Origin of the sequence: Megasphaera sp. DISK 18, from assembly GCF_001682955.1 — a bacterium.
GTDB lineage: Bacteria > Bacillota > Negativicutes > Veillonellales > Megasphaeraceae > Megasphaera > Megasphaera massiliensis.
The window spans coordinates 1-57671 of record NZ_LUGJ01000063.1 but is presented as its reverse complement, the minus strand read 5'-3'; the positions used below and the strand labels follow the sequence as shown (position 1 = coordinate 57671).

Here is a 57671-nt window from a genome sequence, read left to right as displayed (position 1 = left end):
AGTCCGAATCAATATATACTCCATTATCGTATTATGAAGGCTATGGATTTGTTGAGTGATACCGATTGTACTGTTTCAGAAGTATCGTTTAAATGCGGTTTTAGTGATGTGAGTCACTTTATTCTTTATTTTAAACGGCATACCGGATTAACACCCGGTGCATATCGAGAGTTAAAATGATAAATTGTAAATGTTAAGATTTTCATATTATTGGTAGATAATTTCATAGTATAAAAAAGCGCTTTTTTATATACTTAATTCATAACAATGATGCATTATTCGGGATTAAGTAGAAATTAAAAAAGCGCTTTTTTTATTGTAAAGATGTGTAATTCGAAAGGAGATTTTTTCTTATGAGTGTTGGTGCGGTGTTAATCTTAGTGATGTGGCTATTGGCAATTCCTTATATAATCTACATGATTGTTGATGTTAAGCGACATTGGGAGCAGAGCAAGACTGTTAAAGTAAATGTAAAATATAATATATTGGTCAGTGCCGTTTCTAATTTTTTTGATACCCTGGGGATTGGCAGCTTTGCCATTGCAACATCGGCTTGGAAGTTTAAAAAGTCAATGCCAGACCATTTAATTCCAGGAACCTTAAATGCTGTTTTTGTTATCCCTATGTGTATAGAAGGCACGATTTTCATACAAAAGGTAGATGTAGATCCTTTGACGTTAGCCCTCATGATCGGGTTCTCTATGGTCGGAGCCATTGTTGGGGCGAAGGTCGTAACCCGTTTGGATACTGAAAAAATTCGGATTGGCATGGGTATAGCGCTCCTTGTTGTGGCGATTATTACCCTTTGCAAAATTAACGGAGTGGGTCCTTTTGGTATTTTGGGGACGGCTACGGGGTTAACCGGTATGAAACTTGCCATTGCTACGCTGTTTAGCTTTCTTTTTGGGAGCTTTATGGCCATTGGGATTGGCTTCTATGCCCCCTGCATGGCTCTTGTACTCATGTTAGGAATGAATGCGAATATTGCCTTTCCAATCATGATGGGTGCTAGCGGATATATGTGTTTGGCGAATGGGGTTACCTTTATTAAAGCGGGTAAATATGAGCGGATATCAGCCATCCCAATGTTGATTGTGGGCTGCCTGGCCGTTCTCGTGGCAGCCTTTATCGTTACGTCCTTGCCGCTGACGATGCTGACCTATCTTGTATGTGTGGTTATGATTATTTGTTCGGGGACTTTTTTCCGGGACGCATGGAGAGCCAGACAGAAGCATGGTGATGACTCGATAGCGATGACTGAAGCCAGTTGATAGAGAGGGATTGGTATGATTTTTAACATTCAAAAGTGTTCCATCCACGATGGTGAAGGCATTCGGACGATTGTTTTTCTTAAGGGATGTCCTTTGCGATGCAAATGGTGCGCGAATCCTGAGTCACAGATGGGGACGCCGCAAGTGATGGAACTTCCCAGTCGTTGTATTGGATGTGGTCGATGTATGGACGAATGTCCGCAAAAAGCGATTTTTCCAAAAGACAATACTTTTGGCATTGACCGTAAGTTATGTACGCAGTGCTTCCATTGTACGGACATTTGTTGTACTGGCAGTAAGAAGTTGGTAGGTGAAAATCGCACGCCTGAGGAGATTTTTAAGGAAATCTATAAAGACCGCTTTTTTTATCAACAAAATAATGGTGGCGTGACCTTTTCGGGTGGCGAACCACTTCTGCAGCCGGAGCTTGTTTTAGCTATCGCTAAAAAATGTAAGGCCTGTGGCATTAATACGGCTATGGAAAGCTGCGGCGCTGCAGATTTTGAAAAATTTAAAATTGTTTTACCTTATATCGACAGTATGTTCATGGATATAAAGCATATCAATCCGGAGATACACAGAGAACTGACCGGACAGACGAATGAGGTTATTTTAGAAAATATACGCCGCATTGCTGAGACGGGCATGCCGATTACGATTCGGACTCCCGTTATCCCGGGATGGAATGATAGTGTAGAAAATATTCAAGGTATTTCAAACTTTATCGCTGCGATTAAAACGATTCATGAGTATGAACTGTTGCCCTATCATGATTTTGGCAAGAGTAAGTATACGTCTCTTGGCAGAGTTTATGAAGCCGATGAGGTGGAGACCCCTTCAGATAATGCTATGCGTCAGCTGGTAGCGGCAGCAAATGAAGTGTTAGAACTATCTGGTAAGGTTTGTTTTTATACAAAAGACAATACAAAATATATTATTCCGAGCACGGAGCGGGTAAAAAAGGACACAGCCTGCTCAGCAGAAAGTGCTCACTAGTAAAGGAGAAAAAAGATGAGATCAGAACGAATTGCAAAAATGAATGACTTGGTAAGAAACACGAACGCAGTGATCGATTTGGATCGGGCGAGGCTGATGACGGAGTTCTATAGCAAACCGTCTATGGACAATTACATCTTGCGTCGAGCTCATGCTTTTGCTTATTTTCTGGATAACAAACGGATCTTTATCGATAAAGACTTGGAACAGCTGGCAGGGCACTTGGGGCCTGGTTGGCAATACGTTGAAGTATATCCGGATATTACGTCGTGGCTGCAGACCGATTTAGAAACGATGGATACCCGGCAAGAAGATAAATTATCCTTTTTGCCCGGTGAAAAAGATGAATTACGCGAGCTGGTTAAACAGTGGAAAGGTCATTCTTTCGGGGATTTTTCGCGGGCTCAAGAAAGCGAAAAAATTAAGGATATGTTAGCGGCCGGCATTTGTACCCATGGTATTGCCGATCAGTCAACCATGAATCACTCTCCGAACTATGAGGAATTAGTAAAATATGGATATCGGTACTATATCGATGAATGCAAAGCGAAATTGGCGGAGTTTAAAGTTGCCGATGTCTATGATATGGAACAAATCATCGCCTGGCAGTCTATGATCATCGTTATGGAAGCTATTATTCGTTTTGCCCACCGATATGCCGATTTGGCTGAAAAAATGGCCGGAGAATGTGCAGATCCCGAACGGAAGCAGGAACTGGAAGTGATGGCCGAAAACTTACGTGTCGTTCCGGAATTTGCTCCTAAGACCTTTCTTCAGGCAAATCAATTAGTTTGGATAAACCATTTATGCCAGATGTTGGAAGCTGCCGGTGGCGACCATACGCTGGGTCGGTATGACCAGTACATGTATCCTTTCTATAAAAACGAAGTTGATGAAGGTAAGGACGAACAGTATTTTATCGATATTATCAATGAATTTAAGTTAAAAATTTGTGAATTATGGAATGTCCGCTCTGAACAGGAATCGAAAGCCGACCCGGGAAATCCCTTATGGATGCACATCATGCTCGGCGGTGTTCTGCCCAATGGCAAAGACGGCTGCAACGAATTGACACGGGTTTTCTTACGCGGCATGAAACAGTTACAGACGGATGAGCCCTGCATTTCTTTCCGCTGGCATCCGGGGATTGATGAAGAAACGTTCCGTTTGGCAATCGATGTCGTCAAAGATGGTGGAAGTCATCCTGCTTTCTATAACGACAATACGGCTATTGTCTATCTTTTGGGCCTTGGATTTACTTTGAAAGAAGCCCGAAATTGGGGGATTTGCGGCTGCATCGAACCCCATGTTTTAGGGAAAACTGACTTTCAGAGTAATCCGGGATACTTTAATCCTATTAAAATTTTTGAAATTGCACTGCACAACGGCTATGATCCGATCACGAAGAAACAAGTTGGTCCTCAAACAGGAGATGTCCGGGACTTCGTGAATATTCGCCAAGTTATGGAGGCCTATGAAAAGCAGCATAACTATTTCCTCAAGCACTTTGTGGATATGTGTAACCGTACATTGGCAGCGCACGCGTTTGCCTTGCCTACGATTACGGGTTCTCTCTTTTCAGACGGCTGCATTCAACAGGGGAAACTGTTACAGCAAAAAGGCTCCCATCATCACTACAGCGCAATTGGTGTAAGCGGTATTGCCAACGTCGTCGATTCGTTAGCCGCCATTGAAGAGTGTGTCTTTAAAAAGCATTACTTGACGATGGATGAGCTCATGGACCTTTTGGATACCAATTTTGAAGGCCGTGAAGATGTACGTCAAATGCTTCTCAATAAGGCTCCGAAATTCGGTAATAATATTGAGGATGTGGATCAATACGCTGAATGGCTGATTCATTTTATCGAAGATTCTTTTGAACAGTATAAGGATGCGATGGGCGGGGCCTATACCATTCTTGTCGCTACACAGTCCTATAATGTCACCTTGGGTAAATCTCTGGGTGCTACCCCGGATGGGCGTATGGCGAACACTCCTTGTGCCGATAACGTATCCCCTTCGCCAGGGATGGACACCAATGGTCCGACGGCTGTCGTCAACTCTTTGGGATGGTGCGATGAGTTGGTGCCGCAGAGCGGATTGCTTCTCAATCAACGGTTTGATCCAGCCATTGTTGCCGGCGAAAAAGGGATTGATATCATTGAATCTGTGTTCCGGGCTCACTTTGCACAAAACGGATTCCACATTCAAATCAATGTTGTCAATAATGAAGTCCTGCGGGCCGCTCAACAGGATCCGCAGAACTACAAGCATATCTTAGTTCGTGTGGCAGGCTACTCGGCATATTTTGTTGATCTGTCTAAGGAAATTCAGGATAATATCATTGAACGAACGATTCAACGTGGTTTATAAATAGCAGTCGGTGGAGGATACAGACAAGATCTGTATCCTCCCCATATTGATAAAGGAGATATGATTATGAATACAGCAAAAGCAGGAGATTGGGTGCGTATCCATTCTATCGTATTGAAAGCGGAAGAACGGACGGCTAAGTTACCGGAAGATACGAAAAAATGTGATTTAGAAATGTGGACGAAGGGCTTTATCCAGAGTGATGCGGCCATTGGTGATGAAGTTACGGTAAAGACGGCAGCTGGGCGTATGGCTACAGGAATTTTAACAGAAGTCCATCCTTACTATACCCATAGCTATGGCCATTTTGTCCCTGAAATTATTGAAATCGATAAACAACTGCGTTCTATTATGAGAGGTGAAGCATAATGTAAAAAAAAGACTATGCATCGGTGATGAGTCGGTCTAATGAAATTATGAAAAAATCGCTGGGGATTGACTTTAGTCAATTTGAAAGCGGATCGATTGCTTTTGACTATGAAAAACTCATGGAAGCAACGGGATATACCTTAGAAAAAATCATAGAAATTCAAAGCCGGACGGGCGTTGGCAATACGCCTCTTCTTGAATTGCGTAATATAACGAGCCTTGCTAGAAAATATGCAAAACCTGGGTATGGGGCGCGTATTTTTATTAAAGATGAAGCGACGAATGCCTCGGGTAGTTTTAAAGCCCGGCGAGCTGCTTGTGCCGTTGCGCATGCGAAGAAACTTGGCTTTAAAGGAGTTATGGCAGCTACTTCGGGTAACTATGGCGCAGCCGTTGCCTCACAGGCCGCGATGCAGGGATTGAACTGTATCATTGTACAGGAATGCTACGATTCTAATGGGGTAGGTCAGCTGGAAATCATCGAAAAAGCACGTAAATGTGAGGCTTTGGGTGCCGAAGTCCTTCAGCTTACGGTTGGGCCGGAACTCTTTTATACGTTTCTTTCCGTAATGGAAGATACGGGATATTTCAATGCCTCCCTGTATTCTCCTTTTGGTATTGCCGGTATTGAAACCTTAGGGTATGAAATTGCACAACAGTGCCAGGAGAAAGCGGGAAGATTCCCCGATGCTGTTATTTGTACGAATGCTGGCGGCGGTATGATTACCGGTACTGCACGGGGGTTGTTAAAAGCAGGTGCGAGTGACACGACCATGGTTGCAGCCTCCATCGATCTTACAGGCCTGCACATGGCTTCAGACAGACAGTTTAATAAAAAGTCCTGCACGACAGGTCACACCGGCTTCGGTGTTCCCTTTGCCATGGATCCCGACCATTCCGATGTACCTCGCAGCGCTGCCCGTCCCTTGCGGTACATGGATCGATATGTTACGGTAAAACAGGGGGATGTTATGTATATGACGGAGGTATTGGCAAATCTGGAAGGCCTCGAACGAGGACCTGCCGGAAATACGGCCTTAGCGGCAGCCTTTTCCTTGGCACAGGAACTGCCTGAAGATGCCGTAATCGTTGTCAGTGAGACGGAATATACCGGAGCGGGAAAACACATTCAACCTCAGATGTCGTTTGCCCGGGATCATGGCATCGATATTCGGTTTGGTAATCCTGATACAGAAGATCAGCCGGGAGTTAACCTTATTTTGCCGAAGGATCCTTCCTTTATTTGCCATCAAGATGCAGATATCCATCATTTCCGGCAAGCCCTTATTAAAAAGGCCGTGAAAAAATCAGGTGTAGATATGCCTACGGAAGATGATTTGTCTTTTTTGGCAGATGAAACGAAGAGTGATATTGCTTTTGTTAAAGAAACATTGGGTCTGTAAGGAGAGTTTATCATGAAGTTTACGCAGATGCTGACGGCTATTGATACGCATACCGCAGGGGAAGCTGCCCGTTTGATCATTGGGGGTATCCCTAAGTTTCCCGGCAAAACAATGGCTGAAAAAAGGCAGTACCTGGAAACACATAAGGATGGGTTACGTAAATCCCTAATGCTGGAACCGCGGGGACATCAGGATATGTTTGGGGCTTTTATTTGTGAACCCGCCAATGAAGAAGCAGATTACGGTATTATCTTCATGGATTCCAGCGGTTATTTAAACATGTGCGGACACAATACTATTGCAGCCATGACGGTTGCCGTTGAATGCGGATGGGTCGATGTTCCCCAAGGCGAATCTCAGGTAAAGGTTGTACAGGATACGCCGGCAGGTTTGATTCATGGTACTGTTCATCTTAATCCATCGGGTGATGTGGAGTTTGTTTCCTTTGAAAATGTCCCCTCCTTCTTGTATAAGAAAGATATCTCTATCTTTGTTCCTTCCTTGGAGAAAGAGGTGGTTTGTGATATTTCGTTTGGGGGAAACTTCTTTGCCTTGGTATCGGCAGAGCAGGTTGATCTCGATATTTGCCCCAAAAATTCGGAAGTCCTTTGTAAAATTGGCATGGAAATTCGGGATGGTCTTAATCAAAATGTAAGGGTTCAACATCCTATACTTCAGCACATTGCAGGGGTAGATGAAGTTGAATTTTATGGACCGGCCAAAAGCAAGGAGGCTGATTTCCAAAATTTTGTTGCCTTTGGTGACAGCCAGGTAGACCGCTCACCATGCGGAACGGGAACCAGTGCCAAAATTGCCTTTATGCATGCTAAAAATTTGTTGAATGTCGGTGATTCTGTTATTTGTGAAAGTGTATTAGAAACAAAGTTTAAAGGCGAAATTGTGAAAGAATGCAAGGTGGGAGACTATGCTGCTATTATTCCACGCATTTCCGGAACCGCTTCTATTGTTGGATTTAATACATTCTTGATTGATCCCAAAGATCCTCTGAAACAAGGATTCCTATTGAAATAATGGAGATGTAGAAATCAGTTGTTCAGATAGTGAAACGGGTAAGGAAACACTTGGAGCTTCGGCATTTTTCCGTATGGCAAAAACAGATATTTTAGCATAAACAATTATTTATCCTAAGTTAAACGTTATAATAAACGGGATTACATTTTGTAAAACTTAACTTAATGATAAAACATGGAAATAAACTTAATAATCTATTGACTACTGATGGCGATGGCTGTATAATTACAACAACAAATACAGAACAGTGTTGAATGGAAGAAGTAATGTCGGGAACGCCATGACAGAGACCTGCTGAAAGCTGAGAGGCAGGATGGAATACGGACATGAAAAATCATCCAGGAGCTGCTGCCCGAACGCAGATTTGCCAGTAGACGCAGCCGGCAGGCAACCGTTATCCAGCCAGGCATTGGAAGGGAATATCCGGAGATGCTGGAAAAGTGGTCGTTATGACAATAAGAGTGGTACCGCAGAGTGAAGGCTTTGTCTCTTTTTTAGAGGCAAAGCCTTTTTTTGCTCCATCAAAACCGTTTGCGTATTTGTATACTATTTAATGTAATGTGAAAGGATGTGCCTTATTATGATGGATTTCATCGGAAAATTAAGCGGTTTTGTTGGGAAGAATTTAACCTATATCGTCCTGGTCGTCGTTGTGGCAGCTTACTTTGTGCCCAGTGCCTTTTTATGGGCCGTGCCGCATACGGTCCTCCTCTTGGGGATCATCATGTTCGGTATGGGGATGACTCTTCATGCCAGCGACTTTAAATTGATTGTTCAACGGCCGAAGGAAGTCCTCGTCGGTTGTGCCGCTCATTATACGATCATGCCCCTCTTGGCGTATGGCCTGGTCCTGGCCTTTGAAATGCCGCCGGAAATGGCTGTCGGTATGATCCTCCTCGGTTCCTGCCCCAGCGGTACGGCATCGAATGTCATGGGCTTCTTGGCGAAAGCCGACGTGCCTCTTTCCGTTTCCATCACGACCTGCTCGATCCTCTTGGCGCCGATCATGATGCCCTTTATCGTTTGGGGTCTTGCCGGTCAGTGGGTTGAAGTCTCCTTTGTGGCCATGGCCATGACGGTCATGAAAGTTATCTTGGTCCCCTTAGTCCTCGGCCTTTTGGCTCATCGCCTGATGGGGGAAAAGCACGTCGTTTCTTTGTCGAAAATCTTGGTTCTTGTTTCCGCTTTTGGTGTTTTGGTTATCCTCGGCGGTGTCATTGCTGTCAATGGCGCTAAGATTTTGGAAATGGGACTTTTCGTTATCGTCATGGTTCTCCTTCACAATCTCGGCGGTTTCCTTCTCGGGTATTTCGTCACCGGAAAATTGGGTTTCGGGAAAAAACAGCAGCATTCAGTTACCCTTGAAGTCGGGATGCAAAACGATGCCCTGGCCATTTCCTTAGTATCGGTATTCTTTGCTCCGGCCGTCGCCATTCCGGCCGCCGTCGGCGCTCTTGTTCATCAAGTAACGGGATCTATCTTGGCAGGCCTCTTCGCTCGCCACATGGATGCCAGAGAAAAGAAACGTAATGCGGCCCTCCAAGCGCAGGCCGTCATGGATGCCGTTCCGGGCAACCATTAATCATCTGTTGTCAGTATTCTTTATTCCGTATATAATGGACTCATAATGAATATCGGCTCGTTTCTTACGGCAAATAGCCGGCATGGCTTCGCCGTTGGACCTGTGTTTAGAAAGGGAGATGTTGCGTTATGGGTGGCCGCTATGAAGTAAGGTTTCGATATAAAACTACGAGTAAAACGTCTCGAGGCAGTGTCAGTTCCACCATGGTAAATGCTTCCAGTGCTTCCGATGCACGAAATCAGGTTATTGCATCGCACAGCAGTGGGAATGGGATCACGGTTATCTCCGTGGTGAAAAAGCGGTAATTGAATAAAGGTTGATAGAATCTAAACTTGAGAGGCTCCTCTTTAACGTCGGGACCGGAATAAAATCTGGTGCGGCTTAAGGGGAGCCTTTTTACAACTGAAATATATAAGATTTATGTATGCGGAAAGTATAACTTAAAATAATTAGATAAAAAGATAGATAATATATTGACTATTAATTTGAACGGATGTATAATTATCACCAACAAATACAAAACAGTGTTGAATGGAAGTAGTAATGTTAGGGATTTCATGACAGAGACCTGCTATAGGCTGAGAGGCAGGATGGAATCCCGGCGTGAAGTCATCCAGGAGCTGCTGCCCGAACGCAGATTTGCTAGTAGACGCAGCCGGCAGGCAACCGTTATCCGGCCAGGCATTGGAAGGGGAACTCCGGAGATGCTGGAAAAGTGGTCATTATGACAATAAGAGTGGTACCGCAGAGTGAAGGCTTTGTCTCTTTTTAGAGGCAAAGTCTTTTTTTTGCTCCATCAAAACCGTTTGCGTATTTGTATCTTATTTAGTGTAATGTGAAAGGATGTGCCTTACTATGATGGATTTCATCGGAAAGTTAAGCGGTTTTGTTGGAAAAAATTTGACTTATATCGTTCTTGTCGTCGTTGTGGCAGCTTACTTTATGCCCGGTGCCTTTTTATGGGCCGTGCCGCATACGGTCCTCCTCTTGGGGGTCATCATGTTCGGCATGGGCATGACCCTTCATGCCAGCGACTTTAAATTGATCCTCCAGCGGCCGAAGGAAGTTCTCGTCGGTTGTACCGCTCATTATACGATCATGCCCCTCTTGGCGTATGGCCTGGTCTTGGCCTTTGAAATGCCGCCTGAAATCGCCGTCGGCATGATTCTCCTCGGGTCTTGTCCGAGTGGTACGGCGTCGAACGTCATGGGGTTCTTAGCGAAAGCTGACGTTCCCTTGTCTGTTTCCATTACGACCTGCTCGACCTTGTTGGCGCCGATCATGATGCCTTTTATCGTTTGGGGTCTTGCCGGTCAGTGGGTTGAAGTCTCCTTTGCCGCCATGGCCATGACGGTTATGAAAGTTATCTTAGTTCCCCTGGTTTTAGGTCTTTTGGCTCATCGTCTCATGGGGGAAAAGCATATCGCTTCTTTATCGAAGGTATTGGTCCTCGTTTCAGCTTTTGGCGTTTTGGTCATCGTCGGCGGTGTCATCGCTATCAATGGGGCTAAGATTTTAGATATGGGCATCTTCATCATCCTCATGGTTCTCCTCCATAACCTCGGCGGTTTCCTCTTAGGTTATGTCGTTACGGGTAAATTGGGACTCGGGAAAAAGCAGCAGCATTCCGTTACTTTGGAAGTCGGAATGCAAAATGATGCCCTGGCCATTTCCTTAGTATCGGTATTCTTTGCCCCGGCTGTCGCCATTCCGGCTGCTGTCGGAGCCGCCATCCATCAGGTAACGGGATCTATCTTGGCGGGAATCTTTGCCCGTCATATGGAAGCTCGGGAACAGAAACAACGTGCGGCCATCAAGGCTCAAGCGGTCATGGATGCCGTACCGGGAAATCATTAGTTACAAGGGGGCTGTCGTATTTTGGCGATGGCCTCTTTTTCTTGGTTAAAGGCGGGTATCTTTTTGGCATGAAAAAATCACCACTCCGATGATAAGGAGTGGTGATTGAAATGAATCGAGTACGATGGAACCGATCTCAAATGGCTTGGGGGAAGGCGTTGGTCAGGATGGTTGCCCCGCCTTCCGTCGTCTTGGTCTGTAGGCCCGGAATGGTATTTCCCGTCGTTTCGAGGTCCGTCGGAATGCGTTTATACGGGAGCTTTCGTAAGATCCGGGTCATGGCCGGATAGAGGATGTCGTCGGGATTGTTTAGAATCGACGTCGATTCGATGTCGTAGCCGCTGTCAGAATAGCTGCTCATGCGGTCGGTGCGCTTGTCGTAGGCATAGACTGTCAGACGGTAGCGGTATTCGGTATACGTTTCGCCGCCGTCGCGGAAGCGATAGCTTCCCATGAACTGACGCCAGTACCAGGTCTGTACGACCGGGACCAGGACGACATCGGCGTTATACTGACTGGAAATTGCCCGCAGATTTTCTTCAGTTACGTCCGAAGGAGACAGGATGGCTGACGATTCGATGCGGTCCCAATAGGGGATGCGGAAAGGCTGTATCAAGGCCCGTTTCATATATCGGGCTGCGTAATTGTCCTGCGTCGTATCGGCGATGATGACGGTACGCATGTTGTCGAAGCGAACGTTGTCGGCATTGACGACCGTAAGGGTCAGCAGGAAGAACAGGAGAAGGAGAAATATTTTTTTCATGAAGGCACCTCCCGTCAGATTAGAAATTGCCGTTATCGTTTAAGAGGGGACGCGTATCGTCGGCTTGTGGAATATATTGTTCCAAGGCGGCCAACATCTTGTCCTTGTCCATGGGCAGGGTGCCGCCGACGGGGAAGAGGTTCGATACGTGATTGCTGCGGAAGATACAAGGATTGGTCATTTCCGTATGGCGCAGGATCATGTCCAATTCTTTGAGGAAGCCCCGGGCCGTAAGGGGCTTGAATTTACCGCTTATGACATCGTCGTAGAGGGGGACTTCATGGGGTATGATGAGGGACAAGGCGCTGAGCATGGTCGGGTTGATGGCCGAGACGACTTTGGCCGTATGGAGGGCATGCTCTTTTGTCCGTTCCTGACCGCCGAGGCCGAGGAGAATCATCGTCGACAGCTTCATGCCGGCGGCTAAGGCTTTTTTGCCGGCTTCGATGGTAAGGTCTGCCGTCGTTCCCTTGTCGACATAGGTCAGGACGTCGTCGTCACCGCTTTCGATACCCATGTATACGATGGCAAGGCCTGCTTCGCGGAGGCGCTTCAATTCTTCCGGCGTCTTGCGGATTAAATCGGCCGGCGTCGCATAGGCGCCGATACGGGTGAGCTTGGGGAACTTTTCGTAGCATTTGTTCATGATCGTGATTAAGGTATCGGTCGGCAGTACCATGGCATCGCCGTCAGCCAGGAAGATGCGCCGAATAAAAGGCAGGGCTTCGGCACCGCGTTCGATGATCCCTTCGATTTCTTCGAGGGGACGGATGCGGAATTTCGAGGCTTTATACATATTGCAGAAACGACAGGTATTATGGGAACAGCCGATGGTTACGCGCAGGATAAAGCTGCGGGCTTCACTGGGCGGACGAAAAACGAGGCCGCCGGCGTCGTCAATGATCATATAAATCACACCTTTCAAAAGAAAGCAGATAGATTATCAATACATGGTCTATTATACACGAAAAATACGTATTACGAAATAGACTCAGCCGGCGTTTTTTTCTGCAGGATGATGATGAATACCGTTGCGATGATGCAGGCGTAGCCGACGAGTTCGACGGGATGGAAGGTCGTTCCCAAGACGATGGCTGAGGTCACCGAGGCGATGACCGGTTCCAAGGTTCCTATTAAGGTAGCCTTCATGGGGCCGATTTCACTGATGCCGGTGACAAAGGCCGTAAAGGAAATGGCCGTCCCGACGATGACAATGAAGGCTACGGCAAACCATCCCATAGCGTCGAGGGCCGGCCAGTGGGTCCAAACCTGTGTCGACAGGCCTAAGACGATACTGCCGGTAATCATGCCCAGACCGTTGGTGATGAGGGCACCCCAGTGGGCGGCCAGGCCTTGAGATAAAACGGGATAGGCGACACCGGCGACGGCGCCCATGAGGCCCCAGGTCAGGCCAAGGGGCGAGAGGACCATCGTCGACGGGTTGCCCTGGGTTGCTGATAAGTAGACGCCGCCAAAGGCCAGGAAGACCGAGATGATTTCCCTCGTCGTCGGCCGCTTATGGAAGCGAACGGCTAAGTAGAAGGACATAAAGACGACGCAGAGGGTCTGCAGGACCGTCGCCGTGCCGGCGTTGGAATTTTTTATGGCTGATAAATAGGAAAATTGGCTTAGGGTGAGACCGAAAATCGCAAAAATGACCAAATGCCGCAGACTGATCGGGTCATGCAGCATCTGTCGAATTAAATGGCTTTTTTTCGGTATGACCATGAACGTTAGGAGCAGGCCGGCCAGGGCCATGCGAATCGATGCTACCCATGAGGGTTCTACGGGATAATTGGAGAGCAAAAACTGACTGGCGACGCCGTTAACGCCCCACGTCACTGCTCCGATGACACAAGCTATGATACCATGCTGCGTTTTGGTCATGCTAAGACCTCCTTTGCCGTGTGTATTATCCTTTAAGTATACACGAGAGCTAATAGAGGGGCAAGGGGAGTCCGTTTCCCGCAAGAGCGGCGCATATGGGCATAGAAAAAAGAGCTGCTGAGGCAGCTCTTTTTTCTTATTTCTTACCGTTCTTGCCGTGTTTCTTTTCAAAGGCGATCATATGAGCTTCTTCATCGGAATGGCCGTCGGCCTTGGCCTTTTCGATGAGGGAAACCATTTCTTCATAGGCTTCGGGAATGACTTTGGTCAAGTGATTTACCGTGTCGTCCCAATTTTCCAGGAGAATATGGCCTAAGTTACTGTCCGTGTAGCGGACGTGTTTTTCAAGCATCATCTTGACGGCTTCTTTTTCGGATTCATCGGCCAGTGGTTCCAGTTTTACTAAGTCGGTGTTACATTTTTGCGGGTCTAAGTCGTAGATATAGGCGATGCCGCCGGACATGCCGGCTGCAAAGTTGTGTCCCGTCTGACCGAGGATGAGGACCCGGCCTCCGGTCATATATTCACAGCCGTGGTTGCCGACGCCTTCGACGACGGCGTCGATGCCGCTGTTGCGGACGCAGAACCGTTCGCCGGCCGTGCCGTTGATATAGGCTTCACCAGCAGTCGCTCCATAAAAGGCGACGTTGCCGATGATGATGTTGTCTTCTGCCGGGAATACCGATTCCCGCGGCGGCGATACGATGATTTTCCCGCCGGAGAGTCCCTTACCCAGGTAGTCGTTGGCATCGCCTTCAAGGGTCAGCGTTAGGCCATGGGGAATGAAGGCGCCGAAACTCTGGCCGGCTGAACCGACGAAGGAAAGACCAATCGTATCTTCCGGAAGGCCTTTTTCGCCGTAGGCTTTGGTGATTTCACTGCCCAGGATGGTCCCCGTGACGCGGTCTGTATTCTTGATGCGCAGGCGGGCCCGGATATGTTTCTGCTGTTCCAGGGCCGGTCGGCACATGCGGACCAGTTTGGACATATCGAGGGTCGTATTGATTTTGTGATCCTGAGGCGTCGTGAAGTGATGGCCGACGGAAGCATCCGTATACGGCCGGTACAGGAGGTTCTTTAAATTGACGGTCCGGGCCTTCCAGTGGCTTATATGATCCCGCTGTTTTAAGCAGTCGTAGCGGCCAATCATTTCTTCTACCGTATGGAAGCCCAGGCGGGCCATGATTTCCCGGAGATCTTCGGCGACGAAATGCATGAAGTTGATGATGTATTCCGGTTTGCCTTTAAAGCGTTTGCGCAGTTTTTCGTCTTGTGTGCAGACGCCGTACGGGCAGGTGTTGAGGTGGCAGACGCGAAGCATGTGGCAGCCGATGGCAAGTAAAGGTGCCGTGCCGAAGCCGAAACGTTCGGCGCCGAATAAGGCGGCAATGGCGACGTCGCGGCCGGTGAGGAGCTTTCCGTCTACTTCTAAGGTGACACGATCTCGCAGACTATTGAGGAGGAGGGTCTGCTGGACTTCGGCCAAACCGATTTCCCAGGGCAGGCCGGCATGGCGCAGGCTCGTCCGCGGTGAGGCTCCGGTACCGCCATCGTAGCCGCTGACGACGATGGAATCGGCCTTGGCCTTGACGACGCCGGCAGAAATGGTGCCGATGCCGGCGCCGGACGTCAGTTTTACGCCGATGGACGCATGGCGATTGGCATTCTTCAAATCGAAGATGAGTTCGGCCAAGTCTTCAATGGAGTAGATGTCGTGATGAGGCGGTGGTGAAATGAGGGCGACGCCCGTCGTGGCGTGACGAGTTTTGGCGATGTCCGGGTAGACTTTATTTCCCGGCAGATGGCCGCCTTCCCCCGGTTTTGCCCCTTGGGAGCATTTGATCTGCAGCTCGTCGGCATGGATGAGGTAGTCGCTGGTGACGCCGAATCGGGCCGAAGCGACCTGCTTGATGCCGTCGTTCTTTTCGGTATGAAAGCGGGCGGCATCTTCGCCGCCTTCGCCGGTATTGCTCATGCTGCCGAGGCGGTTCATGGCGGTGGCGATGCATTCGTGGGCTTCTTTGCTGAGGGCGCCGTAACTCATGGCGCCGGTGCGGAAGCGCTTGACGATGGAATCAGCCGATTCGACTTCTTCGATAGGGATGCTGCAGCCGGCAGGATATTCAAATTCGAGGAGATCGCGCAGGCGGAAAATCGTCTCTCTGTTGACATGAGCGGCATACTTTTTATACGTGGCATAGTCATTGGTCTGTACGGCTTTCTGCAAAAGCTGTACCGTTTCCGGGTCGATGATATGGGGCTGGCCGCCTTTGTGGTATTGGTAGAAATCACCGCGGTCTAAGGCATCCCCCGCTTGGTAGGCTTCTTTATGGCGCAGGGCGTTTTCGGCTGCGATTTCGGAAATTCCCAGGCCTTCGATGGGCGACGGGGTGTTGCAGAAATACTTGTCGATGAGGTCGCGGCTGATGCCGACGGCTTCAAAAATCTGGGCGCCGTGATAGCTGTGGATGGTTGAAATCCCCATCTTAGACATGACGGCTAAGATGCCTTTTACGGAGGCGTCGATATAGTTTTGCCGGGCCTGTTCATAATCGAGGCGGGGCAGCTTTTTGCCGGCAATCAGTTCTTTAATCGATTCTAAGGCGATGTAAGGATTGATGGCTGTAATGCCATAGCCGATGAGGGTGCAGAAGTGATGGACTTCCCGCGGTTCTCCCGATTCCAGGACGAGTCCGACGTCGGAACGGACGGCTTTGTCGATAAGGTAGTGGTGTAAAGCTGCCGACGCCAAGAGGGCCGGAATGGCGGCCATGCGGGAGTTGATGCCTCGGTCCGATAGGACCAGAATATTGGCCCCGTTTTTGATGGCCTTCAAGGCATCGATACATAGCGATTCGATGGCTGTTTCCATCCCTTCAGCCCCATTGTTTACGGGATAGAGCATGGATAAGGTAGCTGTGTGGAGCTTGGGCGTCATGAGTGACTTGATGACGGCCAGCTGTTCATTGGTCAGAATGGGCGTCTTTAAGTACAACGCTGCCGTCGAGGCTTCATTGGGCTCCATGATATTGGCTACGTTGCCGACCATGATCGATGACGACATGACCGTCTTTTCGCGGACACCGTCGATGGCCGGATTGGTGACTTGGGCGAAATTTTCTTTAAAATAGTCATATAAGAGTTGGGGCCTGTCGTTCAGGACGGCCAGGGGAACGTCGACACCCATGGAATCGATGGCATGGTGTCCGTCGCGGGCCATGGGCAGGATGACCTTGTCCATGTCTTCTTGCGTATAGCCGAATACTTTTTCCTGTTCCTTTAAATCATAAGGGATGATGGCTTCACTGTGGGGAAGCGCCTGGGTATCCATGAGGTCGTCGAGGTCGGTGATATGTTCTTTGTACCAGTCAGCATAAGGATGTTCAGATGCGATTTCGTGCTTTATTTCATCGTCGCCGATGATGCGTTGTTTTTTCGTATCGACGAGGAGCATCTTACCCGGTTCGAGGCGCCCTTTATAAAGGATGTCTTCCGGTGGGACCGTGACGACGCCGACTTCAGAACTGACGATAACCCGGTCGTCGCGGGTGACATAGTAGCGCCCCGGCCGCAGGCCGTTTCGGTCGAGCATGCCGCCGATGACCGTGCCGTCGCAGAAGCCGATGGCTGCCGGTCCGTCCCAGGGTTCGAGCATGAAGTTGTGGTAGCGGTAGAAGTCGCGTTTTTCGGGGCTCATCAAGGGATCCCGTTCCCACGGTTCCGGAATCATCATCATCATGGCGTGGGGCAGGGAATGGCCGGTCATGTAGAGGTATTCCAGGCAGTTATCGAACATGGAAGAATCGCTGCCCGTGTCATCGACGACGGGAAATACCTTTTCCAAATCCGGGAAGAAGGCCGATTTCGATTTGCCTTCGCGGGCATTGAGCCAGTTGATGTTTCCCTGAATCGTGTTGATTTCTCCGTTGTGGACGATATAGCGATTCGGATGGGCCCTGGCCCAGCTGGGGAAGGTATTGGTGCTGAAGCGCGAGTGGATGAGGGCCATAGATGTGATGAAGTCCAGGTCCGATAAATCGAGGAAAAAGTGGCGCAGCTGCACCGATGTCAGCATGCCTTTATAGACGATGGTCTTCGACGACAGGCTGGCGATATAGAAATCCGTTCCCTGTTCCTGACTTTTGGGAACGATGGCTTTTTCGGCTAATTTTCGGATGACGTATAGTTTCCGTTCGAAGTCCATCTGGGTCTTCATGGCCGGGTCTTTGCGAATAAAGACTTGCAGAAAATGGGGACACGTTTTTTTTGCGATATTGCCGATCAGGCTTTCGTCGACAGGGACGTCACGCCAACCGAGGATAGAAAGGCCTTCGGCACGGACGATGTCTTCAAAGGCATCCATTTGTTCCTTACGAAATGTTTTATAACGATGTGCAAAAATCATGCCGACGCCATAGTCGCCCTCGTCGGGCAACGAAAAGCCGAGGACGTCACATTCGCGGCAGAAGAATTGGTGCGGTATCTGAACTAAGATACCGGCGCCGTCACCGCTGTTGGCATCGGCACCTTCGGCGCCGCGATGGCGGAGATTTTCTAAAATCGTAAGGGCGTCGTCGATGATGCTGTATGATTTTATCCCTTTTATATTGGCAACGATGCCGATGCCGCAGGCATCGTGTTCGTATGACGGATCATACAAGCCTTGCGGCTCTGGCAGATCACGCATTTTCTTATTCATAGCCAAGTCCCCCTTTGCGTATATAAAAACGAGCCGTCACTGTATGAGAGAGGGCTCGTGGATACTGTGGTGCACTTATGATTATAGACGATTTATAAGGGTGATGCAATGACTTTTTTGAATGTATGAACAAAAATACCGATAATTTTAATGTAAAAATCGAATTAAATATTATTTTAAAAAGAATTGTCGGGAAAAACGTGAAAATTGTTGTCTGAATAATGAGGCTCCGCCATTAGCTGGGTGACGCATCGTTTCGGCTGTAATGCCGGCGCCTTCTAAGGTCTCGGCCGATTTTCGTCCAATGGCGGCGACGCGGATGTCGGGCCGGCAGAGGCTGAGCAGGGCTTTGGCATAAGAAAGACCGGCCGCCAGTTCGGTATCACTCGGTGTGCGGTTGGAGAAGGGCGACTTTTTATGAGGATGGAAGGGAAAGATGTTCCACAGCAGCACATCCTGGGGATCAATCCCGTTGTCGACGATGGCGCCCCAAACGTAGGTGTCGGTCGGCTCGTTCATGCCCTTTTCCTGCTGAGGTCGACTGGTCATGAAAGTGCAGTCCGGACGGCTCGTGCGCTCGCCGCGACGGTCTAGGATGATGGCTGAGGATATCTGTTTATGCTCATCGAGGAGCATCCGTTCACAGGTGATGGGAATTCCCGTAAAGCGGCAGCCCTGGTAACCGGCAGCTTCGGCAATGAGTAAAATGCGGGCGCGGCTCAGGCGGGGTTCCAAGTAATCCTGAAGCTGACGGCAGCGGATATCCGGCGCTTCCGGACCGATGTCGCACTGTTCGTCGTAGTCTGACCAGGGGTTGAAGACGTCCGGTTCATGGTAAGCGCAAAGTGACTGGATAAGATTTTTCATGATACTCCTTTTTGGCTATGGTGCCGGCGTAAAGATATAGTACGAGCCGACTTGGCCCGTTTCATGAGTCAAGGGGAAGAAGTCCGATGCCAGATAATCTCGGTAGCGGCTCTTGGGAACGATGATGGTCAGGGCCTGATGGGTTTTCAGGCGGTTGATGACCGAAGCTTCTTCTTCTGTCGGGTAGAGATGCTTTTTAGACCAGACTTCATCGCGCTTAAGACGGGCATTTTCATCGTAGGATGCCGGCGCTGTCCAGATGGCTGTTTTCCCTGTGTAATAAGGATAGGAGGTCCGGTATTCTTCAAAGAAGTAGGCCTGTCCCGAGATGTTTGCCGTAATCAAGTTTTTCGCTGAACGGTACTGATAAAAGGGGGTCAAAACCTGGAAGGTTACCATGAGGTAGGTGACGGCTGTCAGCGCTGTGATGAAAATCGGCAGGGCGATGTAAGCCTTTTGCCACCAGGCGATGAGGATCAGGACGGCCATGACGGCGATGAAGACGGTCAGCATCATGAGGCTGTCGACGGGGAAAGGAGCTTTATCGGTAAAGAAGGTCAAGGAGGCAAAAAGCAGACCGAAAAGCAGAGTCGGAATGATGACCGTGAGCCACAGACGATGACTGTCTCTTTCGTGGAAAGAATCGATGGCCCAAGCACCGAGATAGAGTAAAGGCCAATTGGCGATATAGGCATAGGTCGGGTATTTCGTGGCCGCGAGGCTGTAGCATAAAATCGTTCCGACAGCCCAAATGGCCATGAAAACGTAGGTATCGTCATGACGACGGCGCCTCCATAGGCCGTACAGGCAGGGACCGGTCCAGGGCAGGAGACTGACCGGGACGAGAACCAGATAATAGTACCAGACGTCGTATTCCGGATGTTCCGATACGGTGGCTCGTGTGACGTTGTTAAAGCCCAAGAAACCGTCGATGAAATCCTTTCCGTGTATACTGTACATCGAACCGTACCAGCTCAGACAGAGCAGTAGGAAGAGGAGGATGCCGACCGGTGGGAAGAGACGCTTGGCGTAGGCTGCCTTTTGTTGAACAAGAGCAAAAATCAGGAGAAATAAACCGGGCAGGACGAGACCGACAGGACCCTTGGTGAGAACCGCTCCGGCAGCCATGACGTAGGCGGCGATTACGTAGTTCTTTTTGGCTTCTGTCAGGCCGATATACGCAAAAAATAAGGTGGCTCCGCTAAAGAAATAGAGCGGCTGATCGGTGATGACGGATCGGCTGATGAGCCAAAATATCAGGGACGTCGCCGTCATGGCTGAAAAGAGAAGGGCCGTTGCCGTCCGTCCGGTTTGCCGCAGGGCGAACCAGGCGGCCAGTGTGCAGGACATGGCCCCGAACAGGACGGCCGGCAGGCGGGACGCAAAGTCCGTGGCTCCGAAGATGCTGTAGGACAGGCTCAGGAGCCAGTAGAGAAAAATAGGCTTGTCGTACCAATAGGTGCCGTAAATCTGCGGCGAAATCCAGTTGCCGCTGCGGACCATCTCGAGGGCTGTCAGGGCGTAATTGGATTCGACCGGGTCGGTGACGGCCAGTGTCGATATCCCGGCAGCCAGAAACAGAAAGGTTGCTGCAAAGACGAGCGTGAGCAGGGATGACTGTTTCATGAGTACCTCCTAAGGATGATTGATGAGGATGACTTGTGACGGCGTTTCTCCGGCAATGCCGAAGTGGTCGATCAACGGTTTTGAGCGGGCCAGTTTATGGAAGGTCGCTTTAGTCATGATGAGGAAAATCTTATCGTTCTGCGTAAGCAGGGATTCCAGTTCCGGATTTTTTACAGGGTCCCATTCTTCCCCGTACATCCCGCTGTAGTACGTAATGCCCGGGCGGAGAAATTTTTCAATGTATAATTGGGAGTGGCCGTCGTAGACATCAGGCAGGATTTGGGCTGTATCATAAGACGTGACATAGCTTTTTAGTTGGGGGATTACGTGTCCGAAAATGCCCCAGGAGAAGCAGATCATGGTGACTGCGGCGACAATAAAGGATGCTCGGAAGCGTCGGTGCCATAAAAAGTACGTCGGCAGAAAGAGGGCGGCGGCAAGGCCAATCGATACCCAGACGATGGCCGGGCGGAAGAATTCAGCGCCGGGGCTTAAGGGAAGGGCGTTGCAGGCGAGCAGCAAGAGGCCCAGGACATAGGAGGCGGCCAGAAGGGCACGGGGAAAGCTGCGTTCAATATAAGAACGATACCAATACCAGCCGATGAGATACGCCGTCGGCGGAAACATGGGAGCGATATAGGTGACGAGCTGAGTCTTTGAAATGGAGAAAAAGAGGAAGATGAACCCGGCCCATACGAAACAGAATTGGAGCGCGTCGCGAAAGGGGTCCCTCTTTTTAAACAGCCGCCGCAGGGCCGGGACGAGATAGACCGTCCAAGGCATCATAGCGGCCAATAAGACCGGAATAAAGAAAACCAGGCTGTTCTGACCGGGGTGTTCCGGGGCGGCAAAGCGGGTGAGGTTGTGATAGCCGATGAAGGTGTCTAAGAAGACTTCACCATGAACCTTGTACATGAGGACGTACCAAGGCAGGCCGACGGCAAAGGCCAAGAGAATCCCCTGGGGAATCTTCATTTCTTTGAGCAGCGTCCATTGCCGGGTCCAGGCGATATAAATCAGCATGATGAGGGCCGGAAAGGCATATCCTACCGGGCCTTTGACCAACAGCGACAGGCCGCAGAAGAGATAAGCTGTATAATACTTTTTCCGGTAAAAGGACATCATGGCGACGGTCAAGGTCAGGACCAGGGTCATGTCGGTGACGGCAGCCTTGCCGATATACATGAAACCGAAGCTTGTTACCAAGAGCAGCGCCGATAAGGCGGCAATGGGCTTATTGAAAATGTCGCGACCGACGGCATAGACGTAGATCGTCGTTGCCATGGCGGCTAGGGCGCTGGGCAGACGGGAGGCGAAGTCCGTAGCTCCGAATAGGCTGTATGAAATCATTTCCAGCCAGTAAAAGAAAGGCGGCTTATCATACCAATAATTACCGAATATGCGGGGCGAGAGCCAGTCTCCGGCAGCCAGCATTTCTCTGGCCGTTTCCCCGTATACGGGTTCATCCGGATCCATGAGAGGTACTGCACTTAAAAATGGCAGCAAAATGATTGCTGCCACCAAGGCGACGATAAGGCCGTAGCGATTGTCATATAGCCATTGTTTCATGCGGCATTTCTCCGGCGGCGCTTATGCCAGAAATAGACGACCGCTGCGATGACGCAGACGACGGCGATGACGATGAGGAAGATGTGGTTGTACTGGATGAGATCGCGCCAATGACTGCCGAGGAGCGAGCCGGCCCATACCAGGAGCAGCGTCCAGGGGATGGTGCCGATGATGGTGAAAATCGTGAATTTCCAGAAGGGATAGCGAGCGATACCGGCCGGAAACGAGATAAAGGTCCGGACGCCGGGCAGGCAGCGGCAAATGAGGACGGCAGCACCGCCGTACTTATTGAACATGTTTTCTGCCATTTGGAATTTGTGCTCGTTAAAGAAGATGTACTTGCCGTATTTTAAGAGCAGGGGACGGCCGCCGTACGAGCCGAGCCAGTAGCTTAAGACAGAGCCGACGAGGCCGGCCAGACAGGCGACGATGAAGGTCGTCCAAAAAGAGAAAATTTGCTGAGAAATGAGAAACCCGGCGAAACCCAGTACGACTTCACTGGGGATGGGGATGTTGGCATTTTCTAGGACCATAGCGACGAAAAGGGCGATATAGCCATACGATTCCATGAGTTGTAATAGCGTATCCAATGAGGCACTCTCCTTAGGGTGACTAAAAAAATAAACTTTACGATATATAATAGCATAGATGGTCTGTGCGGGCTAGTAATTATGCGAATTAACCCTTGCTTTTAAAGCATGATAGGTGGAGCAGTGCGTATCGGCAAAGGAGATAACTGTAAACGACCAGGATGAGGATGGTCAATAAGGTTTTCAACCACGAGGCAGCCGCCAGGGGATGGAGAAACCAGGCCGTATGAAGGATAATCGGTTCGCTGATGAAGAACAAGCCGTAGCCCAGTCGATGAAGGGTATGCGACCACGGGCGATGGCCATTGAAATACCGATGAAAGAAGGCTGTCAGTCCCAAAATGGCCGTTATGGGAAGGGCTGCGGACAATAAGGCTGTCATCCAGGGATTTGCCGGGAGCGTACCGTTCAGCATCAGACTATTGCCAATCAGGATGACGATAAAGGCGATGAATATTCCCAGTGAAGGCTGGTATCCATTGGCTGTAAACCAGCGGCTGCGAAAGGCCTGAAGTCCCATAATAAAGGAAAATGTAGACAGAATCAGCCAGTCGGGCCGGATGACAGCGATGAAGGGAATGATCAGCGACTGTGGCAGGAAGAGTCGACAGCCGTATAAGGCCGCTGCTAATAAGAGAAAAAACAACGTCAGAAAAGGAATTGAAGGAGGCGCGAGCTTTCGCTGCTGCAGGAAACTGTGAGCGCCCCGTTTTACCAGGCTCAATAAGGCAAATAATAACAGCAGCCAAGCCAAGGCCCAAGAGACGATAGGGAGGGTGCCGGTCACTATTTTTTCTTCAATACCAAAGAGGACCAGTACGATGAGGGGCAGACCCAAGCGGTGCCATCGATCTTTGAGAAAGAATGTAATCGTACGTATCCGAAGTTTTGAGGCTCCGAAATAGGCACTGATAAAAAAGATGACGGCAATGGCAATGGTCGTACTTCCTTCATAAAAGACGGTTCCCAATGGCAGCAATAGGGCAGCCAGAGTCAATATAATCGATAAGCTGCGCAGGTTATCGAAATAAATGAGTCGATTCATAGTTCAGACCTTCTTTCTTCTCGGCAGTAAAAACGAAGCGCTTGTTTCAAACTGCTTCTATATACTATAGTGATATTATAACGTTTTCTTAACGGATGTAAAAAATATTCTGAAAATAACTTTCTTTTCGGATTTGGAATAGGCCTGACGAAGGAACCTAGATATGATACACTGTTGGAAGAAGCCTGTGCGGACGCTCGGTGGCTTCTTTACTGTCGTCCGTATCCGATCAAGGTGACTTTGCCCTGATTCCGGAGCGAGTCACATCCTTTTTGTTTGATGCCATCGGCGTAAGGCCTCATTCTATGATGAATGAAGGGTAGGATGACAATATTTATGTTTCTATGGACTCATCATACCATAGTTATGAGGTATTGACAGATAAAAATAATGTTTTGAAAGAAGTGAATGATGTATGATTTCAACAGAAGACAGTATTATCCGATTGGTAATCTCCCTTATCCTGGGGGCCATCATCGGTTATGAACGGCAGTCCCAAAGTAAGTCGGCCGGGCTTCGAACCCATACGCTGGTGTGCGTCGGTTCTTGTCTGTGTATGATTATCTCCATCAATGTCGCTATGGAGTGTTTTTTTGAGTTCGGTTACCGCAATGCCGATCCCGGGCGTATTGCCGCCCAGGTCGTATCGGGTGTCGGCTTTATCGGTGCCGGGACGATTTTAGCGAATCAGAAAGAACGCAGTGTCCGCGGGCTTACAACGGCAGCCGGCATTTGGGCTGTATCGGCTATAGGCCTTGTAGTCGGTGCCGGATATCTGGTGGTAGCGATTGTGGCGACAGCTCTTATTTTCTTAGTCCTGACCGTCTTCGTCCGCTTAGATGCCCGCCTGGAAGGGCAGTTCCGGAAAAAATACATCATGCATGTCGTCATGAAAAACAATATCGGCCAAGCCCGGAGACTATCCCATTTTGTCAGCGACCATCAGCTCCATATTAAAAAGTTCCACAATTACAGTGACGATGAGGCTCCCCTTTCGGAAATAGAGTTGGAATTGACGGCTCTGTCCCATGTGGATGCGCCGGAAATCATCAGTGAGCTCTTGGCGGTGAAGGGAATCAAGGAAGCCGATTTTTATGCCGACGATGGTCAGAAAAAAGCCCTTGTCGGTCCTTAGAGATACTGTATACAATATACTTCGTGTGTATACAGTATTTTGCGCCCTTTTCTATATAAAAATAGCCCTTCCGGTGCTATAATGCAGAGCGTTGGAACCTTTAGATGTGCTAAAGGGGTAATGGATAGAGAGAGGGGTTTTTACTATGACGATTATGGCCGCAGCAAGTAGAGAAGGAAAGGTTTTGCGCGACGTCGTATTTTCCGCCAGTGCCGCCGCCCGGGAAGCGGCCGCTCAGTATGGGGCAGAGCGCGTCGTGAATGCAGCTATCGGCTGTTATGCCGGTGATGATGAGAAACTGGCCTGTCTGCCCGTCGTAGAAGAGCTCTACCGCGCCTTGCCAATGCGCGATTTTATCACCTATGCGCCGCCTTTGGGCTTAGAATCCTATCGCCAGGGAGCCATCGACGAAGCCTTTGAAGACTGCCGTCCGCAAGGGTATGCCGATGCCGTGGCAACGGCAGGTGGTACCGGAGCGATTCACATTGCTATCGCCAACTATTCTGAAGTAGGTGACGTCGTCCTTACGACGAACTGGCGATGGAATATTTATGATGCCTTGTGCCAGGAAATCGGCCGTCGGATCCGGCCTTTTTCCATGATTGATTCAGAAGGGCATTTTAATATTTCTGCTTTTTCAGAAGCTGTATCACAGGCCTTTGAAAAACAAGACTCGCTGCTGATCATTCTCAACACGCCGGCTAATAACCCGACGGGCTTTGCCTTGTCCGATGAAGAATGGAATCAGGTTCTCGACGTCTGTCGCTTCCATGAAAAGCGCGGAAAACGGCTGAGTCTGCTCGTTGATATTGCCTACATTGCCTATGCCGGTGAAAAGAATAAAGTGCGCTCCTTTATGCAGCAGTTCTCGAACCTCCCGGCCCATATTTTTTCGATGTTTGCTTTCAGCATGTCGAAAGGCTATACGCTGTACGGTCAGCGGGCCGGAGCCCTTATCGGCGTATCGTCCAGCAAGGCTGTTATCGATGAATTTGCCGACCTCGGAAAGTATTCAGCCAGGACAGCCTGGTCCAATGTCAACCGGGCGGCGATGACGCTGCTGACGGAAATACGAGGCGATCAATCACTGAAAGCCCGTCTCGATGCCGAACGCCTGGCTTTTGCCGATAAGCTTCACCGCCGCGGAGCCATCTTCGTTGAGGAAGCCCGACGCTGCGGTCTGCAGCACGTTCCCTATCAAGGCGGCTTCTTCATTTCCGTTCCGACGGATCAATCGACTGCCCTTTGTCAGGCCCTTCAAGAGAATCTTATCTTTGCCGTTCCTTTAGCCGAAGGCGTGCGCCTGGGCATTTGCTCCATTGCCGAAAGCAAGATGAAGGGGTTGGCAGGGAGAATCAAGAAGGCTGTCGATGGGCTTGAGGGAATGAATAACCTCTCCATGGCCGGTAAATAATTTTTTACAATAAAAGACAAAAGGATGACCAAAATTTTTGTGTTGGTCATCCTTTTTATTTGCAAAATTCTCTCAGAACCTGTATAATGTAAGTATAAATTTGTAATTATATACTATTTATATGAAGTTGTAAAGATTGTGAGTAGAACGGGTAATGGACGGGGTCCTCTCTACAGAGGGCAGCGTTATTGGCACGGCATATGGAACATCGGAGCAACTTTTTTTATTCCATATGGAGCAAAGTTCAAGCATAGGCAGAGGCCCTTGAGCTGCGTGTGACTTTATAAATTGAGAAAGGTGGGACAACTGCTGCTGCCTCTGCAGACATGGATAGGAAGATTGCGTCCGGATAATGTTTTGTAAGCCCTTTTGCTTCTGGGAGAACAACTGCATAGGGGAAGAAGTCCGTCTCCGTTGCGAACATCTTGTTATAGGACAAAAGAAATCCGATATTCTGTGTTTTAGCAGCAGTGAGCTGCATGAATGGATTGAATCGATTTATGGGTTGTATGTTAGGCGGAGCCGTCGGCGATGCCTTGGGCTTTGTCATTGGTAAAGACGATTTAAAGACGATTCATAAGAAATACGGCCCTTATGGGCTGCGTACGGTGTTAAAGTCAGCCAAGAACGGCAATAAGAGTATCATTTCTGACGATACACAGCTTTCCTTATTTACGGCTGACGGGATGCTGTGGGCCGATCACGACGGACTGGAACCGGCAGAGGGGCTGTACCGGTCTTATATGCGCTGGTACTACACGCAGACGGAGCGCATCATCCGCCCGGAACAGGAAAAATGGATGAATCGCCAGTCCCATGAAGTCGCACTGGAATACGACATGATGGGGGAACAGGCTTTATTTGCCCGCCGCTCTCCCGGGAAGACTTGTTTGACGGCCTTGGCGTCAGGAAAAAAATTGTCCCGTGATGAAACCATCAATCACAGCAGCGGCAACAGTACGGTCATGAGGGCAGCTCCTATCGGGCTCTTTTATGAAGGCGATCCGGAGAAGGCCTTTTTTGTCGGTTCTCAGGCTGCCAGTCTGACGCACGGCAATCCCAAAGCATTTCTGTCGACGGCAACGATAAGCGCCATCATCGCTTCTTTGGCAGTGGGCAAGGATATCAGTACGGCTCTCGGCGGGGCCCTCCATATTCTGCAGCGTGAGCCGGAGGGGACGCGTCTTTTGAAATTGCTCCTGCGCTCCATTGATGAAGCGGTTACGGACCGTAATCCCGTCCGGTCTATGAAGAAAATAGGTCTCGGGAAAAAAGCCGATGAGGCTTTAGCTTTGTCCATTTACTGCGTACTCAAGACGGGAACCTTGAAAGAAGCGGTCCTCATGGCCTGCAACCAGGACGGCGACAGCGATACCTGCGGGGCTATCTGCGGGAACATTATGGGGACCATCTTTGGCGATAAGGCTATCCCCAAGAGCTGGAGCTGCAATTTGGAATGCGATGTCTTGATTCGGAGATTGTCGCAGTGCCTTTATGAACACAATCGGCTGCAGCAAGTTGCAAGTGAAGCTGTCAGCCACTGATATTTCTTCTGAAGGCTTTTTTTCTTGACATTATGTGTGCATCCCATATAATGAGATTATTATTCTTGGCGTCGTGATGATGCCGGATCGGGGGAGCGCTTATGATTGAATCCATTGACCGGGCCCTGGCCGTTTTACAGCTCTTTTTAAAGGAAGAGCGGCCCCTCAGTGTAACGCGTATCAGCAAAGTCATGGAACTCCATAAAAGTACGGTAAGCCGTACGCTGGAGACGCTGGAACACCGCGGATTTATTCAAAAGGATGAAGAAACGGGCAAGTACTGGCTTGGACTGCAGGCGTACGCCTTGGGAATGTTGTTTCGCGAAAAGGATAAATTTCATAAAGTGGCCTATCCGTATGCCAAGGCCTTGTCCCTGCAATGCAATGAAGGCGTCCATATCACGACCTTTGCCCATAATGGTGCCTCCTATCCGCAGCACATCATCTTGGAAAAGATTAAGTCTCCCAGGACCATCGATACGGCACCGCCTATCGGCGCCGTCCGCCCGGCCTACTGCTCGGCATCGGGCAAGTGTTTGCTGGCCTTTTCAGAGGACTACCGAAAGGCTTATACGGGCTGTACTTTGAAAAAATTTACAGAATATACCGTTACTGACTGGAAAGAACTCTTGCCGGCATTGGACGAAATCCGCAATCGCGGCTATGCCATCGAACGGGAGGAAGTCGAGCTCGGCATGGCCTGTGTGGCGGCACCCATCTTTCGCAGCGGTCGCATCATCGCGGCCATCAGTGTTTCCGGACCGGCAGAACGAGTAGCCGATAAGAATCGGGAGACCACGATTCAGGCTGTGGTCAAGACGGCCGGTGATATCAGCCAGGCCTTGGACTGAGGACGGAGTCGTTTCTCTTGCGCAAATGTAAAATGTTCTTCGATGTGAATTGTTTGGTATAAAAATCATGCGAAACGGGAATATACTACATGCATTTGCAGAAATAGACTTTTATGGTACAATAGGCATGGATACTACATTCGGGTCACAAGATTGTCTGTTGTGAAATGAAAAAATCTTTCCTTTTCAATTGCAGCAGTGTGGGAACAGCTTGGGATCTTATCCATGATTCGAGGCGAAAAAGAATGCAAACTACAATCAGTATGGCTGCAACGACAGTGCCACGTGTGGCCTACCCATATAAAACGCGCAATGGGGGCGCTACTGTTACCATTTTTGTGCCTTACAATTGCCATAACCATTGTCCTTTTTGTATCAATAAGGCTGAATATGAAGACATGACCGGCTTTTCGGAAGAAGCCATCTGCCGGAGTATTCGCTTGATGGACAGCATTACGCCTTCTTGTGATTTTGTTTTTACAGGAGGCGAACCTTTTGCTGATATGGAATCACTGCAGCGCATGCTGGACTGCATTCCCGTGACACATAAGGTATATATAAACACCACCCTTCCGGTTTTTGAAACACAGACGGAAGACGATATCGTTGCTTTTACTCAGCGGAATCGTCATAAAATTACGTGCATCAACGTTTCTCGTCATATGCAGCATTATGTGGAAGAATCGAATGATCAGCTTCTGACGCGATTGGCTGTTCCTTTCCGCATTAACTGCGTCCTGTATAAGAAGTACCCTGTCGACCAGATAAAACCGTACTTGGAACGGTTCATCAAGCTCGACGGCGCGTCGATCCAGTTCCGCTTTGACTATACGGAAACGACGCCGGAAAACTTGTACGAAGAAGAAAATGATCAGATTCTTCACGACTTAAAAAATATCGCCGAGTATACTGGCCTGGACGGCTGCCGTATGCGCTGCGGTTTTCATTTCGATTATCAAGGGATGGAATTGACCTATCACAAGACCCTGCCCTACAGCACGGTCATTGAACGGGACGAAAAAGACGGAAAGAATTACGATATCCTCTATGACATCCTGATCAAGCAGAATGGTGCCATTCATTCTGACTGGGATGGGACGCCCCTTGATCTTGAAGCTTACCGTAAAGTCGTCTTTGAACCGTATGATCTCCGCTGGATTCAACCGTCGCGGACGGGGATTGGCAAACATTTGCCTTTCTTGAAGACCGCCTGCGCTGTTTTTCATTAATTGAATAGTTTTTGTATGACCGAAAAGGGATTGCTGAGCGGTAGCAGTCCCTTTTTTTGGCTCTTTGTCAAATGGTGGGGTGCCAACTAAATCATCTACCGCGAATGGACGTGAGTGAGTTTTTCTTGCTCTCGTCCATTTTTTTGTTAGTGATAAGAGGACGTTCACAGCAAAATCTTTTTTTATTAGATGAATAAACAATCTGACAATGGCATATGGTAAAAATGCAAGTGAGTAGGTTGAGGTTGGAAAATTGGGATAGAAAAATTTTAATACTGTGTTATGACCATAAAACGGTAGTGTTTAAGGCCCTTGTTTCAGATGTGGGGAGTGAATTGCTAAATCAAGGAAAACTTTCTGGAAATTATGATTTGCTATATGGGGCCATATTCGTCCTTTTGATAAGGGACGAATGAAAAACATAGCGGCCTTATCTGACGCTTCATCTCTAATTGAATTGACTTAGCGAAAGGGACTTTGCGGACAGGGACAGATGTCGGAGACCATATTGATGACTAAAATGAAAGATATTGATGCTATATTGATTATATTTTATAATATCCTATTCTTTTATTAGAAAAAGTATTTGACAAAATAACATAGTTGCCTTATACTTTAACCATGAATTAAACTTGCATGCAAGAAGAATGTAAATAGGATTCAAGATAAGGAGGCAATATGGAAATTTTAAAAGGAGCGGAAGTTCTTCTTACGACGTGTTCGAATTGTGGTAAGGACGAAAAGATCGCTATCGTTACTGATCCTACGAGCTATGAAGCGGCAAAAGCTTTGTATGATGCTGCAAAGGATTTCAAGAACAAATCATTATTACTGATGGACGAAAGAAATATGCATGGGCAAGAACCGACGGATCTCATTGCGGCAGCCATGCTTGAAGCCGATGTAATCTTTGGTGCTACTAAGTTCTCTCTTTTCCATTCAAATGCAAGACGAAAAGCAGTAGAAGCCGGAGCCAGATTTGTAAATATGGCAGACTATGATGTTGATATGCTTAAATCTGGCGGACTGTTTGCTGATTTTGAAAAAATCGGCGAAACTTGCACAAAGATTGCTGAAGTTTTAGAAGGTAAGAAAACTTGTACGGTTACTAGCAAGAATGGGACAAACTTTACTTGTTCTATCGCTGACAGAGCACCTAATCCGCAGTACGGCAGGAGCTTAAAGAAGAATTCTTCATCATCTCCTCCGGATATCGAATGTGCAACTTGTGCCGTAGAAAATACCGGCAACGGAATTATCGTAGTTGATGGCAGTATTCCCCATCCCTTACTTGGCGTAATCAAAGAACCGATTACACTTACTGTTGAAAACAGTCTTGTTACAAAAGTTGAGGGCGGAAAAGAAGCAGAAATCCTTAAGAAAATTTGGGAAGAAGCTAACGACCCGAATGTATACAATATTGGAGAAATCGGCATCGGTTTAAATGATGAATGTGCTTTGATCGGCAAGATGCTTGAAGATGAAGGCTGCTATGGGACCTTGCATTTTGGAGCCGGCGACAATATTGGTTTTGGTGGAAAAGTTAAAAGTAAATATCATCTGGATCTCATCATCAAAAATCCGAATATGAGCGTTGATGGAGTGAAGATTCTGGTAGATGGCAACGTTGTTTTATAAAAGAAAGGAAGAATTATCATGAACGAATACCCGAATGGCTTAGCATTTTCTGATGAAATGATTAAGGAAGTTAAAGATAAATTTTATTACGTTGATGAAGATCCCATCTTTGGGAAACGACTTTTCTTTGATAATGCCGGTGGCGCTTTTAGATTAAAAGCAGCCGTTGAAATTCAAGGAAAACTGGAAGCATTCCCGGACTGCCCGGAAAGAACTCACAATATGAGCTTGAAACTCCAGGAACATATGGCAAATGGGCAACGGGATATCCGAATTGTCTTCAACACACAGGAAGGATCTCTTCTTACCGGTCTTACTGCCTCGCAGGTTATGTTTAATATCGTTGGAACCATCGCAGAATCGATTGAAGGCGATAATATCGTAACGAGTGTCCTGGAACATCCGTCAGCTTTTGATGCGGCTGCATACTTTGCAGATAAGACGGGAAGAGAATTAAGAGTTGCTCAAAGTAACCCAGAAACAGGCAAGGTTGATCCCAAAGAAGTCGCCAAATTGATCGATAAAAATACGGTTCTCTTGAGCATCATGCATGCCTCAAACTTAACGGGTGCAATTTTTGATATCGAAGAAATTGTTAAAGAAGCCCGCAAGATTAAACCGGATTTATATATTGTTGTAGACGCCGTTCAACATGCTCCTCATGGCCGAATCGATATCGATCGGTTAAAAATCGATGGCTTAAACATCGGACCGTATAAATTCTTCGGCTGCAGAGGATCGGGCATCGGCTGGGTATCTGACCGAGTTTCTCATTTGAGACATATTAAATTGATTCATAAAGATGAAAAAGTATGGGCACTGGGAACTCCGACTCCGGCGCAGTTTGCATCCATGACTGCAATCGTTGATTATGTTGCTTGGATTGGGTCGAAATTCACGGATCAGACAGATCGAAAGGCCTTGTTTGAAGAAGGGATTAAACGGATTAAACTTCAAGAACGAGCACTGCTCTATAGACTTCTGGAAGGTACGGACAAAATCAAAGGCCTTAGACACCAAGATAATGTGATTGTATTTATTGATAATAAAGATTTGACTTCCAGAGATTTGATCGTCGGTGTTGGCTTTAAGAATTTACCCTGTGCTGATGCTGCCAAAGAACTGGAAAAAAGAGGCGTTATTGTAGCTCCGCGGTTAGAAACGAGTGAGTATGCGAAACGTATGCTCGAATCCTTCTCTATCAAAGATGGTGTCCTTCGAGTATCGCCGCTGCATTGCAATTCTTTGGAAGACATTGATAAATTCCTTGAAATCGCTCAGGAAGTTGCCAAGCTGTAAGTGAAATTGAGAGGCTCATATGGGAAAAAATAAAGAATCTTCTATGATCAAAAAAATGAGCATCGCGCTAATATCTGCTTTTATAGTGGGTATTGGCGTAATGCTCCTAAAGGTCCATTTGAACAACACTGGAAATGCTGCCATTTGGGACATCATCGATGCCATCTTCTTCGTAGATATAAGGGAGCCTGGTGCCAGCGGGCTTGGGATATTGTTTTTAGTCGGCCAAGTTTTTCTTAAGGGCTTGCAGCTGTCCATCATTCCACTGGTATTTACCTCTCTGGCTCTGGCCATGAGCAGCATCACGGACTTAAAGAAACTGGGAAGAATTGCTTTTAAAACAGTATTCACCTTTATGGGGTTATATGTCTGTGCCGCTGTCATTGCCGGCAGCGTAGGTATGTTTGCCGTACAGAGTGGAATTTTCCAATTCGGAGCAGGTTTAACTGCGGGAAGTGCTTCAGGTGTGCAGTTGGTAGAAACTGCGAATCCCTTGGCTACCATTTTAGCGTTTGTACCGGAAAATGCCGTTTTTGCATTCAGCAGTAACCAATCCATCTTTGCAGTGGTATTCATCGCTGTAGTCATTGGTGTATCTATCGGATTTTTGGGATCCAAAGTTGCAACCTTAAAAAAATTAATTGAAGATTTAAATGAAATCGTTGCAATTTGTCTGGATGTTTTGATGAATAAGATGGCACCCTATGCAATCTTTGCTTTGATTGTTCGGGCCTTTGCTCTCTATGGTTTTGATCAAATCAGACCGGTCCTGACTTACATATCCGTAACGATCGTGACGTTGATTTTCTTCTTGCTTGTTGCATATCCGGTCATCATTGCTGCAGTTACAAAACTCAATCCAAAGAAGTTCATGAAAGAACTGATCCAACCGGTTTTGATTGCCTTTTCAGCGGCTGCTAGTGCACCAGCCCTTCCCTTGAATATAAAAATCAACCAGGAAAAGTTTGGTGTCAGCGGTGAAATTGCAAACTTTGTTCTTCCTCTCGGAATGACAATCAACATGAATGGCACAAGCATCATGCATATTATCGGAACGATATTTATTGCTACCGTGTCGGGCTACCATGTAACTTTGGGACAAGTAGCACTCATGGGGCTCCTATCCATGCTGGCCGCTGCCGGAACACCTTCAATCCCCGCAGCAGGAACGGTATTACTGTTTACCGTTGTAAATGGGTTAGGTTTTACCAATGATACGGCCTTGTTAACCTATTCACTGATATTGGCCATCAATAAACCGGTAGAAATGGTTTTGACCCCGCTCAATATCGTCGGCGATGCAGCTACATCGGTCATGGTTGCAAAATCAGAGGGAGAATTAGATACGCAAATCTATAAGAGTGCATAGGAGGATATCATGAAAAATTTTAAATTTGCAGATAGGATGAATAACATTGGAACAGAAAAAGCCTTTGAAGTCTTGGCTAAGTGTAGAAAATTAGAGGCCAAGGGTGCTGATATTATTCACCTTCAAATTGGTGAGCCCGATTTTGCCACTCCGCAAAACATCGTAGAAGCCGGCAGACAAGCTCTGAAAGATGGCTACACGCATTACACGCCTAATGCCGGGATGATGGATGTCAGAGAAGCCATTGCAGAATATGCTAAAAAAACTAAAAATATCGACACCAATGCGGAGGAAGTCATTATCGTTCCCGGCGGTAAACCCATCATGTTTTATACCTTTATGGCGCTGGTCAATCCGGGCGATGAAGTCATTTATCCCAATCCGGGTTATCCTATCTATGAATCCTTAATCCGTTTTACCGGAGCCAAGGCGGTTCCCATGCCATTGGTTGAAAAAAATGATTTTCGGGTTGATATTGAAGATTTAAAAAGTAAAATCAATGATAAGACAAAATTAATTGTTCTGAACTCGCCGGCCAATCCTACGGGTGGAGTCCTGACTGAAGAAGATATGAAGAATATTGCCGACTTAGTTCGAGGCAAAGATATCTATATCTTATCTGATGAAATTTATGAAAGAATTAATTATGGCGTGAAACCGACCTCTATTGCAAGTATTGAAGGAATGAAAGATCAAACTATCATCCTGGACGGTTTTTCAAAAACCTATGCCATGACAGGTTGGCGGGCCGGATATGGAATCATGCACCCCCTGATTGGCGAAAAAGTTGAAAAATTAGTTGCCAACGTAACCTCGAACACGGCTGCATTCACGCAAAGAGCCTTGAAAGAAGCCCTGGAAGGACCTCAAGACGATGTCGATAAGATGGTCGCTGAATTTAAGAGAAGAAGAGACCTGATCGTTGCCGGGCTGAATTCCATTGATGGAATCAGTTGCAAAACGCCGCAAGGTGCCTTCTATGTATTCCCCAATATTACTAAACTCAACATGAGTTCAGAAGAAGTTGCAGACTACTTGCTGGAAGAAGCCAATGTTGCCGTATTAGACGGGAAATCATTTGGTGAATACGGTGAAGGTCATTTAAGACTCTCCTATGCAACGTCGACAGAAAATATTGAAAAAGCCATTGAAAAAATTAGAAAAGCGGTAGCAAAATTATAGAAAAAATATTAGACTTAATATAAGTGGTTCTGTTTTATGGTTTCGAGCTGCTGCTTGTTAAGCAGCAGCTCGAAAAAATACAGATAGTTTTTTTTCGGGCCCTGTAATGGGGCTGTTGCAGTGTCCAGGTCTAATGCTAGGAAGGAGGGCATCAGTCGGCATTGCTCCCGGTTAGATTTTTGGGCTCAAGTTTAAAGAGTGATTTCGTTACTCTATAAATTATTTTTTCTTGATAGTTCACTTATTTGACCAGGAAACAGATTCTTTTTAGAAAATGATTTGTAATTATGATATTGATAATAAATTTGCTATAATATTAGTGACAAATTGTCTATAATAATTAGTACTAACTTATTTAGGAGTATGCTTTGAAAAAAGAAAGAGAAACTCTCACCGAGAAAGCTTATCGGATCATAAAAAATGACATTTTATATGGTAAATTTAAACAGAACGAGGTAATCAGCATCAATGCCTTGAGTGATGAACTTGGTATAAGTCGGACTCCTATTACCAATGCATTTCAAAAATTGGAATTAGAGGATTTTGTAACCGTACTTCCGAAACAGGGCGTTTTTGTAAAACCGATTACAATAACGGAAACCCGAGAAATCTATGAATTGAGGGCTGCCATAGAAACCTTTTCTGCTAAAAGAGCTTTCGACATGATTAATGAGGAAAACATTGAATGGCTAAAAGACAGTGTAAAGAAGCAAAAGAAATTTCTAGAAGATGAAAATTATCAATCCTTTATGGTAGAGGATGTGGATTTTCATAAGTACATCTTAGACATTTACAAAAATAGCAAATTTAAAAATATCATTGACAATTTATATAATAAGGCCTTGATGCTTGGAATCATCGGAAGTGAAATGGAAGGTCGAGCCATTGCAGCTATCCATGAGCATGAGCAAATCATTGAGTCACTAGAGAAAAAGGATAAGGAATCTTTTGTGACGGCTATTGAGGATAATGTCATAAATGGTTATGTCAATTTGACAGGGAATTATAAAAAATAGTAAGAGGTTGATTGTATAATGAATTCGGCTATATGAGCCGATTAAGTCCTTTCCATTAGATGAAACGTGAATTTGATTGACCTGAGGAATCCCTTTCAGAACTTACGATAGGCGCATATCCGTGTTCGTTCTTTGAATGAGGTATGAATGAAAACTAGAACGACCTTCTCCGATAATTCATTGTTTAAACGGAGCTGACGCAGTGATAATAACGTTCGTCTAGCTGACTCGAATGCTGGATTAACGAATTACATCCCCATATATTGGCTTACAACAATATTGCATTGAAGCTTCAGACCGAAGTGTCTCGGGTGTCCTCATGGTATTGCGGTCTACCTGTCTATTTCTTTCACCGATGGCTAGTCCCAGTGGAAAGACTTTCGATAAAAAAGTAAGAGACATATCTATACGCCTTCGGTTCTTGGTGGTAGTTGAGAGAACGGATAGGAGTAGATATGTCTTATTTTATATGAAATAGAGGCACTTATGAATCGAATGTGTCTATAAGGCGCCAACATTCAATAGAACCTATTTTTTTATTTGTTTGTCTGAGGATACGATAATTTATCAGTCCGTTTCCAGTGGAAATCGGGTATAATAGGGGTAGATCAGATTGGCGTAAGGAGGCACTTTTATGGCAGTTACCATTTTAATGGGCAAGGCCGGAAGCGGCAAATCGTCCCAATGTTTTAAAGAGCTGCAGGACTGGGAAGCAAGGGGCGGAAAGGCGATGCTCCTAGTCCCGGACCAGGCGACATACGGCGCTGAACGGCGGTTGGCTGAACACGCTAAAGGGCAGGGCTTTGTGGGAACACAGGTCGTCGGCTTCTCCCGACTAGCCTACAATGTGTTTCAAGAGCAAGGCCTTTCTCATGCATCGCTGTCAGAGTTGGCTCGGAAGATTATTTTACAGCGCTTGCTTCACAAGGGCGAAAAAGATTTTTCCCTCTTGCAGACGGCTGCCAGACAGCCTAATTTTGCCGATACGGCCGGTCGATTTTTAGGGGAATGCCGCTCTTTCTGTGTATCCCCGGATGACCTGCGTAAAGCGGCTGAATCTGTTTCCAGTACGACCTTATCCCATAAGCTCCAGGATATGGCTTTATTATACGAGATGTATCAGGCCTTTTTAAGCGACCATTTTGGATCAGCTGATGATACCATGACGCTATTGGCGAAGACCGTCGACAAGGATTCGTTTTTGCAGGGCGCCCGCGTTTGGGTCGATGGGTTCCAATGGTTTACGCCGCAGCAGATGAATATTTTACAACAAATCGAAGCGGTGACCGACCGATTGACCATTACCTTGACCATCGATGCCGACCACCTTTTGCAGCAGCGACGGGAAACAGCCCTCTTTCATCGGGCCTATGAGGTATACCGCGATTTACAGCGCCTCTTTCCGCATCTGGAAACGGCCGTCGTCCCGGAACAGCCACCGAAAACCTTGACGGCCTTTCAGGAGGACTTCTTCCAAGTTGTTCCGGCGGTACAGTCCCATCCGGTATCGGCCCTATCCATTTGGGAATGTCAGGATAAAGACGGTGAAATAGAAAATATTGCTCGGGAAATCCTCCGCCAGTGCCGTAAGGGGCGGCGGTTCCGCGATTTTCTTATCCTGGCTCGGTCTAGCGACATGTATCACCATCGGATGGAACGCATCTTTCGCCGTTACGGGATTCCCTGTTTCAGCGATTATCGGCGTCCCATGACCAGCCATCCGGCCGCTGAGGCCATTTCGGCACTGCTCAGCGTTTTTCGCAGCCGCTGGTCTCATGAGGCCTTGTTCCGCCTGCTTAAAAGCGACCTCTTTCCCATCAGCCGCCGAGATGTCGATGACTTGGAGAACTATTGTCTGGCCTACGGCATACAAGGCTATCATTGGCTGAGTGGAAAGGCGTGGAACTATGGCCGTCGTCATGAAGGCCAAGCCATTATTGAGGAACGCGAAGAAGTTCAGCTCCAGCGGATTCAAGCCATCTGTCAAACCGTGCGGGATATCTTGATGCCGGCTTGGGAGGCATCTCAGGAGGTACACCGCCTCCGCGATTGGTGTACCTTACTGTACCAATGGCTGCGGACCCTCGGCGTCCCGGCTGCCCTTTCTCGCTGGCAGGAAGACGATGAAGCGGCAGGGCAGACCGAAGCCGGAAAAGAGAACGAACAGGTTTGGAAGAGAATCATGGATTTTCTTACGGAAATCGTCGACTTCTGCGGCGACGATGTGACCGATATCGATGAATTTTCTCAGATTATCGAGGGCGGCTTGGCTACACTCAAATTCAGCCTCATTCCGCCGACTTTGGATCATGTAACCCTTACCTCAGTCGAACGAGGATATACGATGCAGGCACCGGTCGTCTTTTTATGCGGCGTCAACGACGGCATTTTTCCGCAGCACAGTAGTGAAGAAGGGCTGTTCAGTGATAAGGAACGGCGCAGTCTGGCTGATCTCGGCATCGTTCTCGGGCCGGGAAGCCGGTTTCGTTCCTTCCAGGAACGGTTCCTGTTCTATTTGGCAGCGACCCGGGCACAGGAAAGCTTTGTCCTTTCCTATATGGTAGCCGACGATGACGGCAGTGCTGTGGAAAAGTCGTCGTGGATTCATCAACTCTGTGATAAGGGATATGTAGAAGATATCATTCGCCGGGATGATTCGATGGATTTTTCTCAGGATGAAAAGCCGGTTTTGGCCCTGCCGGCGGGACTTCATTACTTGCCCGGTCAGCTGCGGCCGGCCTTAGCGGGGCAGGCCGTGGACGATACGTGGTGGGCCCTCTATGACTGGGCCTTTAAGCATGGCTGGCACCATCAGGCCGTACGGGCTGTCCAGGGACTCTTCCATACGAACTTACCGGTGACACTGCCGGCTAACCTCGTACGCCGCTTATTTGCACCGGACGGTGTTTTGCGCGGGTCGGTTACGAAATTTGAACAGTATCGGAACTGCCCTTTTGCGTACTTTTCCCGCTATGGACTTAATCTTGAAGAACGGCGGCGCTATCAGTTTGCCGCCCCGGACCTGGGGATGCTCGTCCATGGGGCGCTGCGCATTATCGGTGAAAAATTGCTTCGAGAAAAGAAGCAGTGGCAGGATATTCCCGATGACGAGGTGCCGGCGATTTGCCGTCAGGCGACGGATGAGCTGGCACCGCAGGTCCAGCACGACATTCTCATGTCGAATGCTTACTTTTCACAGATTAAAGAGCGACTCATCCAAACGCTGACTCGCACGGTCCGCCGTCTCTGTGCTTTCAGCGCAGCTTCGGGATTCCGGATGACGGGTCTGGAAAAATCCTTCGGCCGCCCCGGAAGTCCTTGGGAAGCCCTTCATTTTACCTTAAAAAGCGGCCTCGACGTCGTCATTACCGGTCAAATCGACCGCATCGATATGCTGCGCCAGGACGATCGTACGTATGTCGTCGTCATAGACTATAAATCGGGGCGGAAACAGCTTGATATCAGTCAAATTTTTATGGGACTGGAGCTGCAGCTGTTGACCTATATGTTTGTCGCCCTGCTCAATATTGGTGATGATGCTGTTCCGGCAGCCGTGCTCTACTGCTACGTCCGTAATGACAAAGTGTCGTTGTCGTATCGTATCGATGAGGCCGATAAAAAGAAGGCGTACGATGCTAAGGGCAAATTGACCGGATTTTACCTGAATGACGGCGACGTCATGAAACAATTGGATCGGTCCATGGAAGGATTTTCGGACTTTTTGAACTTACGATTGAAGAAAGACGGTACCTTAAGTGACTCATCGAAGACGATCTACGACGAGGCCGGTTGGAGTCACCTCCTGGCTTGGGCTTCACAGAAGCTTCAGGACTTGGCCGGCGGCATTGGTGATGGCGATATTTCCATTCGTCCGGTCATGCTGAAGCAGCAGACACCGTGTCAGTACTGTCCGTATCGAGCTGTCTGCCGCTTCGACCTTTCGATGGCCGGTAATACTTACGATGCAGCCGGCAAGGAAGATACGGATGACATGATACGGACTATTTTTGACAGAGGAGATGACGACCATGGCGTGGACTAATGAACAGCAGGCGGCTATTGACAGCCGAAAACAAACCTTGCTCCTGTCGGCGGCTGCCGGTTCGGGGAAGACGGCCGTCCTGGTCGAGCGTATGATTCGCCGCCTGTTGGATAAGACCTATCCCATTGACATTACGGAACTGTTGGTCGTTACCTTTACCAACGCCGCTGCGGCTGAAATGAGGGACCGTGTCGGTCAGGCCTTGATGAAGGCCTTGTCGGAAACGAAAGACCCGCGCATCGAACGGCAGCTGGCCTTATTGCCGTCGGCTCATATTTCGACACTTCATTCCTTCTGTCAGTACGTCATTCGCAAGTATTTCTATACTATCGACTTGGACCCGACCTTTTCCATTGCCGGTCAGGAAGAATTGAATCTCCTGCGCCGCCAAGTACTATCGGACGTCTTTTTGTCTTACTACGAAGACGAGGACCGGGCGGCTATTCTCTATCCCTTGGCCGATATGTTCGGTAGTGACCGCGGCGATGACGTCCTGATGGATACGGTAAGCCGCATGTATACCTATGCCCGCAGTTTGGCTTGGCCGGAACACTGGCTGAAAGCGTCGGCACTGGCTTATGAAACCGGTCCTGATACGACTCTCGATGACCTGCCCTGGGTACAGCCGGTAAAAGATTTTGTGCAGCGAGTTCTAAAAAAGGATATTTCCCTGTATGAACGCGCCTTGTATCATCTGAGACAGCGAGATGCTTTTTCGGCGGCTTGCGATCAGTTTTCATCGGAGCAGGAGTCGCTCAAAGCGGCTGCCGGCGAAAGTCGTTGGGACGATTTAAGATGCCGCATCAATGCCGTTGAATTTTCTCGCTTAAAGACGCTGCGCGGCTTATCGGATGACGACAAGGCCGTTTGGGAGCAGTGTAAGGCCTTGCGGGACAGTGTCAAGAAAGACGTTACGAAAACACTGCAGCCCGTCTATTTTTCGGCATCATCGGAAGACTGGCTGGACGGAATCCGTGCCATGAAGCCGATCATGGACGGTTTGGTCACGCTGACCTTGGATTTTTCCAAAGCCTTTTCGGCGGCGAAACGGGACAAGGGATGGCTCGATTTCAGTGATCTTGAACATCTGTGCTTAAAAATCCTTCTCAGTCCCGAAGCGACGCCGGATAATCCGATACGCTCGGCGGCAGCCGAAGAATTGCGCAGTCAGTATGAAGAAGTCCTCATCGACGAATATCAGGATACGAATGGCGTACAGGAATTGATTGCTCGCCTCGTTTCGTCCGATGACAATCGTTTTATGGTAGGTGATATCAAGCAGAGCATCTATCGCTTCCGCTTGGCCGATCCGACGCTGTTCATGGATAAATACCGCACGTTCAGCCGCGATGCCGAGGCCCGTCAGCGCTGCATCGACTTGGGTCGGAACTTTCGCAGTGTACCCCTCGTTCTCGATGCGGTAAACGATGTCTTTTCCCGGGCCATGACGATGGATGCAGCCGGCATGGATTATGGTGAAAGAGAGAAGCTCTACGCCGGTCGGACGGCGCCGGAAGATCCGTCTTGGCTGGGCGGCCCGACGGAAGTCGATTTAGTCGACACATCCGGTGACAATGAAGGACTGACGGCCTTTGAACAGGAAGCGCGTTTTGTGGCTTCCCGTATCCGTGAACTCTTGGAAAGCGGCAAGATGGCGGCCCGAAAAGACGGGACCTTAGAGCCCTTATCGTATCGCCATATCGTCATCCTCGTCCGGTCGATGAAAAATAAAGCCGATAAATTGATTGAGGCCCTTCAGGAACGGGGCATCCCGTCATATGCCGAGCAGCGAGGCGGCTATTTCGCCGCTGTTGAAGTCCAGGTCATGCTGGCTCTTTTACGCTGTATCGATAATCCGGAGCAGGACCTTCCCATGGCCGCCGTTTTGCGTTCACCCCTGGTCGGACTCGATGAGACGGCCTTAGCCGAATTGCGCCTTATGGGCGACGAGACGTTGTGGCAGAATTTGCCGGCCTTTTCCGCCTCCCTTGACGAGGCGGATCCGTTGAAAGAAGATATCGATGATTTTATCAGTCATTTTGAAGAATGGCGCACCTACAGTCGTCGCCAAGGCGTTGCTGAACTTATTCAGCGGCTTTATGCCGATACGGCCTACGTCGACTTCGTCGGCGCCATGCCCGGCGGTGACCTTCGTCAGGCCAACCTGAAGGCCCTCTATGACCGGGCACAGCAATACGAAGATGCCGGATTCCGCGGCCTTTTCCGCTATTTGCAGCTCATCGATAAGATGATGGAAGACGGACTCGATCTGGCGCCGGCTAAGGTCGTCAGTGAAAAAGAAGACGTCGTCCGTATCATGAGCATTCATCAGAGCAAGGGTCTCGAATTCCCCGTCGTCATCGTCGCCGACATGGGAAAAGAATTCAACCGCAAGGATCTGCAGGAACCGATTCTCTTCCACAATGAGCTGGGAATCGGCCTTAAGCAGTATGATTCGACGTGGCGAATGTTTTATCCGACCCTCATCTGGAGCGGCATTGAAGCGAAACTTCGCTGGGAAGGGACGGCCGAAGAAGAAAGGGTACTCTATGTAGCCATGACCCGGGCCCGGGATCAGCTGATCCTCATTGGGCATGATTCTAAAGCAGCCGATCATTGGGCGCGCTGGGCTGACGGACTCGATCCGGCTCAGGGCAATTCGTACTTTGATTGGGTCATGCCTACGGTAGCGGCCTATTTTGGAAACCAGGTCAATGCCGAAACTATCCGAGCCGGAGCGTTCTGGCAAGGGGACCGCTGGCAGCTTCGCATCGTCTCTTCGGAACCGGCTCCCGGTCTGACGGAAGAAGTCCTGGCCGGAGAACCTCGATTAGAGGCCCTGCGTCGCGGGGATATGACCGATACGCCTATTCCCGATTGGCTCGATCGGCAGTTGTCCTGGCAGTACGCCTTCCCTAAGGCCGTTACGACAGCTGCCAAGTTTTCTGTATCTGAAGTCAAGCGAAGGTATCATGAGCTGCAGAGTGAAGAACTGGCTGAAGAGAATGGGTTGGCCCTTTCTCCGGCCGCGATTCTTCCACCGGAGCATGAAGCTCAGAACCCCTTCGACGATCTGCCGCCCTGGCTGGCAGATGAAGGGGACGGTGTCAGCGGAGCTCAGCGCGGTACAGCACTTCACAAGGCTATGCAGTATATTACGCCGGCTGCCGATCATACAGAAGGGTCGCTTCGCCGGGAATTGGCAACCTTCGTTCGACGAGGAATCTTCAGTCCGGAAGAATCTTCACTGATATATGTTCCGGTCTTAGCTTCTTTTTGGCGGTCCTCTCTGGGACGACGGATGGCGGCCTCGCCGGTGCTGCACCGTGAATATCCTTTTACGGTTCTGTTGGCCGGAGGACCCTTGCCGGAGATCGAAGGGGGAGAACGCTTTTTGATTCAAGGCGTCATCGACTGTTTATTCCGCGAAGACGACGGCTGGGTTCTCGTCGACTATAAGTCGGACCGGTTGGAACAAGATGATGATTTTAAAGAGCGGTATGCCGTACAGCTGGCTTTGTACAAACAGGCTGTTGAGCAGATTACAGGGATTCCCGTCCGGGAAACCTATATTTATAGTTTTCATTTACAGCGTGAAATTATGATGTAAAAGGAGGTTTTCTCATGGGTGTTTTTGATGTTGTCGGGCCGGTTATGATCGGGCCCTCCAGTTCCCACACGGCAGGGGCTGCCCGCATCGGGCTCATGGCCCGAGAGATTTTGAAAGACGAGCCGAAAAAAGCCGTCATCACCGTCTACGGTTCATTTGCTAAAACGTATAAGGGCCATGGTACCGACCGGGCGCTGGTCGCCGGCCTGCTCGGCTTTTCGGCGGATGATGTCCGCCTGAGAACGTCCTTCAGCCTGGCGGAAGAGGCGGGGCTCGAAATCGATTTTCAGCGTTCTGATGCCGAAGTCCACCATCCCAATACGGTGCGCATTGCCATGACCGGGGCTTCGGGAAGGCAGGTTGAAGTCCTCGGCGTATCTCTCGGCGGCGGTAAAATTGAAATCCGTGAAATCAACCGAGCCGAAGTGGCCTTAAATGGGGAAGAACATACACTGATTACGGTTCATCGCGACCAGCCGGGCATCATTGCCCAAGCGACGACGGTCCTGGCTATCGGCCATATCAACGTATCGAATATGCGTGTATTTCGCAGTGCTAAAAATGCAACGGCCGTCATGATCGTCTGCACGGACAGTGCCGTGCCGCCGGAAATCGTTCATATGATTGAGAACATTACGGCCATCGAAAGCGTCGTGACACTGCGTCCTATTTAGGAGGAATAAAATGTATAAATATGAATACAATAGCCTTCATGACCTGCTGACTCTGGCCGAAAAAGAAGGAACGACCTTGGCCGATATCGTCGTCCGTCATGAAGTAGAGTCATCGGAAGTTTCGGAAGAAAAAGTACGGGCTATGATGGACAGCCGCCTCGATGTTTTTCAGGAATCCATCGATGCCGGTATGAACGACCCGGGAAAATCGGTCAGCGGCCTTGTCGGCGGCGATGCCCATAAATTGGCCGGGAGCACGCCGACGCTTTTGGGAGCACTGGCCCATAAAGCCGCCATCTATGCCTTGGCGGTCAGTGAGGCGAACGCCAAGATGTTTAAAATCGTCGCCTGCCCGACGGCCGGGTCCTGCGGTATCGTTCCGGCCGTCATGATGGCCGAGGCCGAAACACTGAATATTTCCCGAGAAGCCATGGTAAACGCCTTGTTTATTGCATCGGGCATCGGCGCCGTCGTGTCTCACAATGCCACCGTTGCCGGCGCCGTCGGCGGCTGTCAGGCTGAATGTGGCACGGCAGCCGCTATGGCAGCCGCAGCGGCGGCATCCATGGCTGGCGGCAGTAACGATATGATCTTACAGGCTTTTGCCCTGTGCCTGAAAAATACCTTGGGGTTGGCCTGTGACCCCGTTGCCGGATTAGTGGAAGTACCCTGCGTCAAGAGAAATGCCGTCTTTGCCGTTGAAGCGCTGGCAGCAGCTGAAATGGCGCTGGCCGGGATTCAGAGCGTTATCCCGCCGGATGAAGTCATTGCGGCTATGGCTGAAATCGGCCGAATCATGCCGGTGGCATTAAAGGAAACGTCCGACGGGGGACTCGCTCGGACGGAAACGGGGAAGGCCATTGCTGCCCGATTGGAAAAGGCGATGGAAGCATAAAAAAAACGCTTTCAGGGAGATTCGGGCCATGAAAAAAGACTGCCCATAGGCAGTCTTTCCGGCTCTTCCTGTACTACTCTTTTTCCCTTATCTCTGCTCGGTTTTGCGCAAGTGCCGGCTGTCCCTCGAGACGGCGGTAAATCATTCGGCATAGGCTGGCAGAAATGGGAGCATCCTTAGGCTGACAGGTAAATTCAACGATCAATTCAGCTTCGAAACGATTCAGTTCTACCCAGCGTACCTTCAATGTAAGTCATCCCTTTGCGGTTAATATAGTTCGGTTCGTTACTTCTTATTTTACTATACCGCCCGGCCTTTTACAAGACAGTTTGCGGCCCTCTGAGTTGACAATTTTGAGGTTTGTTGCTATGATATATCCCGTCAATTGAACAGGCGATACGGTCCGCAGGGAATCTCTCCGACAAGGAGGCTGGCGACTCTGAAACGGTTATCGTCATAATCGTGAAAGAGGGGGCTTCGCATTTGCGCCGCCCCTTTTTTGATTGCCAAAAGACGGAATATTTATGTTATAATGAAGTTGAGTATAACGCAAAGGGGGGAGATTCCATGAATACCTTACCGTTACAGACCGCCTGTCGGCCTCGATTTTTTTCCTTAACGGATACAAAAAAAATCAATGGGCTGCACCATGAATACGGACAGGCTGTCCAACAGTATTTCCACCGCCTTTTTCCTCACCGCCGCTGGCAGGTTTTTCGAGATCCCATTGGCACACCGCTGTCCATCGATGTAGAAATCCTGTACCCGACGGAGGAAGAGCCATTTTACCTGCTTCATACCATGGGCATGAGTGCGGCGCCCATGCGCTATCCGTCCGGTAACTTTGCGGCGGCGAACGAAAGCTACAGTGAATTGTGTCTCATCCTTCCGGCTCGCTGGCCTTTTCGGCGAGAGCGGGGCCTGTCACTGAATGATAAGGCGGCCTGGCCGATTTGGCTGCTCATGGAATTGGGCCGCTTTCCCCACGTTCACGACGTATGGATGGGGTATGGCTTTTTGCTGCCCAATCGGGAAAAACCGGAGTCTTTTGCTGAGGATACAGCGCTGTCCGGCATTGTCATCGTTCAGTTTGAAGGACAGCTGGGAGGCGTTAAGATGCCCGATGGGACGGCAGTGGAACTTCTCATGCCTATCCTTTTATATAAGGAGGAAATGGATCTGTGCAGCGATATTGGCATTGACAGCTTGGTCGATGCGGTTCTCGATGAATGCGGCGGTTCTTTCCTGCTCAATAAAGATCGGCCGAATATCGCCCTCGAGGACGATACGGGGCCTTAAAGAAAGGTGGATGGACGATTGTGATTACCAGTACGACGACGCTCGTTCCAGATAGTCCGGCTGCTGCCTATGATGCCTATCGTCAGGCTGCGTCCGCTGTTTTTTTGGCGGGAACGCAGGGGTTGAAATATAGAAAAGAGCATTATGAGTTGGCCGTTGATCTATCGAAGGCCGGGCTCAGCTACATTGAAGAGGAAGGCGATGAAATCGATATCGGCGCCATGACGCCCTTATGGCAGATTAAGATTTCCCCGGTCATTCAGAAACTGGCCGGTGGAGCCGTCAGCCGTGCCATCAGTGATATTGCCGATAAAGATATTCAGCGCTACGGAACTCTTGGCGGCGTTATTTCAGGGAAAGGTGCTTTTTCCGTGCTGCTGCCGATTCTCCTGTCTCTGCACGTCGACGTGCTGCTCCAGGATAAGGGGCGCATGAGTTTAGAAGATTACCTGCAGTGCCCTCCCATGGGCGAATTGGTTACGGGTATTTCCATTGCCCGAGAAGAAGTGTATACTGCTTATAAGGCCTATCGGCGGCTGCCGTCGGATGAACCTTATTTGGTTGGCGCAGCGTCACTTCGGGATGATTCATGGCGCATCGTCGTCGGCGGCCGTCCCGGAGCAGCTGCCATTGCCCGGTCAGCCAGTGATGAATTGACGGAAAAGGGCATGGCGGTTAAGGAAAATGTAGCCCACTTAGCCAGTGAAGAACTGGATTTTGGGAATTTCGGTACCTGCTCGGAAGCGGAACGGCGGAGTTTGACGATTGAAATGGTTCGCAGTCTTATTAAAGCGGCTTCGAAGGGATACAGCCGTCATATTGCAAATTAGGCGTATAAAAGGGGGTTCATTCATGTTTAAAGATAATCGTTGGCGGCGTATGCTGCAGCCTGGAATTACGGCCATTGTAGGCGCCGGCGGAAAGACGACAGTATTAGAGCGTCTCGGCACGTATGGCCACGGAGGCCATTTGCCTATGATGGTCAGCAGTATCGTTCCCATGGACAGCATGCGCGTCGATAATGTCGAGCCGTTTGACGTCATCTGCACGAAAGATGTAGAAAAGGGTGAAGCTTTTTGTGCCGAACGAATCGCAGCCGGACACGTGCCGGCCTGGTTTGCCGGTCTCGATGATCAGGACTGCTATATCGGCCTTGATCCTAAGGTCATCGATGAAATCAAACAGCGTCATCCGGCTTGGTATATCCTCATCGAGGGAGATGCCGGTCGTGATAAATGGCTCAAGGCACCCCTGGCTGACGATATCCCCCTGCCTGAAAGCTGCGATACGGTCATCGGTGTCCTCAACCTGCAAATGTTGGGCAATGTCATCAGCGGTGATAAGATAGAGGGTGTCGAAACGGCGGCGGCTATCATGGGACGTCCTTGCGGTGCCGTTATTACGCCGGCCATGTTGGCTAAGCTCATCCGGCATCCGCGCGGCTTGTTCCGCGGTACGCGCTGCACGCGCATCCTTTTCTGCACGGGTTATAATTCCGTCCAGCACCGCATGACGGAAGCGCTCCTCGACGATCTTGAAGACTTCGACCTTACGGCCAGTGTCCTGGCTGACGGCTATCGAGAAACCTGCACGATACGGCAGTATATTAATTATGATAATGTAAGAAAGAAACGGATGTAGTACGAATGAAGCAAACAGGAAGATTATTTTTTGGATGTATTTTGTGCGCTGCCCTGGTAACCTTGGGCTTTCTATTGAATGTCGACCGCGATGAAGTCATTGCTGCGGCGGAAGAGAGCCACGTCCCACCGGTGAAGGAAGTTTTTTCTTCAAAACCCGATGTGGCCTTCGTCGGCGACGATTTTTCTCTGCCTGCTGTGGATAATGATAAACCGGTTTATGATAAATATACGACTCGTCAGCGTCAGGAAAAAGGCCTTCCGACGACGTATGGCGGAGTGAGGGATTACTATTACGGCGACAACGTCGTGTACCTGACTTTCGATGACGGACCGAATGATAAGAATACGCCGCGGATCTTGGAAATCCTGAAAAAAGAAAATATAAAGGCCACCTTTTTCTTGACCGGTCAGAACGTCGTCCGTTACCCTGATGTGGTCAAGCAGATTTATCAATCCGGCAATGCCATGGGACTTCACTCCTATACCCATGATTATAAAAAAATATACCAATCGCCTAAGGCGTATATCGGTGAAATGATGGAGACCGAAGAGGCAATTTATAATATCATCGGCGTCCGGCCGATTATCTCCCGGGCACCGGGCGGAACAAAAGGGCACTTTACCGATGCTTTTTGGCCGGCTATTGAAGAACTCGGGTATGTCGAAGTTGGTTGGAATGCCTTGACCGGCGATGCTGACGGTACCGGGAAGTCTGCCGGAAAGGCCGTTGAGAATATTAAACAGCAGCTTGAACTGCGGCCGTACCTTCACCGCCATCTGGTTATCCTCATGCATGATGCCTCGGGTCATGGCGCGACGGTCGACGCTTTGCCGGCCATCATTAAGCTCTTAAAAGACCGGGGTTATACCTTCCGCGTCGTTACGACGGCTATCCCGCCGTCCTGGTAAAAGCATACATGCTATGTGTATAAAGTATGTAAAAAAACGACTGGTTAAACGATTATCTACAAGGATTCTCATATCTATACAGAGAATCCTTGTTTTTTTAGCCTTGACAACTATCTCGTTGAGGTATACAATGACGACAACGAATTTTTAAATGAGGAGATCATTATGAATATGCCATGCTTACGTCAGGCAATTGAATACGTCTTTACTTATTTTGGCTGGGGCTACCTGTATTTTAGCGCTGGCTATTTTTGGTGCGACGAATTCAATACGACTGATGTAGACATGAGGAGACTTCTATCTGTTCCCTTGAAGCCGGCTTTAGCCGGATAAGAAAGGAACGAGGGACAGGCGAGACATAAAGGCTTTTTGAAGCAGGCTCATGGGAGCCTGCTTTTTTTATTTGAAAGGGAGGAGACACGACAATGATTATTGTGTTGAAAGCAAATGCGACAAAAGAAGAAGTAAAACCATTGATTGACAGCCTCAAAGCCAAGGGACTGCAGATTGACATCAGTAAAGGTACCCGCCAGACCGTCATGGGCCTTGTCGGAAACACCGGTGTCATCGATGTCGAAAGGGTGCAAAGCTATGAATTTGTTGATAAAGTCATGCGTGTCGAAGTCCCTTACAAACGAGCCAGCCGTGCCTTTCATCCTCAGGATTCGGTCATTCCTGTCGGCAGCAGCGGTGTTTCTATCGGCGGTAAAAAATTAGCCGTCATTGCCGGTCCCTGCTCCATTGAAACACCGGAGCAGATCGAAGGCGTCGCCTGTGACGTTGCAAAATCCGGGGCAGCTGTTCTTCGCGGCGGAGCTTTTAAACCGCGGACGTCGCCGTACTCCTTCCAAGGACTCGGAAATAAGGGGCTTGATATGCTGCGTGAGGCTGGCCGCAAGGCAAAACTTCCGGTCATCACGGAAATCATGTCGGCCGATAAATTGCCGGTCTTTCTTGAAGACGGCGTCGATATCATCCAAATCGGGGCTCGTAACATGCAGAATTTCGACCTCCTGCGAGAAGTGGGCAAGACGAGAAAGCCTGTCTTATTAAAAAGAGGCCTCTGCGCGACCATCGAAGAATGGCTCATGTCGGCGGAATACATCATGGCTGAAGGCAACCGCAACGTCATCCTCTGTGAACGGGGCATTCGGACGTTTGAGACATACACCCGTAATACCCTGGATTTAAGCGCTGTCCTTGCCGTTAAAAGGCAAAGCCATTTGCCCATCGTCGTCGATCCCAGTCATGCGACGGGAAAACGCTGGATGGTTGCTGATTTAGCCAGAGCCGCCGTGGCTGCCGGTGCCGATGGGCTGATGATTGAAGTACATAATAATCCCGATAAGGCGTTGTGCGACGGTGCGCAGTCGATTACCCCGGCCATGTTTACGGAGCTCATGGATTCGCTTCGTAAATTGGCGCCCATTGTGGGACGGGAATTATAAGGAAAGCAGGGAATGTGATGGATACGGAAGCTAGTGGTTTTAATACAAATGAGACGGTGGCTATCATCGGCCTGGGCCTTATGGGCGGCTCCTTTGCCCGCGGCCTGCGGCGCATCGGAACGAAGCATATTATCGCCGTCGATCCCGATGAGAAGGCCCTTCAAAAGGCTAAACAGGAAGGGATGGTCGACGAAGTCTATACGACGGGAAGCCCCGCTTTGAAACGGGCTAAGATGATTATTTTCTGTACGGCGACGGCGGTCATGATCCGATTTTTGGCGGAACATAAGACCTTCTTTGCACCGGGGACGATCGTAACTGACGTGGCCGGCATCAAGGGCGATACGGCCGATGCCATTAAGGTCCTCCTCCCGGATGGCGTCGACTTCATCCCCGGTCATCCCATGGCCGGGCGGGAAGGGCGAGGCTATGCCATGGCCAGTGCCGACATTTTTAACAATGCCAATTACATCCTTGTGCCGATGGCAGAGAATAAGGAAAATCATCTTTTGGCCGTTACCAGTATGGCCATGGCTCTGGGCTGTGTCCATGTCGTTCGCGTATCGCCGGAAAAACACGATCGCTTCATTGCCTATACCAGCTGCCTGCCCCACGTCTTGGCGACGGCTTTGGTTAACAGTGAATCGATGGACACGATGACCAAATACTTCGTAGCCGGCAGCTTTCGCGACGGTACCCGCGTAGCCGACATCAATGCCGCTTTGTGGACCAGCCTGTTCTTAGCCAATAAAGAGAATCTCATACATGAAATCGATTGCTTCCGAAATGCTTTACATGATTTTTCGACCATGCTCTCAGCGGAAGATACGGAAGGCATGACCCGATTTTTACAGCAAGCCGCTGCGCGGAGAAGGGACTTAGTTTATGAAACACATTCACGTTGAATTAGGAAAAGATTCGTATGATATTCATATTGAAAATGGCCTGCTAGATCGGGCCGGCGACTACATCCGCAGCCTGACCAAGTCGCAGACCTTAGCCGTCATTACCGACTCCCATGTCGATGCCCTCTATGGACCGCGGTTGGAGGATTCTCTGAAGTCGGCAGGATTTCGGGTTCATCGACTGGTCTTCCCGGCCGGAGAAGAACATAAATGTGCAGAATCCCTTCTCGCCTTATACCAGTCCCTGTCCGATTCGGGAATTACCCGCAGCGACTATGTCATCGCCTTTGGCGGCGGCGTCGTCGGTGATCTAGGCGGCTTTGCAGCTGCGACCTTCTTGCGGGGCATCCCCTTTATTCAAATTCCAACGACGATCATTTCCCAGGTCGACAGCAGCGTCGGCGGAAAAGTCGGCATCGATTTGCCGAGCGGCAAGAACCAGGCCGGTAATTTTTATCAGCCCAAAGGCGTTCTTATCGACCCGGCATTGCTGCAGACCTTGCCCAAACGATTTATCCACGACGGCATGGGGGAAGTCATTAAATACGGCTGTATCCGCGATTTGGAGCTTTTTGAACTGTTAGAAAACCTCGACGATGAAACTGTTTTTGATCATTGGGAAGAAATCATCGAGCGCTGCTGTAAGAGTAAAGCCGATCTCGTCGAACGAGACGTCCTCGACATGGGGGAACGCATGATTTTAAACTTCGGCCACACCATCGGCCATGCCATCGAAGGCTGCTACGGCTTTGGCTGTTATACACACGGCGAAGGCGTCGCCGCCGGCATGTCGATGCTGACCGGCGTTACCGAGGCGATGGGCCTTACGAAAGAAGGCACGGCGATGCGGCTTCGAAAACTTCTCAGCCGCTACGGCCTGCCCGTCGACGTCGATGCCTCGGCAGCCGACCTCATCCCCTATATCAGTAATGATAAGAAGATGAGGGGCAATCACATGACGCTTATCATTTTGAAAGAAATCGGCAAGGGACGACTGCTGCCCATTGAGGCAGAGGAGTTGCCGAAATACATCCGAAAGAAGGTCGCTCCATGAATGTAACCATTAAACCACAGGCCCTGCAGGGGACGGTAGAAGCTCCGTCTTCGAAGAGCATCGGTCACCGCGACCTCATTTGCGCAGCCCTGGCAGACGGCGAGAGTCTCGTTGACAATATCTCCTTATCACAGGATATCGAGGCGACTTGCCACATCCTGAATGCCTTAGGTGCCGATATTACACCGGCGGCTTCGGTTCATCCCGGAAGATCGGCTTACCTCGTCAAAGGTGGGCTACGGAAACAGTCCGGGACTTTATCGGTCGATGCCAACGAGTCGGGGTCGACACTGCGATTCCTCGTTCCCGTCGCCGTGGTAAGCGGCAACCGCTGCACCTTTTCCGGAAGAGGCCGGCTGGCAAAAAGACCATTGACTCCGTATTATCAACTCTTTGATGAAAAAGGCCTCGCCTATGATACGACAGACGGCGGCCTGCCTTTGACGGTAGAAGGCCGTCTTACAGCCGGATCCTACGCGCTGCGAGGCGATGTGAGCTCTCAGTTCTTTACGGGACTGCTCATGACCTTGCCCCTTCTCGACGGTGATTCGCACCTTCGCAGTACGACGCCTCTTGAATCGGCAAGTTATGTCAACATGACCATCGACTGCCTGCGCCATCACGGCGTCGTCATCGATAAAGAATGGGACGGTTCTTACCGCATTGCCGGCAACCAGTCTTATCAGCCGGGTACGTATACCGTCGAAGGGGACTACTCCCAGGCAGCCTTTTGGCTCTCTGCCGGGACCTTGGGACGGGCCGTCTGCTGCCCCGGCCTTCGTCAGAACTCCTCTCAGGGCGACGAAGTCATCGTATCCCTCATCCGCGACATGGGCGGCCAAATTGAAGGTAAGACGGAATTGACGGCCTGCCCGTCGGACCTTGTCGGTCGAGTCATCGATGTGAAGGACTGCCCGGATCTGGTGCCGGTCCTGACTGTATTGGCCTCTTGTGCCAAAGGGATTACCCGCATCATCCACGCCGGTCGGGTACGCCTGAAAGAATGCGATCGCCTGCACGCCATGGCGACGGAGCTCAATAAAATCGGCGGCGACGTCGAAGAAGAAGCAGAAGGACTCATTATTCACGGCGTCGATGGCTTTACGGGCGGTACAGTCAGTGGTTGGAATGATCACCGCATCGCCATGGCACTGGCCGTCGCGTCCCAGCGCTGCAGCCGGCCCCTTCGGATTGAAGGTGCTGACTGCGTCCGTAAATCCTATCCCGACTTCTGGCAGGATTTCGAGACCTTAGGCGGTATCATTGAAAAGGAGGAAGGATAAGATGAATACCTTTGGACAGACCATCGGCCTTACGATTTTCGGGGAATCTCACGGCGCTTCCATCGGCGCCGTACTGGACGGCCTTCCGGCCGGAATGGCCATCGACTGGGAGGACGTCAGGCAGGAAATGGCCAGGCGGGCACCGGGAAAGAATAAGCTGTCGACGACGCGGTCGGAAAAAGACGCCTTTGAAATCCAAAGCGGCTTTTTTAACGGCCATACGACGGGGACGCCTTTATGTGCTATGATCCGCAACGGCGATCAGCATTCGCGGGATTACGATCAGCTGCGCCATATCATGCGGCCCGGCCATGCCGATTACTCCGGCAAGATCCGTTATGGCGGCTTCAACGACTACCGCGGCGGCGGCCACTTTTCCGGCCGGCTGACGGCGCCGTTGGTCTTTGCCGGTGCCGTCGCTTCCCAGATGTTGGCCAGTAAAGGTGTCGTCATCGGATCCCATATCCTGCGCGTGGCTGACGTCACGGATGCGAGCTTTTCGCCCCTCGGTGAATCGGCAGAAACTTTGCAGGCCTTAAAAGCGGAAACCCTTCCCGTCCTCGATAAGAAAAAGGCCGCGGCGATGGAAGAACGAATCGTAGCCGCTAAAAATGACCTCGACTCCGTCGGCGGCGTCATCGAATGTATGGTTACGGGCCTTCCGGCAGGTCTAGGCGATCCTTTTTTCGACTCCGTTGAAAGCTGCCTCAGTCACATGATGTTCTCCGTGCCTGCCGTAAAGGGCATTGAGTTTGGCGACGGCTTTTCTTTAACCGGCCTTCGCGGCTCAGAGGCCAACGATGCTTTCTATTACGACCAAGAAGGTGTGGTGAAGACCAAAACCAATCACAACGGCGGCATCAACGGCGGCATTACCAACGGCATGCCCCTCGTATTCCGCCTGGCCGTCAAGCCGACGTCATCCATCAGCCAGCAGCAGGATACGATTGATACGGATACGCAGGAAAACTGCCAACTGGTCATCAAAGGCCGCCACGATCCGTGCATCGTCCAACGGGCCGTTCCCGTCGTCGAAGCGGCAGCAGCCTGGGCCATCCTCGACGTTTGGCTGTCGACGAAAGGGCGGTGTCTGTAATGGAGGAACCTGGTGAGAAAGAACTGCGCATCGCCTGTTTCGGCCGGCCCGGTTCCTATACGGATGAAGCCATGGGGCTCTATTTCGACGATCGGGATTTTGCGGCAGCGTATTTCCCGCATTTTGAAGACGTCATCCAAGCCGTCGCTTCCCGGAAGGTCCGATACGGCGTCTTGCCGATTGAAAATTCATCGACCGGCGGAATCACCGATGTCTATGACTTCATCCATCGCTATGACTGCTGTATCGTCGGAGAGAAATACGTCAAGATAGACCATTGCCTGCTCGGCCTGCCGGGGACAACGATTGACGACCTTCGTGAAGTCTATTCCCATATTCAGGGACTGAATCAGTGCCGGGACTATCTGAAACATCATCCAAAGTGGCAGCTCCACCCTTATTTCAGCACATCGGAGAGCGCCGAAAAGGTCCGGGATATGAAAAATCCCTATATCGGGGCCATTGCCAATAAGACAGCAGCCAAGCTGTACGAATTGGACGTACTGGCAGAATCAATCAACGACAATACCCAGAACTATACTCGTTTTTTCATCATTACGGCTGACCGGGAAGAAGTGCCGGAGGCAGATAAAATCACCTTGGTCCTGACGACGCAGCATCGCCCCGGTGCCTTGTATCACGTCTTGGGCTACTTTTTCTACAACGGTATGAATATGACTCACTTGGAGTCACGGCCCCTTAAAGGGAGGCCTTTTGAATACTTTTTCCACATCGATGTCATGGGAAATCTCAGCGATCCGGCAACGGCCCGGGTACTGCATAATCTGGCAGAACACTGCAACTACTTTAAAATTCTAGGCAACTACGTATCCGACCGAGGAGGGATATAGATGAAGTTAGGCGTCATCGGAGCTAAACTGGGCCATACGGCTTCTCCGGCAATCCACGACAAACTGTTTCGCATCTTACAAGTTCAGGATAAATCTCGCTACGGCGTCTTAGAAATGGACCGCAACGACATTCCCAATGAACTGCGGCGCCTTCGCTATGAAGGCTATACCGGGGCCAACGTTACCATTCCTTATAAATTAGACGTCATGCCCTATTTGACGGATATCTCTCGGGAAGCCAGGATTATCGGCGCCGTCAATACGATTCACTTTACCGATCACGGTACCTTCGGATACAATACAGATTACTGCGGATTCGGCCGCTCTTTGGCTCATGCCGGCATCTCTGTGAAAGATAAGGAGTGCGTCGTCCTCGGTTCCGGTGGTGGAGCCCGGGCTATCATCCAATACCTCTTTGATTACGGGGCAAAATCTATCGTCGTCGTATCGCGGAGACCTCATTCAAAGACGGATTTTGAAGCCTTTACGAAACGCATCGGCGTCGAAACTATCGATTATCATACTTTTGAAACGTCTTGCCGCGGCGATATCCTGGTAAACTGCACACCTGTCGGCATGTTTCCCAATATCGACGGTTGTCCCATATCGGAATCGGCTGTGGCCAGGTTCCCGGCCGTCGTCGATATCGTATACAATCCGAAAGATACCTGCATTTTGCAGGCCGCAAAGCGCCATGGTGCCAAGACCTTAAACGGCATGTACATGCTCGTTGCCCAGGCCATAGGCTCTGAAGAAATTTGGATGGATCAGGAAATTGCCTCGACCGTTATTGAACAGATTGCAAAGGAGATGGAACATTATTATGAAAAATAAACAGAACATCATCATCATCGGTATGCCCGGCAGCGGTAAGACGACTTTCGGACGAGCTTTGGCACAGCGTCTGGGACGGGACTTTTTCGATGCCGATGACGTCATCATAGCCCAAGAAGGAAAGACGATTCCCGAACTCTTTGCCGTCAGTGAAGATTGCTTCCGCGATGCCGAAGTACGGGCCAGCAAGACGCTCGCGGCTAAAGAAGGGACGGTCGTCGCCTGCGGCGGCGGCGTCGTCAAGCGCTCGGAAAACATCGAAATCTTTAAACAGACGGGCATCGTCTTCTTCCTCGATCGCTCACCTGATGACATCGTCAGCGATGTTGACGTATCGACGCGGCCCCTCTTAAAAGACGGAAAACAGAAAGTATATGACCTTTACGACGAACGCATTGGCCTTTATCGCAATGCCGCCGATTACCGTGTTCTCAATGATAAAACCATCGAGGAAGTATTAGATTCCTTTGAAACCCTTATTGAAACGATTGAATAACTCCCGAAACAGATATCCCCTTAGGG

The 57671-nt window shown here is 49.4% G+C and carries 45 protein-coding genes and 2 other annotated features (1 of these 47 running past the window's edge); of the genes, 36 read left to right on the top strand and 9 right to left on the bottom strand.

All coding sequences use genetic code 11. The annotated features are described in order from the left end of the window. The 9 genes from A0U42_RS10770 to A0U42_RS10730 all read left to right on the top strand — a co-directional run. Positions 1–180, top strand: the 3' portion of a protein-coding gene (locus A0U42_RS10770; protein WP_065360977.1) for a helix-turn-helix domain-containing protein. Its footprint begins 702 nt before the window's first position; only the last 180 of its 882 coding nucleotides appear in the window; its start codon lies beyond the left edge, outside the window; its stop codon occupies positions 178–180. Positions 181–353: 173 nt separating this feature from the next. Beyond that, positions 354–1271 (top strand): sulfite exporter TauE/SafE family protein, encoded by a 918-nt coding sequence (locus tag A0U42_RS10765; RefSeq protein ID WP_065360976.1) that lies wholly within the window; start codon positions 354–356, stop codon positions 1269–1271. 15 nt (positions 1272–1286) lie between these two features. Continuing rightward, on the top strand, positions 1287–2267 hold the full coding sequence (locus A0U42_RS10760) for a glycyl-radical enzyme activating protein (RefSeq protein ID WP_065360975.1): 981 nt from the start codon (positions 1287–1289) through the stop codon (positions 2265–2267). Between the two features lie 15 nt (positions 2268–2282). Beyond that, positions 2283–4640 (top strand): pyruvate formate lyase family protein, encoded by a 2358-nt coding sequence (locus A0U42_RS10755; protein ID WP_065360974.1) that lies wholly within the window; start codon positions 2283–2285, stop codon positions 4638–4640. 66 nt (positions 4641–4706) lie between these two features. Beyond that, positions 4707–5009, top strand: coding sequence for a 2-amino-4-oxopentanoate thiolase subunit OrtA (ortA, locus tag A0U42_RS10750; RefSeq protein ID WP_065360973.1), 303 nt, complete (start codon positions 4707–4709; stop codon positions 5007–5009). A 23-nt stretch (positions 5010–5032) separates the two neighbouring features. Then, positions 5033–6412 carry a 2-amino-4-oxopentanoate thiolase subunit OrtB gene (gene ortB / locus A0U42_RS10745; protein WP_255304175.1) on the top strand — a complete coding sequence of 460 codons (1380 nt, stop codon included), beginning with the start codon at positions 5033–5035 and terminating at the stop codon, positions 6410–6412. 12 nt (positions 6413–6424) lie between these two features. Further along, positions 6425–7444 carry a proline racemase family protein gene (locus tag A0U42_RS10740; RefSeq protein ID WP_065360971.1) on the top strand — a complete coding sequence of 340 codons (1020 nt, stop codon included), beginning with the start codon at positions 6425–6427 and terminating at the stop codon, positions 7442–7444. A 241-nt stretch (positions 7445–7685) separates the two neighbouring features. After that, positions 7686–7938 (top strand) — a binding site (T-box leader). Positions 7939–8024: 86 nt separating this feature from the next. Beyond that, positions 8025–9026, top strand: coding sequence for a bile acid:sodium symporter family protein (locus tag A0U42_RS10735; RefSeq protein WP_083122548.1), 1002 nt, complete (start codon positions 8025–8027; stop codon positions 9024–9026). Between the two features lie 518 nt (positions 9027–9544). After that, positions 9545–9795 (top strand) — a binding site (T-box leader). An 86-nt stretch (positions 9796–9881) separates the two neighbouring features. Beyond that, on the top strand, positions 9882–10883 hold the full coding sequence (locus A0U42_RS10730) for a bile acid:sodium symporter family protein (protein WP_083122546.1): 1002 nt from the start codon (positions 9882–9884) through the stop codon (positions 10881–10883). 136 nt (positions 10884–11019) lie between these two features. On the opposite strand, the gene A0U42_RS10725 is transcribed toward A0U42_RS10730, so the two are convergent. The 9 genes from A0U42_RS10725 to A0U42_RS10685 all read right to left on the bottom strand — a co-directional run bounded on the left by A0U42_RS10725 (position 11020) and on the right by A0U42_RS10685 (position 23929). Continuing rightward, on the bottom strand, positions 11020–11646 hold the full coding sequence (locus A0U42_RS10725) for a hypothetical protein (protein ID WP_065360970.1): 627 nt from the start codon (positions 11644–11646) through the stop codon (positions 11020–11022). Between the two features lie 19 nt (positions 11647–11665). Further along, complete coding sequence (locus tag A0U42_RS10720) at positions 11666–12553, bottom strand: radical SAM protein (RefSeq protein WP_065360969.1); 888 nt, start codon at positions 12551–12553, stop codon at positions 11666–11668. A gap of 71 nt (positions 12554–12624) precedes the next feature. Next, positions 12625–13533: a DMT family transporter gene (locus A0U42_RS10715; RefSeq protein WP_065360968.1), complete on the bottom strand. Its 909-nt coding sequence runs from the start codon at positions 13531–13533 to the stop codon at positions 12625–12627. A 136-nt stretch (positions 13534–13669) separates the two neighbouring features. Then, positions 13670–18232, bottom strand: a complete 4563-nt coding sequence (gene gltB, locus A0U42_RS10710; RefSeq protein WP_065360967.1) for a glutamate synthase large subunit — start codon at positions 18230–18232, stop codon at positions 13670–13672. Positions 18233–18403: 171 nt separating this feature from the next. Beyond that, on the bottom strand, positions 18404–19099 hold the full coding sequence (locus A0U42_RS10705; RefSeq protein ID WP_065360966.1) for a uracil-DNA glycosylase: 696 nt from the start codon (positions 19097–19099) through the stop codon (positions 18404–18406). Between the two features lie 15 nt (positions 19100–19114). Next, positions 19115–20725, bottom strand: a complete 1611-nt coding sequence (locus A0U42_RS10700) for a glycosyltransferase family 39 protein (RefSeq protein WP_065360965.1) — start codon at positions 20723–20725, stop codon at positions 19115–19117. A 9-nt stretch (positions 20726–20734) separates the two neighbouring features. Then, a complete protein-coding gene (locus A0U42_RS10695) occupies positions 20735–22294 on the bottom strand; it encodes a glycosyltransferase family 39 protein (RefSeq protein WP_065360964.1) in 1560 nt (519 codons plus the stop codon). Continuing rightward, positions 22291–22884, bottom strand: a complete 594-nt coding sequence (locus tag A0U42_RS10690) for a DedA family protein (protein ID WP_044505348.1) — start codon at positions 22882–22884, stop codon at positions 22291–22293. The genes A0U42_RS10695 and A0U42_RS10690 overlap by 4 nt, the downstream gene beginning before the upstream one ends. 88 nt (positions 22885–22972) lie before the next feature. Next, the gene (locus tag A0U42_RS10685; protein WP_065360963.1) at positions 22973–23929 is read right to left on the bottom strand and encodes a hypothetical protein; all 957 of its coding nucleotides are present in this window, start codon (positions 23927–23929) and stop codon (positions 22973–22975) included. Between the two features lie 415 nt (positions 23930–24344). Here A0U42_RS10685 and A0U42_RS10680 point away from each other — a divergent pair, with 415 nt between their 5' ends. The 27 genes from A0U42_RS10680 to A0U42_RS10555 all read left to right on the top strand — a co-directional run bounded on the left by A0U42_RS10680 (position 24345) and on the right by A0U42_RS10555 (position 57645). Continuing rightward, a complete protein-coding gene (locus tag A0U42_RS10680) occupies positions 24345–25064 on the top strand; it encodes an MgtC/SapB family protein (protein WP_065360962.1) in 720 nt (239 codons plus the stop codon). 145 nt (positions 25065–25209) lie between these two features. Further along, a complete protein-coding gene (locus A0U42_RS10675; protein ID WP_065360961.1) occupies positions 25210–26478 on the top strand; it encodes a pyridoxal phosphate-dependent aminotransferase in 1269 nt (422 codons plus the stop codon). 479 nt (positions 26479–26957) lie between these two features. After that, on the top strand, positions 26958–28022 hold the full coding sequence (locus tag A0U42_RS10670; RefSeq protein WP_065360960.1) for an ADP-ribosylglycohydrolase family protein: 1065 nt from the start codon (positions 26958–26960) through the stop codon (positions 28020–28022). A gap of 101 nt (positions 28023–28123) precedes the next feature. After that, the gene (locus tag A0U42_RS10665) at positions 28124–28873 is read left to right on the top strand and encodes an IclR family transcriptional regulator (RefSeq protein WP_065360959.1); all 750 of its coding nucleotides are present in this window, start codon (positions 28124–28126) and stop codon (positions 28871–28873) included. 245 nt (positions 28874–29118) lie between these two features. Next, a complete protein-coding gene (locus A0U42_RS10660) occupies positions 29119–30102 on the top strand; it encodes a 4Fe-4S cluster-binding domain-containing protein (RefSeq protein ID WP_176698868.1) in 984 nt (327 codons plus the stop codon). A gap of 678 nt (positions 30103–30780) precedes the next feature. Beyond that, positions 30781–31740 carry an aminopeptidase gene (locus tag A0U42_RS10655; RefSeq protein ID WP_044505354.1) on the top strand — a complete coding sequence of 320 codons (960 nt, stop codon included), beginning with the start codon at positions 30781–30783 and terminating at the stop codon, positions 31738–31740. 18 nt (positions 31741–31758) lie between these two features. Then, entirely contained in the window at positions 31759–33039 is a 1281-nt protein-coding gene (locus tag A0U42_RS10650) for an aminotransferase class V-fold PLP-dependent enzyme (RefSeq protein ID WP_065360958.1), read from the top strand. Positions 33040–33058: 19 nt separating this feature from the next. Continuing rightward, complete coding sequence (locus A0U42_RS10645) at positions 33059–34408, top strand: dicarboxylate/amino acid:cation symporter (RefSeq protein WP_065360957.1); 1350 nt, start codon at positions 33059–33061, stop codon at positions 34406–34408. A 9-nt stretch (positions 34409–34417) separates the two neighbouring features. Next, positions 34418–35590: a pyridoxal phosphate-dependent aminotransferase gene (locus tag A0U42_RS10640; RefSeq protein ID WP_065360956.1), complete on the top strand. Its 1173-nt coding sequence runs from the start codon at positions 34418–34420 to the stop codon at positions 35588–35590. Positions 35591–35958: 368 nt separating this feature from the next. Beyond that, positions 35959–36606 (top strand): GntR family transcriptional regulator, encoded by a 648-nt coding sequence (locus A0U42_RS10635; protein ID WP_065360955.1) that lies wholly within the window; start codon positions 35959–35961, stop codon positions 36604–36606. A gap of 634 nt (positions 36607–37240) precedes the next feature. After that, entirely contained in the window at positions 37241–40648 is a 3408-nt protein-coding gene (locus A0U42_RS10630; RefSeq protein WP_065360954.1) for a PD-(D/E)XK nuclease family protein, read from the top strand. Further along, on the top strand, positions 40635–44258 hold the full coding sequence (gene addA, locus A0U42_RS10625; RefSeq protein WP_065360953.1) for a helicase-exonuclease AddAB subunit AddA: 3624 nt from the start codon (positions 40635–40637) through the stop codon (positions 44256–44258). Before A0U42_RS10630 ends, addA begins: the two co-directional genes overlap by 14 nt. A gap of 14 nt (positions 44259–44272) precedes the next feature. Then, positions 44273–44932, top strand: coding sequence for an L-serine ammonia-lyase, iron-sulfur-dependent subunit beta (gene sdaAB, locus A0U42_RS10620; protein ID WP_065360952.1), 660 nt, complete (start codon positions 44273–44275; stop codon positions 44930–44932). A gap of 10 nt (positions 44933–44942) precedes the next feature. Further along, entirely contained in the window at positions 44943–45827 is an 885-nt protein-coding gene (sdaAA, locus tag A0U42_RS10615; RefSeq protein ID WP_044505362.1) for an L-serine ammonia-lyase, iron-sulfur-dependent, subunit alpha, read from the top strand. A gap of 567 nt (positions 45828–46394) precedes the next feature. Then, the gene (locus A0U42_RS10610) at positions 46395–47126 is read left to right on the top strand and encodes a suppressor of fused domain protein (protein ID WP_065361031.1); all 732 of its coding nucleotides are present in this window, start codon (positions 46395–46397) and stop codon (positions 47124–47126) included. Positions 47127–47146: 20 nt separating this feature from the next. After that, the gene (locus A0U42_RS10605; protein ID WP_065360951.1) at positions 47147–47956 is read left to right on the top strand and encodes an FAD binding domain-containing protein; all 810 of its coding nucleotides are present in this window, start codon (positions 47147–47149) and stop codon (positions 47954–47956) included. Positions 47957–47978: 22 nt separating this feature from the next. Then, complete coding sequence (gene yqeC, locus A0U42_RS10600; protein ID WP_044505363.1) at positions 47979–48767, top strand: selenium cofactor biosynthesis protein YqeC; 789 nt, start codon at positions 47979–47981, stop codon at positions 48765–48767. 5 nt (positions 48768–48772) lie between these two features. Continuing rightward, entirely contained in the window at positions 48773–49678 is a 906-nt protein-coding gene (locus tag A0U42_RS10595; RefSeq protein WP_065360950.1) for a polysaccharide deacetylase family protein, read from the top strand. A 165-nt stretch (positions 49679–49843) separates the two neighbouring features. Beyond that, a complete protein-coding gene (locus A0U42_RS11680; RefSeq protein ID WP_176698867.1) occupies positions 49844–50011 on the top strand; it encodes a hypothetical protein in 168 nt (55 codons plus the stop codon). Between the two features lie 92 nt (positions 50012–50103). Beyond that, on the top strand, positions 50104–51126 hold the full coding sequence (aroF, locus tag A0U42_RS10590) for a 3-deoxy-7-phosphoheptulonate synthase (protein ID WP_065360949.1): 1023 nt from the start codon (positions 50104–50106) through the stop codon (positions 51124–51126). 17 nt (positions 51127–51143) lie between these two features. After that, positions 51144–52031 (top strand): prephenate dehydrogenase, encoded by an 888-nt coding sequence (locus A0U42_RS10585; RefSeq protein ID WP_065360948.1) that lies wholly within the window; start codon positions 51144–51146, stop codon positions 52029–52031. Continuing rightward, positions 52012–53085: a 3-dehydroquinate synthase gene (gene aroB / locus A0U42_RS10580; protein ID WP_065360947.1), complete on the top strand. Its 1074-nt coding sequence runs from the start codon at positions 52012–52014 to the stop codon at positions 53083–53085. The genes A0U42_RS10585 and aroB overlap by 20 nt, the downstream gene beginning before the upstream one ends. Next, the gene (aroA, locus tag A0U42_RS10575) at positions 53082–54368 is read left to right on the top strand and encodes a 3-phosphoshikimate 1-carboxyvinyltransferase (RefSeq protein ID WP_065360946.1); all 1287 of its coding nucleotides are present in this window, start codon (positions 53082–53084) and stop codon (positions 54366–54368) included. Before aroB ends, aroA begins: the two co-directional genes overlap by 4 nt. A 1-nt stretch (position 54369) precedes the next feature. Beyond that, the gene (gene aroC, locus A0U42_RS10570) at positions 54370–55464 is read left to right on the top strand and encodes a chorismate synthase (RefSeq protein WP_065360945.1); all 1095 of its coding nucleotides are present in this window, start codon (positions 54370–54372) and stop codon (positions 55462–55464) included. Then, on the top strand, positions 55464–56315 hold the full coding sequence (gene pheA, locus A0U42_RS10565; RefSeq protein WP_065360944.1) for a prephenate dehydratase: 852 nt from the start codon (positions 55464–55466) through the stop codon (positions 56313–56315). The genes aroC and pheA overlap by 1 nt, the downstream gene beginning before the upstream one ends. Then, positions 56316–57149, top strand: coding sequence for a shikimate dehydrogenase (locus A0U42_RS10560; RefSeq protein ID WP_065360943.1), 834 nt, complete (start codon positions 56316–56318; stop codon positions 57147–57149). Further along, entirely contained in the window at positions 57139–57645 is a 507-nt protein-coding gene (locus A0U42_RS10555) for a shikimate kinase (protein ID WP_065360942.1), read from the top strand. The genes A0U42_RS10560 and A0U42_RS10555 overlap by 11 nt, the downstream gene beginning before the upstream one ends. Positions 57646–57671 lie beyond the last annotated feature (26 nt).

Bases quoted from the DNA above. Each gene is read 5' to 3' on its own strand.
- A0U42_RS10665 (WP_065360959.1), top strand. From the start codon at position 28,124: ATGATTGAATCCATTGACCGGGCCCTGGCCGTTTTACAGCTCTTTTTA.
- A0U42_RS10630 (WP_065360954.1), top strand. From the start codon at position 37,241: ATGGCAGTTACCATTTTAATGGGCAAGGCCGGAAGCGGCAAATCGTCC.
- A0U42_RS10760 (WP_065360975.1), top strand. From the start codon at position 1,287: ATGATTTTTAACATTCAAAAGTGTTCCATCCACGATGGTGAAGGCATT.
- addA (WP_065360953.1), top strand. From the start codon at position 40,635: ATGGCGTGGACTAATGAACAGCAGGCGGCTATTGACAGCCGAAAACAA.
- aroA (WP_065360946.1), top strand. From the start codon at position 53,082: ATGAATGTAACCATTAAACCACAGGCCCTGCAGGGGACGGTAGAAGCT.
- A0U42_RS10655 (WP_044505354.1), top strand. From the start codon at position 30,781: ATGGAAATTTTAAAAGGAGCGGAAGTTCTTCTTACGACGTGTTCGAAT.
- sdaAB (WP_065360952.1), top strand. From the start codon at position 44,273: ATGGGTGTTTTTGATGTTGTCGGGCCGGTTATGATCGGGCCCTCCAGT.
- A0U42_RS10685 (WP_065360963.1), bottom strand. From the start codon at position 23,929: ATGAATCGACTCATTTATTTCGATAACCTGCGCAGCTTATCGATTATA.
- A0U42_RS10740 (WP_065360971.1), top strand. From the start codon at position 6,425: ATGAAGTTTACGCAGATGCTGACGGCTATTGATACGCATACCGCAGGG.
- A0U42_RS10725 (WP_065360970.1), bottom strand. From the start codon at position 11,646: ATGAAAAAAATATTTCTCCTTCTCCTGTTCTTCCTGCTGACCCTTACG.
- A0U42_RS10735 (WP_083122548.1), top strand. From the start codon at position 8,025: ATGATGGATTTCATCGGAAAATTAAGCGGTTTTGTTGGGAAGAATTTA.
- A0U42_RS10660 (WP_176698868.1), top strand. From the start codon at position 29,119: ATGCAAACTACAATCAGTATGGCTGCAACGACAGTGCCACGTGTGGCC.
- aroB (WP_065360947.1), top strand. From the start codon at position 52,012: ATGAAACACATTCACGTTGAATTAGGAAAAGATTCGTATGATATTCAT.
- A0U42_RS10755 (WP_065360974.1), top strand. From the start codon at position 2,283: ATGAGATCAGAACGAATTGCAAAAATGAATGACTTGGTAAGAAACACG.
- aroC (WP_065360945.1), top strand. From the start codon at position 54,370: ATGAATACCTTTGGACAGACCATCGGCCTTACGATTTTCGGGGAATCT.
- A0U42_RS10670 (WP_065360960.1), top strand. From the start codon at position 26,958: ATGAATGGATTGAATCGATTTATGGGTTGTATGTTAGGCGGAGCCGTC.
- A0U42_RS10585 (WP_065360948.1), top strand. From the start codon at position 51,144: ATGGATACGGAAGCTAGTGGTTTTAATACAAATGAGACGGTGGCTATC.
- sdaAA (WP_044505362.1), top strand. From the start codon at position 44,943: ATGTATAAATATGAATACAATAGCCTTCATGACCTGCTGACTCTGGCC.
- A0U42_RS10595 (WP_065360950.1), top strand. From the start codon at position 48,773: ATGAAGCAAACAGGAAGATTATTTTTTGGATGTATTTTGTGCGCTGCC.
- A0U42_RS10705 (WP_065360966.1), bottom strand. From the start codon at position 19,099: ATGAAAAATCTTATCCAGTCACTTTGCGCTTACCATGAACCGGACGTC.
- pheA (WP_065360944.1), top strand. From the start codon at position 55,464: ATGGAGGAACCTGGTGAGAAAGAACTGCGCATCGCCTGTTTCGGCCGG.
- A0U42_RS10675 (WP_065360961.1), top strand. From the start codon at position 25,210: ATGACGATTATGGCCGCAGCAAGTAGAGAAGGAAAGGTTTTGCGCGAC.
- A0U42_RS11680 (WP_176698867.1), top strand. From the start codon at position 49,844: ATGAATATGCCATGCTTACGTCAGGCAATTGAATACGTCTTTACTTAT.
- A0U42_RS10555 (WP_065360942.1), top strand. From the start codon at position 57,139: ATGAAAAATAAACAGAACATCATCATCATCGGTATGCCCGGCAGCGGT.
- A0U42_RS10650 (WP_065360958.1), top strand. From the start codon at position 31,759: ATGAACGAATACCCGAATGGCTTAGCATTTTCTGATGAAATGATTAAG.
- A0U42_RS10720 (WP_065360969.1), bottom strand. From the start codon at position 12,553: ATGATCATTGACGACGCCGGCGGCCTCGTTTTTCGTCCGCCCAGTGAA.
- A0U42_RS10560 (WP_065360943.1), top strand. From the start codon at position 56,316: ATGAAGTTAGGCGTCATCGGAGCTAAACTGGGCCATACGGCTTCTCCG.
- A0U42_RS10645 (WP_065360957.1), top strand. From the start codon at position 33,059: ATGGGAAAAAATAAAGAATCTTCTATGATCAAAAAAATGAGCATCGCG.
- aroF (WP_065360949.1), top strand. From the start codon at position 50,104: ATGATTATTGTGTTGAAAGCAAATGCGACAAAAGAAGAAGTAAAACCA.
- A0U42_RS10715 (WP_065360968.1), bottom strand. From the start codon at position 13,533: ATGACCAAAACGCAGCATGGTATCATAGCTTGTGTCATCGGAGCAGTG.
- A0U42_RS10700 (WP_065360965.1), bottom strand. From the start codon at position 20,725: ATGAAACAGTCATCCCTGCTCACGCTCGTCTTTGCAGCAACCTTTCTG.
- ortA (WP_065360973.1), top strand. From the start codon at position 4,707: ATGAATACAGCAAAAGCAGGAGATTGGGTGCGTATCCATTCTATCGTA.
- A0U42_RS10640 (WP_065360956.1), top strand. From the start codon at position 34,418: ATGAAAAATTTTAAATTTGCAGATAGGATGAATAACATTGGAACAGAA.
- A0U42_RS10610 (WP_065361031.1), top strand. From the start codon at position 46,395: ATGAATACCTTACCGTTACAGACCGCCTGTCGGCCTCGATTTTTTTCC.
- yqeC (WP_044505363.1), top strand. From the start codon at position 47,979: ATGTTTAAAGATAATCGTTGGCGGCGTATGCTGCAGCCTGGAATTACG.
- A0U42_RS10730 (WP_083122546.1), top strand. From the start codon at position 9,882: ATGATGGATTTCATCGGAAAGTTAAGCGGTTTTGTTGGAAAAAATTTG.
- gltB (WP_065360967.1), bottom strand. From the start codon at position 18,232: ATGAATAAGAAAATGCGTGATCTGCCAGAGCCGCAAGGCTTGTATGAT.
- A0U42_RS10680 (WP_065360962.1), top strand. From the start codon at position 24,345: ATGATTTCAACAGAAGACAGTATTATCCGATTGGTAATCTCCCTTATC.
- A0U42_RS10765 (WP_065360976.1), top strand. From the start codon at position 354: ATGAGTGTTGGTGCGGTGTTAATCTTAGTGATGTGGCTATTGGCAATT.
- A0U42_RS10695 (WP_065360964.1), bottom strand. From the start codon at position 22,294: ATGAAACAATGGCTATATGACAATCGCTACGGCCTTATCGTCGCCTTG.